Source organism: Bacillus sp. FJAT-28004 (genome assembly GCF_001280845.1).
Lineage (GTDB): Bacteria > Bacillota > Bacilli > Paenibacillales > Paenibacillaceae > Pristimantibacillus.
Genome location: NZ_LGHP01000001.1, coordinates 3,250,418 through 3,308,088, shown reverse-complemented (window position 1 = coordinate 3,308,088; position 57,671 = coordinate 3,250,418). Strand labels below are relative to the sequence as shown.

Below are 57,671 nucleotides of genomic sequence, written 5' to 3'. Positions count from 1 at the left end.
GTGAAGTCATTCGAGAAATCCCTCCAGAGAAAACGTTGGACTTTGTCGCCAAAATGTGGGAAATGGCTGGTATACTAATAGATAAAAAAGGTTAGCTCCATTTTTGTAAGATGAAACCACACAGCTCTTAAATGACACATTAATTTAGTTCTTAGGAGGATAAACAATGCAACTTCAACAACGTAATAAGTATCTTCAAAATACGATTCAAACGGCTACCCCAGGACAACTACTTATTATGCTCTACGATGGCGCTATCCGTTTTTGCCGTCAAGGGATTGAAGCGATAAAAGAACAACGCTATGCAGACGCAAATACAAGCCTTTTAAAGGTGCAGGATATTGTAAGTGAGTTCATCATTACAATTGATCGTTCTAACCCCATTTCAGAAAATTTGCTCAAATTATATGAATATTTTAATACACGTTTAATAGAAGCAAACATGAAGAAAGATGTAGAGCCGGCAGAAGAAGTGCTTGCCCATCTTATTGACTTGAAAGAAACCTGGATTCAGGCAGCCAAGCAATATAATCAATTAGCGGCTCAAGCGAATGGAAATACATTCAAACAAACGCAATCAACCGTTGTTTAATTAAATTGAACGAATAAAAAGCCGCCCTTTGGGCGGTTTTATTTTTGAGAGTAAAGAACCATTTTCAGATATTTTAACCGTTCATTCGACAAGGACAGCCTTCCAAATTCGTTGTTACACCTGAAATGAATTCGCTTACAATAAATTGTTTGACAATTCCGTAAAGTGGGTGTTATAGTCAAATTGTGGGTTATACAAAGCGATGCCTCACAGTATTTGAAGATGAAGGGAATGTTTGCACATGCAAGGTAAAGTTAAATGGTTTAACGCGGAAAAAGGTTATGGATTTATCGAGACTGAGCAAGGCGGCGACGTATTTGTTCATTTCTCCGCTATCCAAACTGAAGGATTCAAAACACTTGAAGAAGGCCAATCCGTCGAATTCGATATTGTTGAAGGCGCTCGTGGTCCACAAGCAGCAAACGTAGTTAAACTGTAATTATCCGGCTGATCCAGCCAACTTATAATTTGGATCATTAAACAAGTAACTTACACAAAGCTCCGGGAAACCGGGGCTTTTTTTTGTTAACCGAGTGGGAATAAGGTGTATATGACTAAGTTGTGACAAGTCTCGTAGTTCTATAGCATTATTTATCTGAATATTCTAAATAGATAAAAAACTATTTTGATCTCAGTGCCTACATATGATATAATAATAACATGTAAAGGAGGAGTTCCCCATGAACTACAACATTCGAGGTCAACACTTTCAAGTGACAGACGCATTGAGAGACTACGTCGAAAAGAAACTCAGCCGATTGGATAAATATTTCGAAGCACCAATCACCTCCGAAATTAACGTAACACTATCCGTCACCAAAGGGAAACATGCAGTTGAGGTGACCATACCGCTCACCGGTGTCATGCTAAGAGCCGAGGAGAAAAGCGAGGATATGTACGCATCGATTGATCTGGTTGCGGACAAACTCGAACGACAAATACGTAAACATAAAACTAAAGTAAATCGTAAGTTCCGCCAAAGCAGCGGTGTACGCGCTCTATTTAAAGAAGAAGGCTCCGCAGTGGGCGTTCTGGAAGAAGAGGATGATCTAGAGCTCGTTCGTACTAAGCGTTTTGCACTCAAGCCTATGGATGTGGAAGAAGCGATTTTGCAAATGAATATGGTAGGACATAGTTTCTTCGTTTTTTCGAATGTAGACAACAAAGAGGTTAGTGTTGTGTACAAACGCAGCGACGGGAAATATGGGTTAATTGAGCAAGGCTAGCCGTCATTATACATTACATTAGATGAGCCTTTTCTCCTTTATGGAGAGAGGCTTTTTCTTTTACAATCATCCTCGTTGCGGCGGTGTCGACAAACTGATACAATTTAATGCAAAGAGGCGTTACTACGAAAGGGGAATTCCATGCTCGGATTAGTGAAAAAGATATTTGGTGACCATAACGAGCGCGAGGTAAAGCGGATCCAACGGACGGTAGATGAAATAAATGCGATTGAGCCAAAATTCACTGCTTTATCTGACGAAGCGCTCCGCGCGAAAACTGAGGAATTCAAAGCAAGAATTGAAAAAGGCGAGACGTTAGACAAAATATTGCCTGAAGCTTTTGCAACAGTTAGAGAAGCTTCCAAGCGTACGCTTGGCATGCGTCACTTTGATGTGCAGCTGCTCGGCGGTATCGTACTGCATGAAGGTAAGATTGCGGAGATGAGAACGGGTGAAGGTAAAACGCTCGTTGCGACGCTTCCAGTATATTTGAACGCATTGCTCGGCAAAGGCGTACATGTTATCACGGTTAATAACTATCTTGCACAGCGTGACAGTGAGCTTATGGGCCAGCTGTATGGCTTCCTGGGTATGACTGTCGGTTGTAATCTTCATGGCTTATCGCATGATGAGAAGCAAGAAGCATATGCATGCGATATTACGTATGGAACAAATAATGAATTTGGTTTTGATTATCTGCGCGACAACATGGTGCTATACAAAGAACAAATGGTACAGCGTCCTCTTTATTTTTCCATTATTGATGAAGTGGATTCCATTCTTGTCGATGAAGCGCGGACACCGCTTATTATTTCTGGACAGGCTGCTAAATCAACAGAGCTCTATTTTGCAGCAGACCGCTTTATTGGCCGTTTGAAGCCTGAAGAGGATTTCACGATCGATATTAAGCTTCGCAGTGTAATGTTAACTGAAGCAGGCGTTGAGAAGACGGAGAAGGCATTCCAAATCGAGAACCTGTTCGATCATGCGAATGTTACCCTCAACCACCATGTTCAACAAGCGCTGAAAGCTAACTTTATTATGAAGCGCGACGTGGATTATGTAGTGGAAGAAGAAGAGGTTGTCATCGTTGATGAATTTACCGGTCGTCTTATGTCGGGACGTCGCTATAGCGACGGTCTTCACCAAGCTATTGAAGCGAAGGAAGAGCTGAAGGTTCAGAACGAGAGCATGACGCTTGCGACGATTACTTTCCAAAACTATTTCCGTATGTACCGCAAGCTGGCTGGTATGACGGGTACTGCGAAGACAGAGGAAGAAGAGTTCAAGCGTATTTATGGACTCGATGTTATTCAAGTGCCTACAAACCGCTCGATGATCCGTAAGGATATTGCAGATGTTGTCTACAAATCCGAACTCGGTAAATTCAAAGCGGTCGTAGAAGAGATCGTAGAACGCCACAGTAAAAATCAACCGGTACTCGTAGGTACAATATCTATCGAGAACTCGGAGAAATTATCAGATATGCTGAAGCGCAGAGGCGTTACGCACAAAGTGCTCAACGCGAAGTTCCATGCGGAAGAGGCAGAAATTATTTCGCGCGCTGGTCAATCGGGCTCTGTAACGATAGCAACGAACATGGCTGGACGTGGTACAGATATTTTGCTAGGTGATGCGGTTGCTGAACTAGGCGGCTTGCATATCATTGGTACAGAGCGCCATGAAAGCCGTCGGATCGATAACCAGCTGCGTGGTCGTGCTGGACGTCAAGGCGATCCAGGTTCATCACAGTTTTATCTATCGCTTGAGGATGAGCTGATGCGTCGCTTCGGTTCTGAAAATATTATGGGCATGATGGATAAGCTTGGACTTGATGAGGATCAGCCGATTGAGAGTCGGATGATTTCTAGAGCCATTGAATCGGCGCAGAAACGCGTTGAGGGCAATAACTTTGACATTCGGAAAGTCGTTCTACAATACGATGATGTCATGAATCAGCAGCGTGAGGTTATCTATAAGCAGCGCCGCGATATTCTTGGTTCGGAGAACATTCGCCAGGAAGTTATGGAAATGCTTAAGCCTGTGATCGAACGTATTGTTGAGGCTCACTGTTCGGAGGACATTCCGGAGGAGTGGGATCTTCAAGCCATCGTTGATTATGCTCAAGCGAACTTCCTGCAAGAGGGATCTTTGACCAAGGAAGAGATTTGGGGCAAAGAGAAGGAAGAAATTATCGACTACATTTATGCTGAAGTCGTTGCTTCCTATGATGAGCGTGAACAAGAGCTTGGTGAAGAAACGATGCGTGAATTCGAGAAGGTCGTTGTGCTTCGTGCGGTAGATAGCAAATGGATGGATCACATCGATGCGATGGATCAGCTCCGTCAAGGTATCCACCTGCGTGCATACGGCGGTACGGATCCACTTCGTGAATATCAATTTGAAGGCTTCGAGATGTTCAAGGAAATGATCGAGAGCATCCATGAGGAAGTTGCAAGATACATTATGAAGGCGCGCGTAGAGAGCAACCTGGAGCGTCAAGAGGTAGCTCAAGGCCAAACGACTACGACGAGCGGCGGCGGAGAAGCTATGGAGAAGCGTCCTGCTAAGCGCGAAGATCGTGTAGGCCGTAACGATGCATGCCCTTGCGGCAGCGGCAAGAAATACAAACAATGCCACGGCAAGTAAGGAACGGCATTAATGAGCATGGCATAAAATAAACCATGAACCATTATTTTGAGGTGAAGCGGAAGCTATGATAGACATAACGGTTAAACAAGACCTGCGTGAAATGGCCAAGCGGCTCCAAGAGCTTAGGGGGTCACTTTGACTTAGATCTTAAGCAAGAAATTATTGCTAATTTCGAGGAGAAGATGACATTCCCTGATTTTTGGGATGATAATGACAAAGCGCAAAGCGTTATTTCGGAGCTTAATGCGGTGAAGTCAGTTGTGGATCATTACGACGGGTTGTATAGCGAACAGGAAGATCTTCAGATGATGCTGGAGCTGGCGGAAGAAGAAGGCGATGAGTCGCTTGCAGCAGACGTTGTGAGTGGCGTGGAGAAGCTCATGCGCAAGATAAGCGAGTTTGAGCTTCAACTGCTGCTTAATCAGCCTTACGATAAGCTCAATGCGATTCTGGAGCTGCATCCTGGCGCCGGCGGTACGGAGTCTCAGGACTGGGGTTTGATGCTTTACAGGATGTACACTCGCTGGGCGGAGAAGAGCGGCTTCAAGGTCGAGCTTCTTGATTACTTGCCTGGTGATGAGGCCGGCATTAAAAGTGTCACCATTTTGGTGAAGGGCTTCAATGCATACGGGTATTTGAAGGCTGAGAAAGGTGTGCACCGTTTAGTTCGCATTTCTCCGTTTGATTCTGCGGGTCGTCGCCACACGTCGTTTGCTTCATGCGATGTAGTCCCTGAAATCGATGACAGCATCGAGATAGAGATTCGCAGTGAGGATTTGAAGGTGGATACGTACCGGGCGAGTGGAGCAGGCGGGCAGCACGTCAATAAGACGGAGTCGGCTATCCGTATTACCCACATCCCTTCAGGCATTGTGGTCGCCTGCCAGCAGGAGCGTTCACAAATTCAGAACCGGGAACGTGCTATGAAGATGCTTCGTTCTAAGCTGTATGATCGGAAGATCGAGGAGCAGATGAAGCATTTGGCGGAAATACGCGGCGATCAATCGGAAATCGCGTGGGGAAGTCAAATTCGTTCTTATGTTTTCCATCCATATAGTATGGTGAAAGATCACCGTACTTCTGTAGAGACAGGTAATGTCGGCGCGGTTATGGATGGCGACATCGACGCTTTTATTGATGGATATTTGCGTCATCAGATTCGTCATGAGTAATTTGCGGTCATCTACAAATGGATAGTTTCAGTGAAGAGTTCCAACACGGTTAACGTGTGGAACTCTTCTTTTTGCGATAATCGGCTTGCGAGGAGATAAAAGGTATGAAAGAAAGCACGGCGAAGCGGAGAAAAGGCGGGCGCAGCTTCAGTCCGCGAACCCAGTCGATTTGGAACATTATTCAGCTCCTGATCGGTTCGGCTATCGTAGCGATTAGCTTCAATATGTTCATGGTGCCCAATGGGATTGCTTCTGGAGGCGTATCAGGCATATCAATTCTCGTCCAAAGAGCGGCAGGCATTACTCCTGCAGTCACGCAATGGGCGATCAATATTCCGCTGTTTATCGCGGGCCTGTGGCTGCTTGGCAAACGGTTTGGAGCGAAAACAGCGCTAGGTTCGATTATATTGCCTCTGTTTGTGCTGCTGTCGAATGGCTGGCCATCGCCTACGGATAATCCACTGCTTGCGGCAATTTATGGCGGTATCGGGGTCGGTCTAGGACTTGGCCTTGTTTTTCGTGGAGGAGCATCTACAGGCGGTCTGGATTTAGCTGCGCAAATTTTACATCGCTATACAGGACTGCCGCTCAGCTTGGCTATCGTTTGTTTCGATGGCTGCGTGATCATTGCGGCTGGTATTATCATTTCTCCGGAGGTTGCGCTGTACGCCTTGATTGGTTTATTCGTGACGAGCAAGACGATAGATTTTGTACAAAGCGGATTACAGCTATCTAAGGTTGCGTTTATCATCAGCGATCATTCAGATGATGTAGCGAAAGCGATTCTTAATGATTTGGACCGTGGATTGACGAGGCTGGATGGCCACGGTGGGTATACTGGCGCGGGGCGAACGGTGTTAATGGTAGTAGTCGGGCAAAATGAGGTGCCAAAGCTGAAGCAAATCGTTAAGTCTATTGATCCTGGAAGCTTTGTTATTATTAGTAATACAGCTGAGGTGATTGGTCAGGGCTTTAAGCTGGATAGTTAACGAGAGGTCGACTTAATCATGATCAAATGTACATTGTGTCCTCTCGTGCTCCATTTTTCTTAATGTCCAAACTATACCAATTATGATCATTCTGTGTTAGTATGAAACGAGAACAAATGTTCTTGTTTTGTAAAAGGCCATACTCTCAGAGAATTCATAAAATGAGCAAAATTATCATCATTTGTTCGTTGTATTATTATGAATTCGAATGTATAATAATACGAAACAATGTGCGTATTTCCATGAACTACCGAATGATGTACAATTGTAAGTTGTGGAAGAAAACATCCTTTCCGCGTGCGGAAAGAGCAATAGATGAAGCTGCATAGCAGGGGAAAAGATAGCATGCAGTATCTAGTTTCGGGGAGAGATTAACATGAGCACAAAGGTGAAAATAGCGATTATCGGTTCAACTGGCTATGGCGGTGTAGAACTCATTCGATTGCTCGCATCCCATCCGCTGGCAGAGGTGACTTCAGTCATATCGTCATCCAGCGCAGGCACGCCGATTACGGAAGGTTATCCTCATTTGACAGGCATTCGCGAAGAATTGCTTGATGATGTGGATCCTGCTGCAATTAAAGCGAAAGCAGATGTCGTATTTCTAGCAACGCCTGCTGGCGTGGCAGCAAAGCTGGTTCCAGCTTTGCTTGAAGTCGGTTTGAAAATTATTGATTTGTCAGGAGATTTCCGCTTGAAGTCGCCAGCTCTATATGAGCAGTGGTACAAGAAGCCTTCAGCAGACGAGGCTTACTTGAAGCAAGCCGTGTTTGGCCTTGCCGAAATATACGGCGATCAAGTGAAGGATGCTCCATTCATCTCTAATCCAGGCTGTTACCCGACAGCGACACTGTTAGGTCTTCTACCAGCTGTCAAAGAGGGCTGGGTTGATCCATCTACAATCATCATTGACGCCAAATCAGGCGTTTCCGGTGCAGGTCGCGGTGCTTCACTTGGCACTCATTATTCAGAACTTAACGAAAATTTAAAAGCATATAAGCTAAATCAGCATCAACATATCCCAGAAATAGAAATGGTTCTTTCCGATACGGCTAATAAGCCGGTCGTGACTACCTTTACGACGCATCTCGTGCCAATGACGCGCGGTATTATGTCCACGATGTATGCGGTCGTTCAAGGTGAACGGAGCACTAGTGATTTTATCGATTTATATCGTTCTTATTATGAAGGACGTAAGTTTGTACGTATTCGTCCAGAAGGACAATGGCCGTCTACCAAAGAAGTATGGGGCTCCAACTATTGCGATATCGGCTTTGCAGTCGATGAGCGTACGAACCGCGTAACCATCGTTTCTGTTATCGACAACCTGGTTAAAGGCGCTGCGGGTCAAGCGATTCAAAACTTGAACCTGATGATGGGCTGGGACGAGACGCTCGGTTTGCAATTCGTTCCCGTTTATCCTTAATTAATAACAAAAACATTCCTACTGATCTTATAACCATACTCATACAGGTGAAGGAGATACGATTTTACGATGGGACAGGATAATACGACAGCCTTGTTCACGGTCGTCGCTGACGGCTCGATAACAACGCCACAAGGCTTCAAAGCAGGTGGATTGCACTGCGGTCTCAAAAAAACGACGCGTCACGATCTTGGCGCAATCGTATGTGAGGTGCCAGCAGCAGCAGCAGGCGTATACACGACTAATGTGTTTCAGGCTGCACCTCTTCAAGTAACACGCGAGAGCATCGGCTCTGGCGGCGTGCTGCGTGCGGTGCTTGTGAATAGCGGCAACGCGAATGCTTGTACAGGCAAACAAGGCGAAGCGGACGCTTACGAAATGCGCTCCAGATTTGCTGAAGCAATTGGCGTTTCTTCGGAACATGTAGCGGTAGCGTCAACGGGTGTTATTGGCGAGCTGTTGAAGATGGACAAGGTGCGCGTGGGCATTGACGGCCTTCCGGCTAAGCTGGACGGTAATCGCGAAGGCGCGGATGATTTTTGCCAAGCGATTCTAACGACGGATTTGGTTCAAAAGATGGTTTGCGTTGAGCTTGAGCTTGACGGCAAACGCGTACATGTCTCAGGTGCAGCCAAAGGCTCGGGCATGATTCATCCGAATATGGCGACGATGCTTGGATTCGTAACGACAGATGCAGCTATTGGAAGCGAAGCGCTTCAGCAGGTACTTCGTCTTGCGACGGATCTGACTTTCAATATGATTACCGTTGATGGTGATACGAGCACGAACGATATGCTGGTTGCTATGGCGAGTGGACTTGCTGGCAATACGGAGCTGACAGAAGCTCACGAAGGCTGGGCAGCATTTGTAGCTGCGATCCGTCATGTATGTGAGGTGCTTGCAAAAGCGATCGCCCGCGATGGCGAAGGCGCAACCAAGCTCGTGGAGGTACAGGTGAACGGTGCGGTAAGCGACGATTCTGCACAAGCGATTGCGAAGACGGTTATCGGATCATCGCTCGTGAAATCGGCCGTGTTTGGAGCGGACGCAAACTGGGGTCGTATTATTGCGGCAGTAGGCCGTGCAGGCCAGCCGGTTAATCCGGAGACGGTCGACATCCGTCTTGGCGATATTTTGACATTGGAGCAATCCCGTCCTGTCGTATTTGATGAAGAGGTTGCCTTGGAATATTTGAAAGGTGATACCGTTGTTATTCGCGTTGACTTACATAATGGCGAAGGAACGGCAACGGCATGGGGCTGCGATTTGACCTATGACTATGTTCGCATTAATGCGGCATATCGGACATAAGCAAAGTAGATGCTTGGAGGGTATGGAACAGTGACGGAGCAACGATTTGTAATGAAATGCGGAGGCAGCACACTGGCGGCGCTTCCTAACAGTTTTTTTGACGAGTTGCGAGAGCTTCAGCTATCTGGCGTTCTTCCGGTCATCGTGCATGGCGGCGGTCCAGCGATATCGGAAACGCTCGGTAAGCTGGGAATAGAGACTGGATTTGTTAACGGTCTGCGTAAAACCAATGATGCTGTGCTTGACGTAGTTGAGATGGTACTTGCCGGTCGTATTAATAAAGAAATCGTTCGAAAAATTCAAATCAACGGCGCTAAGGCACTCGGATTATCCGGTGTGGATGGCATGCTCATTCAAGCGCGGCCTGTTGCAAACTCGGCAGAGATCGGCTTTGTCGGCGACGTTACAGATGTGAATGCTGAGATTATTGAAGGTGTTATGAACATGGGTTACATTCCAGTCATTGCACCCATCGGGATTGATGATCAAGGGCAACGCTACAACATTAATGCGGACACAGCTGCAGGTGCTGTTGCCTCCCATCTCGGAGTAGAACGAATGATCGTTGTTACGGACGTACCGGGCATTCTCAAAACAGTAGATGGACAGAAGCAGGTGCTTCCTGTTGTATCCGTTGCAGAGATTGAAGAGATGATAACAAGCGGTGAGATTTACGGCGGCATGATTCCAAAAGTTCGCGCAGCGATTCAGTGCATACAAGGCCGTGTGCGTGAAGTGGTGATCGTAAGCGGTGAGGAGCCAGGCGTTTTGACAAGAGCGGTACGTGAAGGCGGCGTTGGTACTCGAATAGTTCAGATGAATGAAGGGCGGGTGTAAGGTCGATGAGTGACACGAATGCAACAGCTGCAGTTGACCAATCTCTTTTTCCAACCTATGCAAGATATCCGATGGCTTTGGTAAAAGGTGACGGCAGCTGGCTATGGGACGATAAAGGAAATAAATATCTCGATTTTATGAGCGGTATTGCCGTTACAAATCTAGGGCATGCTCCTAAACAAATCAAAGCAGCGCTCGTTAAGCAGCTCGACGAGCTGTGGCATGTATCGAATCTGTTCCATATTCCGAACCAAGCGGAAGCTGGTAAGCTCATTACTGACAATAGCTGCGCAGATGCCGTGTTTTTCTGCAACTCGGGTGCTGAGGCGAACGAAGCGGCTATCAAGCTTGCACGCCGTTACAATCAGAAGGTACTGAACAATGGTCGATTCGAGATCATTACTTTCGAGCAATCGTTCCACGGACGTACGCTTGCTACGCTTACAGCAACGGGCCAAGCGAAGGTGAAGGAAGGTTTTGCGCCGCTGCCGGCTGGCTTCAAAACCATTCCTCTGAACGATTTAGCTGCACTTGAAGCGGCTGTTTCTGACCAAACGGCAGCAATCATGCTGGAAATGGTGCAGGCAGAAGGCGGTATTTATCCGGTTGATCCCGATTACATGAAAGAGCTTGTCGCTCTATGCGAGAAGCAAGGCATTCTTCTTATTGTGGATGAGATTCAAACGGGAATGGGACGTACAGGCAAGCTGTTTGCATATGAGCATTACGGGATTGAGCCTGATATTTTCACGATGGCCAAAGGTCTTGGAAGTGGCTTCCCAGTTGGCGCAATGGCCGCAAAGGAAAAGCTTCGTGAAGGTTTTACCGCAGGCAGCCACGGCTCAACATTCGGTGGAACGCCGATTGCTACAGCAGTTGTAAAGGCGACTCTTGAGACGATCGTTGGAGAGAATTTGTCCGCGCGCGCGGCGCAAAAAGGCGAATATCTGATTTCACAGCTTCGGGAGAAACTTGCGGGGAATGATTTTGTTCATGAGGTTCGTGGACTTGGTTTGCTAGTAGGGATCGCGTGTGCGGAGCCTATTTCAGATATTTTGAACGCGGCACAGGAGCGTGGTCTGATCGTTATCTCGGCAGGACCGAATGTCATTCGATTATTGCCTAATTTACTCGTTACGGATGAAGAAATTGACATAGCTGTTGCGCTATTAGTCGAACTACTGGAAGCGAAGCGGCATGTCGTTAAATCATAAATGCTAGAAGATTGTTTTAAGCTGAAGGAGGGCTCTACCATGCAAGGAACAGTAAACGAGGATTTGGCGCAAAGCTTGAAAGGGCGCGACTTTCTAATGCTGGTTGATTTTAAGCCAGAGGAAATTCGTTACTTGATCGACCTAGCCATTGATCTGAAGCAAAAACAAAAAGCGGGCGAAACTCACCATGTACTAAAGGGTAAGACGCTTGGTATGATTTTTGAGAAATCGTCGACACGTACACGTGTTTCGTTTGAAGTTGGGATGTACCAGCTTGGCGGTCAGGGTCTATTCCTTAGTGGAAATGATCTGCAAATCGGTCGCGGCGAGACGATCTGGGATACAGCACAAACGTTGTCGCGCTACCTAGACGGTATTATGATTCGTACATTCGCACATCGTAAGGTGGTTGAGCTTGCTCGTGGAGCAACAATTCCGGTCATCAACGGTTTGACGGATCTATCACATCCATGCCAAGCACTTGCGGATTACCAAACCATTCTTGAGCAAAAGGGTCGTTTGGAAGGTTTGAAAATTGCTTATATCGGCGATGGCAACAATATGACTCATTCTCTGTTGATGGGCGCTGCGAAGCTTGGTCTTCATATGTCTGTTGCGACTCCAGAGGGTTATGAGCCGGATGCAGATATTATTCAGCAAACGAAGGATCATGCTGCCGAGACGGGTTCGCAAATTCACATTTGCCGCGATCCGAAGGAAGCTATTGCTGACGCTGATATCGTATACACAGATGTGTGGGCGAGCATGGGGCAAGAAGCAGAGCAGAAGGAACGTGAGATTGCTTTTGCCGCTTATCAGGTTAATGAGGCTATTACGAAATACGCGAAGAAGGACTACCTCTTCATGCACTGCTTGCCGGCACACCGCGGCGAAGAAGTGAGCGAAGGCGTAATCGACGGCGATCGTTCGATTATTTTCGACCAGGCAGAGAACCGTCTTCACGCACAAAAAGCGATTATGGCAGCAATCATGTCCTAGCTTAAACGCTATAAATATATGAATTTATTCGAAGGGAAGTAAAACAATACTATGGCAAAAGAAAAAATTGTACTCGCCTACTCCGGAGGCTTGGATACTTCGGTTATCCTCAAATGGTTGAAAGAAACTTACGATGCTGAAATCATCGCATTCACAGCAGATATTGGACAAAAGGATGAGCTTGACGGCTTGGAAGAAAAAGCACTCGCAACGGGCGCTTCCAAAGTGTACATCGATGATCTTCGCGATGAGTTCGCAAAAGATTTCATCTACCCGATGTTCCAAGCGGGAACGCTTTATGAAGGCCAATATTTGCTCGGAACTTCCATTGCCCGTCCGCTTATTGCGAAACGCATGGTTGATATCGCTCGCGCAGAAGGCGCAGCTTATATTGCGCACGGCGCAACAGGCAAAGGCAACGATCAGGTTCGTTTTGAGCTGACTGCTGCTGCACTTGCTCCTGAGATCGGCGTTATCGCGCCTTGGCGCCTTGAAGCATTCCGTGAAGAATTCCCGGGTCGTGCGGAAATGATCGCGTATGCGGAGAAACACAACATTCCAGTTACGGCGTCTGCGGCGAAGCCGTATTCGACAGACCGCAACCTGCTGCACATTAGCTTTGAGAGCGGCATGCTGGAAGATCCTTGGTTCGATCCTAGCTCTGAAGAAAACGAAAGCATGTATGTGCTAAGCGTATCTCCTGAGAATGCTCCGGATAAAGCAGAATATGTAGAGCTTACTTTTGCAGAAGGCAACTGTACGGCTATTAACGGCAAAGAGCTTAGCCCACTTGAGGTTATGGATATGCTCAACGACCTTGGCGGCAAGCACGGCATCGGACGCGTTGACATGGTTGAGAATCGTTTTGTCGGCATGAAGAGCCGCGGCGTGTACGAAACACCGGGCGGCACAATCTTGTTCACCGCTCACCGCAAAATGGAATCTTTGACAATGGACCGCGAAGTTATGCATCTTCGTGATTCGTTGATTGCAAAATATAGCCAGCTCGTATACAACGGCTTCTGGTTCGCGCCTGAGCGTCTTGCTTTGCAAGCACTTGTGTCGGAATCACAAAAGAACGTAAGCGGCGTTGTTCGCTTGAAGCTGTACAAAGGTAATGTTATCGGAGCAGGCGTACAAAGCCCAGTGAGCTTGTACAATCCTGATATTGCAACGATGGAAGCTGATCCTTCACAAGCATACGATCAAGGTGACGCGACTGGCTTTATCCGTCTGAACGCATTGCGTCTAAAAGTATCATCGGCAGTTAGCAATAAATAAGTTTTACAAGGGAGTGTAGCGAACCAGTGAGTAAATTATGGGGCGGTCGTTTTACGAAAAAAACGGACCAATTGGTAGAGGAATATACGGCATCGATTATGTTCGACAAGGAGCTCGCTGAAGAGGATATTCAAGGCAGTCTGGCGCATGTTACGATGCTGGGCAAGCAAGGCATACTTCCTTTGGATGACGTTGAGAAGATTAAGGACGGCTTGCACCGCGTGCTTCAGCGCATCAAACGCGACGATATCGAATTCTCTATTGGAGACGAAGATATTCATATGAATATCGAGAAGACGCTAATCGACGATGTTGGCTCCGTAGGCGGCAAGCTTCATACCGGCCGCAGCCGGAATGACCAAGTTGCGACGGATATGCATTTGTGGCTGCGTAAGCGCGTTGTCGAGTTCGTAGATATGCTATACAAACTGCAATCCGCACTTATTGGGCAAGCGAAAGCTAATATTGATACGATTGTACCTGGTTATACGCATTTGCAGCGTGCGCAGCCGATCCTGTTTGCTCATCACTTGATGGCTTACGTATCGATGTTTGGACGCGATATTGAGCGTTTGCAAGACAGCTATAAGCGTATCAACGTGCTTCCGCTTGGAGCAGGCGCTTTGGCAGGGACAACCTTCCCAATCGATCGTCATTTTGTGGCAAGCCAACTTAAGTTTGATCGCGTTTATGAGAATAGCTTGGATGCGGTAAGCGACCGTGACTTTATTGTTGAGTTTCTAGCTGACGCATCGATTATCATGATGCATCTATCGCGCCTTAGCGAAGAGCTTATTCTTTGGTCGAGCACCGAGTTTCACTTTGTTGAGTTGGATGATGCGTTCTGCACAGGCAGCAGCATTATGCCGCAAAAGAAAAACCCAGACGTACCTGAACTTGTTCGCGGTAAAACCGGACGCGTTTACGGTGATCTTGTTGGCTTGCTGACAGTGCTTAAATCATTGCCGCTTGCTTATAACAAAGACATGCAGGAAGACAAAGAAGGCATGTTCGATACAGTGAAGACGCTGCAAGGCGCGCTTCAGTTATTTGCTCCGATGATTGCAACGATGAAGGTAAACAAGGAACGGATGCGTCAAGCCGTTAACCAGGATTTCTCGAACGCAACGGATATTGCAGACTTCCTCGTTGGCAAAGGCTTGCCTTTCCGCCAAGCACATGAGGTTATCGGCAAAACCGTATTGTATTGCATCGAGCAAAACAAATACTTGCTAGACCTTACACTGGAAGAGTTCAAGAAGTTCTCTTCTTTGTTCGATGATCGTATTTATGCAGTGCTTCAACCGGAACAGGTTGTAAATGCGCGTAACGTTTATGGCGGTACGGCAAAAACACAAGTACAAGATGCAATTGGACGCGCAGAGCTTGCATTAGAGCAAACAGCAGCATGGGTGACAGAGTATCTTGAGCGCAGCAGATAATGGAGTTAGCCCTTTATAAAGGTATATAGATTAAAAAGCAGTTCAGCGTTGCCTTGGAGGCAACGAGCTGAACTGCTTTTTTTGATAGATAAGTTGATAGCAGTTTCCACGCACTAGTCACTCATACACCTATAAAACTCCATCCTCGAGCAGCGGTTCTGTCGTTTGCGGTGGCGGAGTTGGCGTAGCTGATGGTCCTTTTCCGCCCTTCATCGGGCCAACCTCAATGATGGTTGGCTGAGCCTTGTAGGTATCACGTGACAAGCGTTCACGGGAGACGACTTCGCCATCACGAGTTAGCGTACGGTAGGTTTCTACGACAAAGCCCTGCTTACCTGTTTCCACAGTAACCTTTTGGCCTGGCGATAAGCGTGTATTCGTTTTTTCCTGAACCGTTGGTTCAATCGTTTTGAGCGTTACGGATTCGATATCGTACTTTTCGTTATCTTTCATTGTACCGAACAGCTTGATCGTCAGCTTGCGATCCACTACTGAGGTACGAATGATGAGGTTTTTGCCTGTTGTGTTTTTAAAACGAAAGTTGATGGCGCCACCCGCATAAGTAGCGTCCTGGCCAATAGGCAAATAAGCAACGGGCAGTGAATGATTGCGTCGTTCGACAATTTCCAACCCTGCTCGAAGGATCGCATTGTAAAGCGTGCTCGATACTTGGCATATGCCGCCGCCGATGCCTGGAACAAGCTTCCCATTCAAAATAACTGGAGCTTCGCGATACTCGTATAATTCCTCTGCTTTGGCAATTAGCTTGCTATAATCGAAAATTTCACCAGGTGCGAGTTCCCAATCGTTAAGAGCTTCTGCGGTTACGGTCACGTTGTGAGCACGTCCTTCTGCGCTCGTCCTGAAATCAGTAGAAAAAGATATAATTTTACGATCTATTCCTTCTTCCTTCAATTTCTCAAGTGTTAGTTCGGGATGAATAACGGTGATCGGCAGTTCTGCTTCAAAAGCTTTCTCAGCAGGCGCACCGATTTGCTCCTTTTTCAGTACGACCCAATCGTTCACCTGTTCGATAAGTTCTCCGATATCCAAGCGGTAGGCATCAACATGAGGCTCATAGATTACCTCGTCCTTATCGGTAATGATTCGCGTTGCATTTTTGGTAGCACTTTTTTCAATCCAGCTCCACTGCTTGCGAAGGGCTGCATCAAATGCGTCAGAGTTCCAAGCTTGTGAGAGCTCATACTGGTTGGGAAATTGATAGCGGTAAACGGCACGATCCCATATATCACCTTCGCCAAGTTTTAATAAGGCCTCGCGAATGGTTTTGAATTCTGCTTTATACCCAAGCTCTTTTACGGTCCATTGCTTGCTGTCGCCAGCTTCCGCAGATGCATGAATCGTAATAGTGCGCTGCTGCAACGAACTCTCATATTCCGTGAGCAGCTTAAGAGCATCTTCTATCGGCATGCCTCCAATAGCTATGCCGCCAGCATCAACCTCATCAGGAACCGTTTTTTGCTGTGCATAGTTCCAGATAAAGCCCCAACCTACAGCTGCAATAAGAAGCAGCGAAGCCGCAATGATAATCCCAATATGGATACGTTTTACGATACGAATCACTCCTTTCTGCATGTTAAAAAAAGCAGTCTTACATGTATATGCTGAATACTCTGCAATTTTGTCTAATGCGCAGTGAGAGGTTGATTCGACAATTGCTTCGATTATGAGATTTGTGAAAAATGAGGAAAGCGAGCTCCTTATGAAGGAATTCAGCACAAACTGTCGAAATAGTAGTACTGACTATAAACAGGATGTGATAATGTGATTGAGATGCAAGACATATGGAAAACGTACACCGACGGAACGCATGCGTTAAAAGGCGTCTCTGTTCGTATAGATCGCAATGAATTTGTTTATCTAGTAGGACCATCTGGTGCAGGTAAATCGACATTTATGAAATTAATTTATCGTGAGGAAGTACCGACAAAAGGGCAGATTTCTGTTAATGGATTTAACATAGGGAAGCTGAAACCGCGCAAAATCCCATTTGTTAGACGAAATATTGGCGTTATTTTTCAGGACTTTAGACTTTTACCCAAATTAACTGTATTTGAAAACGTTGCATTTGCTATGGAAGTTATTGAAGCCCCGACCCGCGTGATCAAGAGGCGAACGATGGAGGTTCTCGATCTCGTAGGATTGAAGCATAAGCATGCAAGCCTGCCAGCTCAGTTATCGGGCGGTGAGCAGCAGCGGGTATCGATTGCAAGAGCGATTGTAAATAACCCATCCGTTATCGTAGCGGACGAGCCTACGGGCAACTTGGACCCGGAAACGTCGCAGGGCATTATGAACTTGCTTGAGGAAATCAACTTCCGCGGCGCGACAATCATTATGGCTACCCACAATAAAGATATCGTTAACTCCATACGTAAGCGCGTCATTGCAATCGAGGACGGCAATATCGTACGTGACGAGGCTAGAGGGGAGTACGGTTATGAAGCTTAGAACTATACTCCGTCATCTACGAGAAGGCGCCAAAAACATCATAAGAAATGGCTGGATGTCGTTTGCTTCAGTGAGCTCGATATTTATATCCTTGTTCATCCTCGGCATATTTTTATTGCTCGCACTAAACGTTAACTCAATGGCGGCACAGATCGAGAGTCAGGTGCAAATTCGCGTGTTTTTACAGCTTAATGTAGACAAAGCGAAGATAACGGAGCTGCAGAACAAAATCGGTAATTTAACAGAGGTCAAGCAAGTAACGTTTGTGTCCAAAGCAGAGGGTCTAGAGCTGCTGCGGAAAAACCTAGGCGATGAGAATAAGGATTTGCTGGATGGTTATGAGAAAGAAAAAAACCCGCTGCCGGATTCGTTTACGGTAGAGGTTTATGAACCGCAATCGATTGAAGAAGCAGCAAAGAAGATCGATGCGATAAATAAAGCAGATGAGCTCATTCCGATTGCCAAAATTAAATATGGACAAGGCACGGTAGAGACTCTTTTCAAAATTACAAATGCTTTGCGTTACATAGGTATCGTCATCGTTGTAGGTCTGTCGGTAACAGCGATGTTCCTGATCTCGAACACGATCAAAATGACAATTATCGCAAGACGCAGAGAAATTGGCATTATGAAGTTGGTTGGCGCGACGAATTCTTTTATTCGCTGGCCGTTTTTCATTGAAGGTGCACTTATTGGAATTATCAGCTCGGTTTTAACAACCGTTGCTGTGCTCGTTGGTTACTCGCAGCTTGTGAAATTTACGCAAATGGAATTATCGCTAATGATGATTAAGCTCATCACGGTAGAGGAGTCTGGTATGCTGACCGCCACGCTGCTCATAGTACTCGGAACATTAATCGGCATTTGGGGCAGCACGATTTCGATACGAAAGTATTTGAAAGTGTAGGAGGATGCGAACGTGAAGAAGAGGAAATGGCTGTTATTCACAGTCACGATAATGCTTGCGGTGTTTGTCATGCAACCAACAGGAGGAGAAGCTGCTTCTCTTAGCGAAATCAAGAAACAATTAGCAGCCGCTAAGGCGGAAATGAGGGAAGCAGAGCAACGTGCCGCTAAAGCGGAGCGGCAAGCGGCTAACGCTCATAATCAGGCAAAGACAGCCGAGAATGAGAAAGTAAGCATTCTGGGTAAGAAAACAGAAGCGGAAGCTTCTATCACAAATTTGATGGCAGAGATTGATAATGTCGTCATCAACAAAACAAAAATGCAAGCGCAAAGCGATGCCAAGGAAGAGGAATTGCTGCAGACCGGTCTTGAGCTCGAACAGGCTGAAGAGCGTGTAGTAACACGCGATGAGTTGCTGCAATCTCGCATGCGTCTGATGTATACGAACGGTTTTGTATCTTATATGGACGTGCTTCTGAGCGCGACTAGCTTTACTGATTTCATTGATCGTTTCGATGCCCTTCAATCGATTCTGTCGCAGGATCGAGATATTTTGGCGGAGCAAAGAGAAGAGAAGGAGCTTGTTGCTCTCAAGAAAGTGGAAGTGGAGAAGCAATTTGCAGAAGTAAAAAAGATTTATGAGAAGCTGGAGCAATATGAAGCTCATCTTGTGAAGAAAGAACAAGAGAAAGAAGTCATGATAGCGAGCTACAATAGCAATATCAAACAACTAGACAATAAGCTCGTCCAAATCGACTCCACGTTAGAGGAGCTCGAGGGCATCAGCAAGGAACAAGAGGAGCTGCTTATGGCGCTTGCTGCGGAAGTAGCGAAGTTGAATGCAGCGAAAAATAAAATATCGAATCCGTATACGGGCGGTAAGCTTGGTATGCCAATTAAGGATAACTATCGCATAAGCTCAAGCTTTGGCACACGGGTTCATCCGATCACAGGTAAAAAACATACGCATACAGGCATGGATTTCGCTGCACCACAGGGAACGGATATATACGCAGCTGAAGACGGTGTTGTACTCGTTGCGCAAAAGTGGAGCACTTACGGAAATTGTGTCATCATTGACCATGGGAATGGCTTGTGGACGTTATACGGACATATTCGAAATGGTGGAATTGACGTAAAAAAAGGTGAAACCGTTAAGAAGGGCCAGAAGATTGCTGAGGTTGGCAGTACAGGCAATTCGACGGGACCGCATTTGCATTTTGAAGTGCGTAAGAGCCAAACTCCTGTTAATCCAGGCGGATATTTGAAATAAGCAATCTTTCATAAAATAAATCAAGAGGCAGCCCATGTGGCTGCCTTGTTTATAATCGTACAGAAAAAATAAATATAAAATGATCATTTTTACCGAAAAATACAAATAATTGTAAGCGGCTTGTCATATACTAGTGTGGTCTTAAATCTAAGACCGTGTAAGATGAGAAGGTGGTGTAGACAGGTGCATTTCAAAGGACGGACAGTATTCGCGTTCGTTATGCTAACGATGATTGCATCCGTACTCGTTACGCTAACGATCGCGGACCAAATGATTAACCCGGACAAGCCAGCGGCGCCTGCACTTTCAGCAGCGGCAGCTGATGACGGTGACCGCTTCAGGCTTAAAACGGAAGAGCTGACGAAGCTTAATGCGGTACTGGAATTAATTGAAACAAAATATTATCAGAAGGTCGATCGCATGGAGCTGCTTGATGGTGCAGTAAGCGGCATGATGTCGTCGCTGGATGATCCCTATTCCGTCTACATGGAGAAGGACGTAGCTCAACATTTTTCGGAATCGATCGAAGGCTCGTTTACGGGTATCGGAGCAGAGGTTACGCTTGAGAATGGACGGATTGTTGTTGTATCCCCCATTAAGGGCTCTCCGGCTGAACGTTCAGGCTTATTAGCGAAAGATATTTTGCTGACGGTTAACGGGGCGAAGCTTGATGGATTGAATCTACAGGATGCCGTAGCGAAAATTCGCGGCCCAAAAGGGACAAAAGCGAAAATTCAAGTACAGCGTGCCGGATTTTCTGAACCGATACAGCTCGTACTCATCCGCGATGATATTGATGTGGAAACGGTATATGGCACACTGCAACCTGATGGTACAGGTGTCATTGAAATCAGACAATTTTCTCTACATACAGCAGAGCGATTTAAGCAAGAGCTCTCGAAGTTAGAGGAACAAGGGATGAAGGGGCTTGTCATCGACGTGCGCAATAATCCTGGGGGCGTTCTGCCGGTTGTTGTTGAGATTGCACAGACCTTCTTAGCCAAGGGTACGACAGTCGTTCAGGTTGAGGATCGTGAAGGAAATAGGGAGAAAACGCTGTCGAAGGGACAAGGAAAATCGTACCCAATAGCAGTTCTTATGAATAACGGGAGTGCAAGCGCGTCAGAAATTTTGGCAGGAGCGCTGCAGGAGAGCGCCGGAGCGAAGCTCGTTGGTGAAACCTCCTTCGGAAAAGGTACCGTGCAAGTGAGCTACAACAAAGCGCTTGGCGACGGTAGTCTTCTAAAAATGACGATAGCCAAATGGTTAACACCAAAGGGCAATTGGATCCATGAAAATGGAATAAAACCGGATCTTACGGTGCAGCCGCCAGATTTATATACCGTTGCAAGACTTGCGATTTCGGAGACGCTGAAGCAGGATATGCTGGGCGAGCAAGTACGGAGCGTACAAATCATGCTGCACGGACTCGGCTATGAACCTAAGCGCGAGGATGGTTATTTCGGAGCGGAGACAACAGAGGCCGTTAAGAGATTCCAATCCGAGCACAGCTTGCCGGCTACGGGACAGGTCGATAAGCAAACGGGAGAAGTGCTAGAGAAGCAAGTCATTAAATGGATTCAAGATAAGAAGAATGACAAGCAGCTGTTGGAAGCAATTAAGGCGGTAGGCAGGAAATAATACGCGCATGTCGAATGAATAAGAGGTTGACTCTGTTTAACAGGGTCAGCCTTTTATTTTTATACGCGAATAGGGATATGTGGAACAAGCGAAGGAGTGTTGGCTTTGGAAACGGCGATCGAGTTAATAGAAATGCTCGGGCAAGCGGCTGTCCAATTAGTTGCACAGCCATTCTATTATATTGCGGTGTTATTCATTATTTTACAGTATACAAGGCAAATACGAGTGGAGAGGCAAATGTTTGCGGTAAAGCTGCATCATTGGCCGGGCTTGGTTCTTAAGGCGATGTTTACGGGCCTCATGATCGGTATAACGGTGTCCATTGCAGGAGCGTTCATTGGGGTATCGCTAACAGGAGAAGCCGTTCTCTGGCTTTGGGTGGTTGCTGCCATCTTAATGCTCATTCGAATAAGGTACTTATGTTTTGCCTACAGCGCGGGAGTAATCACGCTTCTCCAGTGGTCGTTTGGATGGACGACACTTGCGGATCGGACGGATTGGTTAGGGTCATTAGCGGTTTCGCTTGCAGGTATTGATGCTGCTGGTCTGCTGGTGCTGGTTGCACTGCTTCATCTTGCAGAAGCCGTTCTCGTTCGCTGGCAAGGTGATCGATTATCTACACCTTTATTTCTTGAGGGTAAAAGAGGAAAGCTGGTTGGCGGCTATATGCTGCAGGGATTTTGGCCAGTCCCGCTCCTCATGCTTGTACCGACAGATGCTAGCGGATCATCCATGACGGCATTGCCGTGGACACCTTTATTTGGAGCAGATTGGTCGCAGGGCTGGTCGTTTGTAGCCTTGCCGATGATCATTGGATTTACGGAAATGACACGATCTTTATTGCCGCGTGAAAAAGCAAAGCATGCTGCGAAAGGGCTGCTTCTGTACAGCATATGTTTAGCTGGCGCAGCTATTCTAGCTTGGTGGCAGCCGGTTCTGCTGCCGCTTGCTGCATTAGCATCACTACTGCTGCATGAGGCAATCATTTGGAGGAGCCGTTCAAAGGAAGCAGCGCAATCTCCATTGTATGTGCATGATTCACGTGGATTGCGAATACTTGGAATTGTACCTGGAACACCAGCTGCATTGATGGGACTTACAACAGGCGAGATTTTGCACAAGGTTAACGGGGTACGCGTACGTACAAAAGAAGACCTTTATGAGGCACTCGTTCAAAACTCAGCATTTTGCAAGCTGGAGGTTCTAAATCTCGATGGAGAAATCAAATTCGTGCAGCGGGCGCGATTTGCCGGTGAGCATCATCAGCTGGGCGTAATTCTTGCTCCTGATGAACAAGCCAACTACTACGCATCGGCTGGCCCAGCTTCATTACTGCAGCTGCTGCGCAGCTATCATGCATCTAATCGACGTGATCCGAAGGTGGAGAGAATGGACAGCTAGTAAGGGCTGGAAAGCAATAAAAAAAGGTGGATCAGGATATTCCTGATTCACCTTTTTTGAAATATAAGAAAGGATATCATTTGCTAATATGAGGGGGACCATTTACAGGATTTTGGGTATATATGGGCGGAGTATGAACGAGAACGGTTACGTCAGCGATGGCTGAGTTTTGCGAGGATGTTGGCTGCTTACTATTTGGAGTGCGGCGATAGACAAAGCGATGTTTTGCAATTATATGAGAGAATACAAATGATGGACCCTTATCATGATGAAAAACCGAGTATGCTGTGCGTATTCTTTTTTTGTTTGCGAACGTTGCGTCGCTTTAAGGATAACGGTATAATAGATGGGAACAAACATTCTTATTTTGAAATAACAGTGAAATGAAATTCCTATAATTGACTATAATGATAAAAGCATAAATTTTGGAACGATGGGGGTGGGTGATAGGCGTGAGTGAGATCGTAAAAGAAACGAGGCTGTTTGAGTTAAAATCGGATTATACGCCGCAAGGCGATCAACCGAAGGCAATTGAACAGCTTCTAGAAGGTATTCATGCAGGAAAGAGACATCAGACGCTTCTCGGTGCGACCGGTACAGGTAAGACGTACACAATAGCGAACATGATCGAGAAGCTAAACCGACCAACGCTTGTGATTGCCCATAATAAGACGCTCGCAGCTCAGCTTTGCAGTGAGTTCAAATCCTTTTTTCCTGATAACGCAGTCGAATATTTCGTGAGCTATTATGATTACTACCAGCCGGAAGCCTACATCCCGTCCAGCGATACCTTTATTGAGAAGGATTCAAGCATTAATGATGAAATTGATAAGCTTCGACATTCCGCGACGACCTCACTGTTTGAACGCCGTGATGTTATCATCGTAGCGAGCGTTTCCTGTATTTATGGTCTCGGATCTCCGACGGAATACGGAGGCCTTGTGCTTTCGCTCCGTGTAGGGATGGAAAAGTCACGGGATGCGATTTTGCATAAGCTGGTCGATATTCAGTATCAGCGCAACGATATAAGCTTCACGCGTGGAACGTTTCGTGTTCGTGGCGATATTGTCGAGATTTTCCCTGTAGCCAATAATGAGCGGGCCATTCGAGTGGAGCTTTTTGGTGACGATATCGAGCGAATATCGGAAATTGATGTGCTCACCGGTGAAATCATCGGCGAACGCGATCATATCGCTATTTTTCCTGCATCTCACTTCGTTACGCAAGAAGAGACGATGAAGGTGGCACTCGTCAATATCGAGAGGGAGCTGGAGGAGCGTCTCGCCGAGCTCCGCGAAGCAGGCAAGCTGCTTGAAGCGCAGCGGCTTGAGCAGCGGACGCGCTACGACTTGGAAATGATGGCGGAGATGGGCTTCTGTTCAGGAATTGAGAACTATTCTGGACCGCTTACTTTTAGAGAGCGGGGGGCTACGCCATACACGCTGCTTGATTATTTTCCGGATGATATGGTTATTGTGATTGATGAGTCGCACGTATCACTGCCGCAAATTAGAGCGATGTACAACGGTGACCGTGCTCGTAAGGAGATGCTCGTAAATCATGGCTTCCGTCTTCCGTCAGCGATGGATAACCGTCCGCTTCGCTTTGAGGAATTTGAGGAGAAGGCGAAGCAGCTCGTCTATGTATCCGCAACGCCAGGCCCTTACGAGATTGAGAACACCGACAAAATGATCGAGCAAATTATTCGCCCTACAGGTCTAATTGATCCGATTATTGATGTCCGCCCAACGAAAGGGCAAATAGATGACTTGCTGAACGAAATTCGTGATCGCATTGCGAAGGATGAACGGGTGCTTGTCACCACACTGACCAAGAAAATGTCAGAGGACTTAACCGATTATATGAAGGAGATAGGCATCAAGGTAAGATATCTCCATTCTGATATTAAGACGCTGGAGCGATTAGCTATATTGCGTGACCTTAGGCTGGGCGTTTTCCATGTCCTCATCGGAATCAACTTGCTTCGAGAGGGTCTCGATTTGCCTGAGGTATCGCTGGTTACGATTCTTGATGCGGATAAAGAAGGTTTTCTTCGCTCGGATCGCGCGCTTATTCAAACGATTGGACGTGCGGCGAGAAACAGTGAAGGCCGCGTCATTATGTATGGCGACAAAATAACAGATTCTATGGATCGAGCGATAAAAGAAACAGAGCGTCGCCGTACGATTCAACTTGCATATAACGAGAAACATGGCGTTACGCCGCAAACGATAAAGAAAAAAGTTCACGCCGTGATTGAAGCGACGAAGGTAGCCGAGCAGAAAGCCGACTACTTAACCGGTGCTGGTGTGGACAAAATGACAAAGAAAGATCGTCTGGCGCTTGTTCAAAGGCTGGAAGCAGAAATGAAGGATGCAGCAAAAAACTTGCAGTTCGAACGTGCAGCAGAACTACGGGATGCGCTGCTTGAACTACGTGCCGAGATGGGCTAAGAAGTAGGAGGAGAAACGATTGGCTAGCGATAAAATAGTTGTGAAGGGCGCTCGCGCCCACAATCTAAAAAACATTGACGTCACTATACCACGCGACAAATTTGTGGTACTGACGGGGTTAAGCGGCTCCGGTAAATCTTCCCTTGCATTCGATACCATCTATGCAGAGGGTCAGCGTCGTTACGTTGAATCATTATCCGCTTATGCACGCCAATTTCTCGGACAAATGGAAAAGCCGGATGTCGATTCTATCGATGGACTATCACCGGCCATTTCCATTGATCAGAAGACAACGAGCCGCAATCCGCGTTCTACAGTCGGAACGGTTACCGAGATTTATGATTATTTGCGGCTTTTATTTGCCCGTATCGGCAAGCCGCATTGTCCAGAGCATGGCATCGAGATAACATCGCAGACCGTTGAGCAAATGGTTGACCGGATTATGGAATACCCTGAGAAGACTAAGCTGCAAATTTTAGCTCCTCTTATTTCAGGCCGCAAAGGCGAGCATACGAAGCTGCTCGCTGACATTCAGAAACAAGGTTTTGTACGTGTACGCGTGAATGGTGAACTGCGAGAGCTGAGCGAGAAGATCGAGCTGGAAAAAAATAAAAAGCACAGCATCGAAGTAGTCGTCGATCGTATTGTTGTGAAATCGGATGTTCAAACGAGACTGGCGGATTCTATCGAAACCGCGCTGAAAATATCTGAGGGTCGCGTACTCGTTGATATCATTGATCAGGAAGAGCTTCTTTTCAGCTCAAATCTAGCTTGTCCGGAATGCGGCTTTAGTATTGAAGAGCTAGAGCCGCGTATGTTCTCGTTCAATAGTCCTTACGGGGCATGCCCGGATTGTGATGGATTAGGCATGAAAATGATCGTTGATCCAGATCTGCTTGTACCTGATACAAGCAAGTCGATTGCGGATGCAGCTTTCCTTGCATGGGCAGGCAGTACATCTAATTATTATCCGCAATTTCTAAGCGCGGTTTGCGTGCACTATGGCATACCGCAGGACGTGCCGGTATCCGAGCTTGAACCGGAGCAGATGAAGAAGATTTTATATGGAACAGGCGGAGAGCGTGTTCGTTTCCTATATGAGAACGATTTCGGCCATCGCAAAGAAGCCTATGTTCCATTCGAAGGCATCGTTCATAATCTTGAACGGCGTTATAGAGATACCGCATCGGATATGATGCGAGAGCATATTGAGAACTATATGAGTGCTAAACCATGCGGTGGCTGCAAAGGACAACGGCTTCGCAAGGAAACTTTAGCGGTTACCATCAATACGCAGCATATTTCTCAAGTAACCTCTTTGTCCATTGGAGATGCGCAGAAATATTTTGATTCGCTAAAGCTTTCTCAGAAGGAAATAGCGATCGCGAGTTTAATCTTGAAAGAGATTAATAGTCGGCTAGGTTTCCTTGTGAACGTAGGATTAGAGTATTTGTCGTTAAGCCGCGCAGCGGGTACGCTGTCGGGCGGTGAAGCACAGCGCATTCGATTGGCGACACAAATCGGCTCAAGTCTTATGGGCGTTCTGTATATATTGGACGAGCCAAGCATAGGCCTGCACCAACGAGATAACGATCGTTTGATTGAGACGCTTGAGCATATGCGCAACCTTGGAAATACGCTGATTGTCGTTGAGCATGACGAGGATACGATGCTGGCAGCCGATTATATTATCGACATCGGGCCTGGAGCGGGTATACATGGAGGCATGGTCATTGCGGAAGGTACGCCAGAGGAAGTGATGGCGAATGAAAACTCATTAACGGGTCAATATTTGAGTGGACGCATGTTTATTGAAGTGCCTTCGGAACGTCGCAAGACGAGCGATAAATGGTTAGAGGTTCGTGGTGCGAAGGAGAACAATCTAAGAAACGTAAATGTGAAGATTCCACTTGGTGTCTTCTCAGCGGTGACAGGTGTTTCCGGCTCAGGGAAATCGACTTTCGTAAATGAAATTCTGTACAAAACGTTAGCGCGCGATTTGAACAAGGCGAAGACACGTCCGGGACAGTACAAGGAAATGCGAGGCATCGAGCATTTGGAGAAGGTCATTGATATTGACCAATCGCCAATTGGTCGGACGCCAAGATCCAACCCTGCTACCTATACAGGTGTGTTTGATGACATCCGTGACTTGTATGCGAGTACGACGGAATCGAAAGTACGCGGCTACAAGAAGGGAAGATTCAGCTTCAATGTAAAGGGCGGACGCTGCGAAGCATGTCGCGGAGATGGAATCATTAAGATTGAGATGCACTTCCTCCCTGATGTGTATGTGCCTTGTGAGATTTGCAAAGGCAAGCGTTACAATCGGGAGACACTGGAAGTGAAATACAAAGGTAAAAATATAGCGGAAGTGCTGGAAATGACCATCGAGGACGGCTGCTCGTTCTTTGAGAACATTCCACGTATTCACCGGAAAGTACAGACGCTGCTTGATGTTGGTCTTGGTTATATGAAGCTGGGGCAACCAGCTACCACATTATCAGGTGGTGAAGCGCAGCGCGTTAAGCTGGCTGCTGAGCTTTATCGTCGTTCCACAGGCAAGACGCTTTACATTTTGGATGAACCAACAACAGGTTTGCACGTACACGACATCGACAGATTGCTGACCGTTCTTCATCGCTTGGTTGATTCAGGTGAATCAGTGCTCGTTATTGAGCATAACCTCGACGTAATCAAGACGGCGGATTATTTAATTGATCTAGGACCAGAGGGCGGCAATGGCGGCGGTATGATCGTTGCGACAGGCACGCCAGAACAGGTCGTTAAGGTAGATGGCTCGTACACCGGTAAATATTTAAAACCAATTCTTGAGCGTGATCGCGAACGTACGACAGCGCGGCATAAAGAGAATCTAAAGGTTGCTGCAGCAGCTGAATAGTTAAGAAAAAAGAGGGAGCAAGCTGAGTTTACTCAGACTGCTTCCTCTTTTTTTTGCATATTTACAACCAAACCGAAACGTCAGAGCGATGGGATATAAACGAAAATAGTACAACTTAAAAAGCGTGTTAAATGATAAAAAGTAAAATATGTTCCAAAATGCAAAGATCTAATTCTTATGAGCTTCTCTTTTTTTTTCTAAAATGAAGCATATAAAGAAAGTTTGAAGGAGGAGCTTCATGAGACAGAAAAAAACGTTAGTCCAGCTCAGTATGGGAGCAAGGGAGCAAATTGCAGGCTATTTATTCGTTGCTCCTTTAATGCTCGGACTCGTTGTTCTTACTTTGATTCCCGTATTAGGATCACTACTGCTGAGCTTTACGAGTTGGAATTTTGTTGCAGGAATTGATGCAATAAAATTTGTTGGTTTAGATAACTTTGATCGACTATTTAATGATGATGTTTTCATGAAAAGTTTGTTAAACAACCTTATCTTCATCATTACGGTGCCCATTACGATTGTGCTGGCATTGGTACTGTCCATTATCATTGATAAGCATGTTTATTTGAAGGATATGTTCAAAGTTGTATATTTTTTACCTTATATCTCAAGTGTCGTGGCTATAGCTATGGTATGGCAGGTGCTCTTTCATCCCTCGTATGGACCTGTGAACAATTTCTTAATCTCGATCGGATTCGACAATCCACCGAAATGGCTTGCAGATATCGATTATGCGATGCCATCGTTGATGATGATTCAAATATGGATTTTGCTAGGCTATAACATTATTATCTTCATTGCTGGCTTGCAGGGGATTCCGAAGGACTTGTACGAGGCTGCCGATATTGACGGTGCGAACACATGGACTAAATTCCGTAAGATTACGGTGCCTTGCATATCGCCGACTACCTTCTTCCTGCTCGTAACTGGAATAATTGGTACTTTCAAAATTTTCGATTTGATTCAAGTGTTAACACAGGGCGGACCCGCTAATTCGACGACCGTCATCGTATATGAGCTATATGATACGGCATTCAATCAATTGAAAACAGGCTACGCATCGAGTATGGCTCTTGTTCTTTTTGTCATTTGTCTTGCTATTACGGGCCTGCAAATGCTCGCACAAAAAAAATGGGTGAACTATTAATTCGGAAAGGAGGAATTGGCAATGAAAAATGTGAATGTATCCAAAATCGTATGGACAATCATTATGGCAGCTTTCGGCATGATGTCGTTGCTTCCATTCTTGTGGATGCTGACAACCTCATTCAAACCGGAAGCAGACGTATTTAATTTTCCCATTGAATGGATTCCAACAAAGTGGCATCTTATCGAAAATTATAGGCAAGTGTGGACGGGAGGTTTTCTCCGGTATTACACCAACTCCATATACATTACATTAACGACAACATTGATTAATGTATTCGTATGTGCGCTAGCAGCGTTTGGTTTTTCTAAACTACGCTTCCGAGGCAGAGATACTATGTTTCTTCTTGTACTTGCCTTATATATGGTACCTCCACAAGCATCGCTTGTACCGCAATTTCTATTGTTTAATTGGCTGAACCTAATCGATACGCATATTGGTCTTATTCTTATCAATAGCTTCAGTATTATTGGAGCATTCATGCTCAGACAATTTTTTATGGGTGTGAACAACGAGTTTATGGAATCAGCTCGCATGGATGGCGCAGGTCATTTCCGTTCCTTTTTTCAAATCGCGCTTCCGCTCATTCGTCCAGGCTTGGCGACCTACGCAATACTGCGATTTATATGGACATGGAATGACTACCAGTATCCGCTTATCTTTTTGAAGTCGAAGGATCTATTTACGATTCAACTGGGCATCAGGCTTTTTGGTGACCAATATGGAGACATTTACTCACTTATGATGGCTGGCGCCGTATCGGCGATCGTTCCTTTGCTTATCATTTTTGCGCTTGGTCAAAAACAAGTTATCGAAGGAATTTCACTTGGTGGTGTAAAAGGGTAACAAAGTCAAAATAGTTTCTCTTCAGTAAAATTTGGGAACTTCGAATCAGAATTGAACGTGGTAGGATTTGTTTGTAGACGTTTTCATAACGAGTCGTGTTATAAATATTAGGAGGGTTACTATGAAAAAGAGATTAACGATGATGTTATTGGGATTAGCTGTATTCGCATCGGCTTGCTCCGGGGGCAACAATGGTGGGAATTCAAATGCTGGCAGCGCCACAAACGCTACTAACGCAACTAATGCTCCTAAAGAGCCAGTGGCAGAACAAGTAACACTGAAGTTAAGCACATGGCAAACCGACGGCAAGGCAAAGTGGACTGAAGTGATTTCGGCATTCGAAGAAAAACATCCGAATATTAAGGTTGAGCTTGACCTGCTGAATGAAAAAGGCGATTCGATTGCTTCCATGCAAAAATTAGATCTAATGGCTGCATCGAATGATCAGCTTGATATTATTGAACTGCCATACACGAACTATTCGCAGCGCGCCGATATTGGATTGCTTGAGCCTTTGGATAGCTACATCGAAAAGGAAGGCTATAAATACGAAGACGAGTATCTTGTAGATACGAAGGTAAACGATAAAATTTACGCTTTGCCTTCCTCCATGCAGCGTTGGTTCGTACTCTTGAATAAAGAAATGCTAGACGAGGCTGGCTTGCCTGTTCCAACGGACTGGACTTGGAAAGAGTTTATGGAATATGCGCAAAAATTAACGAAGGGTGAAGGAACAACGAAGCGTTACGGAGCTTATTTGCATAACTGGCCGGATTACTTCCAATTGCAAATGATGAGCAAACCTTCGGAAAACACATTCCTGAAAGCGGATGGTACTTCCAACGCGACAGACCCTGTGCTTAAAGCAAATTTAGAAATGATGAAAAAAATGATGTACGAAGACAAAAGCGCAAATATGTACGAGGATATTATTTCACAAAAGCTTGCTTACCGTAACCAATATTTCAACGGTTTAGCTGCAATGCTGCCAATGGGAGACTGGATGGTAGCTGAATCCGGAGGCACGGAGGCAATCCCGGCTAATTTCCTAACGGCATTCGCTCCACTGCCTAAACTAGATGGAGAAAGCAAACATTATTCGCCAGTACAACCGACGTATATGGGTGTAGCTGCGAAATCAAAAAATAAAGAAGCGGCCTATACTTTTGTAAGATGGTACACCTCTGAAGGTCTTGCTGTTAGTGGACGCGTATTCTCCGGCTGGGCGAAGTCTGATTCCAGCAAGCTAATCGATACCATAGTAGCTGCAGCTAAAGATCCTTCGAAAATCGACGTAGAGTCATTGAAGTATACGATGAGTACTACGGTTCCAGGTAATGCGCCAGTTCCTGCGAAATATGCAGATGAAGCCAAAAATACGGTTATTCCTGAGGCGGAATTGTATATTCTAGGCAAACAAGACGTGGATACTACGATTGCGAATATTGATAAAAATATCGCAGAGGTTGTAAAAAACAACGGCAATTAATGATGAGCTACGTTGAAATTGATCTTTCGTAATAAAGGGCATACAATGTTGTGGGACAGGAAGAGCATCAATTTCTGTCCCTATTCTATTCAGATATGAGGCCTGCACTTGTGTTAAAACGACAAGATACATTACGGATGAAATTAGTATGGTCAGCATTGATTTGTTTTGTCATTCCGCTCGCTGTTATTTATCTAGTCACAAACTATTTAACGAAAGATATCATTTTAGACAAAGTTGTATTGAATGCGGAAGATTCACTTAAGGTCGCTAAGTCAGAGATTAACAGCGTATTTGAACAGACATTAAATTTATCGAATTTTGTGTTGATGAACTCTGAAATACGTCAAATGCTAATGGTAAACAAGGCTGGATTAACCTTACAGGAGCAGAAGCAGGAATATGCGGTTAATTTCAGCAAGCTGTCGCGAATTTTGGATGATCTTTTTATTCAAAAAAATGATTTTCAGGTTACGATTTTAGGGGTGAAAGAACCCTTTTATACAAACTATTCACATAGTGATTTGAATCCGAAATTATGGTATGAGAAAAAATGGTTTCATCAATTAAATGAACTGCCGATCTTTTCTACCTATTGGTTGGGTGAGCAAATTCAAACAGAGAAGATTACGACTCATTTCGTAACGATGGGAAGACCGATCAAGAAGACGGCTAGTATTCCAATTGGCTATATGATCGTTAATATAAATGAGCGCTTAGTTCGTCCCTATCTAACGACAAATGAAAATCAGGAAATGTTTTTGTTAGATTCAAACGGCGTCGTTATCTCACAAGCTGACCCATCCCGAATTGGGGAAAGGCTGCTTTGGTGGAAGCCAGAGGGAATGGACCGAACAATCGAAATCGAAAGAAAAAAATATGTTTATGTCGAGCAAAAATTAGAAAGCAACGATTGGCGAGTCGTAAGCCTTATTCCAATGTCCGCGGCCATTGATAAGAACAAACAGGTGTTGTTCGTTAGCTTCATCGTTCAAGCCTTGTTCTTCTCGTTATTTTTCGTGCTGTTGACGATTCGAATATCTGCATTAACGAAGCCTATTCGTGATTTAAGTGTGTTTGTTACGAAGATTGGACGTGGCCAGCTCGACGAGCGCAATAATATACGCGGACATAATGAAGTCGGCCATTTAGCGAAAACGATAGATTTTATGCTGGATCGCATTCAAGAGATGTTCGAGCAAATTACATTAGAGCAGGCAAAAAAGCGAAAAGCGGAGCTTGAAATGCTTCAGGCTCAAATTAATCCGCATTTTATGTTCAATCTGCTCAATTCGATAAGACTCAATATACTGATTCAAGGGGATCAGGAGAATGCGGAATTAATCAAATCGCTTTCCTCTTTATTGCGTATGACGATTAATCGGGATAATGAATTTATACCTCTGGAAGAAGAGGGAGACACCGTGCTCCATTATGTGAAGCTTATGAATTTCCGACATGCCAACCAAGTCAGAGTAGCGTATAACTTTGAGGCTGGCTGCGAGAAAGCGTTGGTTCCGCGTTTCATGATTCAACCGTTAATTGAAAACGCCATTATTCACGGATTCGAGCAATTTGACGGTGAAATTTTTATCGATGCTAATAAAGAGTACGTCAATGGGCGTGCGCTGCTTCGAATCATTGTGCGGGATAACGGAATTGGAATGACGGAGGTTAAGTTGAAAGAGCTTCAAGCGAAAAGCGAGGATGTGCACGACCCGCAGGAAAGCGAAAATAAAAGCTTTTCGGGTATCGGCGTGAAAAATGTGTTTCAGAGGCTGCGGCTCGTTTATGGAGAGTATGTCAAAACCACGATCGAAAGCGAGTCAGGTGTCGGAACGAAGATAACATTAATATTCCCATTCGAGTGTAAGAGAGCAGGTGCGCAGCATGTTGACGGCAATTCTAGTGGATGATGATTATCCGGTAGTACGTTATCTCTCTCAAACCGTTTTATGGCATGACCTCGACATTAAGTTGATTGGTTGTTACTCAAATGGCCTTGAGGCTTGGGAGGCAGCGTGCCAGAGTCCGCCCGACATTATTCTAACCGATATTGGCATGCCGAAAATGAGTGGGCTTGAGATGCTAGAGAAGTTTTGTGAAATTAATCCGAAAGGCAGAGCCGTTGTTCTGTCCTGTCACAATGAATTTAAATATGCACAGCAAGCGCTGAAATTGAATGTGAAGGATTATATATTGAAAGAAAGCTTGGATGTAGAGCAATTACAAGCAATATTGAAAAATATCGTGACCGATTTGCAATTGGAGAACAAAAAAGCGACGGATATGGTGTTGTACAAACAAAAGAATCAATCCGCGTTTAAAGAAAAGTTTTTGAAAGACACCTTGTTTCAATCCTATTGGACAAAAGAGGCTTGGATTGAGCAAGCCCGGACGAACGGGATTTCGCTGGATGCCAAAAGCTATATTCCACTAGTCGTTATTATTGATCGCATGTCGACCGTCGCAAGCAATCGGAAATTGAACGATTATACGATTGCTTTCTCGGTTGAAAATGTCTTGCACGACTTATTGGATGCTTCACGCTGGTTGACATTCCGTTATAGCAATAAGCAGTTAGTTATCTTGTATGGCAGCAATGATCCGGCCAAAGAGCAGCAAATGATTTATTATGCGATGCAGGAAGCTATTGCAGTTATTTACAAGTATTTAAAAATATCGGTTTCCTGTATTCAGGGCAGGGAAACGAGAGGGCCGAAAGAAATGCAAGGCGTCCTGCTTCCGATGTTGAAAGAGCCGGAGCATTGCTTTTATCTCAAAGAATCGGCAGTACACAGTTTCGGAGTTGTGTCATTCTCCAAGGAGGATATGTATACAGATTATTCTCAATTGTTTGCGAGTATAAATCAAAGCATCGCATTAAATGAACCAGACGAGCTGCGGAATACGATCGTGGAGTGGACGAATGAGGTTCGAGCAAGAAGGTTTCATCCAAGCAATGTAAAGGAATTAGTTTTACAGCTGCTTATGGACCTGCAAATGAAAACAAAAGTTACACTGCAGTATCACCCTTTCCTATCAGAAGAGAAGTTGTACGATGCGGTCAACGCAATTGAAACGCTAGATCATTTGGAAGAATGGATGATCCAGCATTTGAATGAGCTATCCAGAAGATTAAGCATATTTGCGATCAGTTCTAAACGGACGGAAGTGATCAAGGCTCAACAATTTGTTGTATCGCATGTAACGGAGAAAATGACGTTAGAGGATATGGCAAATCATTTGAACTTGAATTCCAGTTATTTTAGCCGTCTGTTTAAAAAAGAGACGAATCAAAATTTCATCGAATATGTCAATATGGTTAAGCTTCAGAAAGCGAAGGAGCTTCTCCAGCAATCTAGCAAAAGTGTTGAAGAAATTTCTGATTATTTGGGTTATGCCAACAAAAGTTATTTCATTAAGTTGTTCAAACGAGAGATGGGCATGAGACCTAGCGAATATTCAGTTTGGAGCAAAGGTCATTTTGAGTGAAACGGAGAGAGCTTTCATGGCAGCAACGAGATATAATTTATTATGACATTGTTTGAGGTGGTGAATGGTGATGTGGCAAACTGCAATTGACGATGCGATAGTTAAAGTGAAGCAAAATATAGGTAAACATCCAGGAAAGCTGCCGCATATTATTGAGGGACAGCGTTATGAGTGGGGAGAGAATGATGACTGGATCGAGGGCTTTTACATTGGCATGATGTGGCTTGCCTATGAATCTAGCGAAGATTCTTTCTATAAGGAAGCAGCCCAATCCTTTTTACCGAACTTTAAAGACCGACTTGAACGCCATGTAGCACTCGATCATCATGATATTGGTTTCTTATATTCTTTGTCAGCCGTTGCGGAGTGGCGAGTGACAGGAAGTGAAGAGGCCCGTGCTGTGGCGCTCGAAGCTGCCGAAACGCTCTATTCACGCTGGCGGCCGAACATAGGGATTATTCAAGCCTGGGGCAAAGAGGATGATCCGGAAAACGGTGGGCGTATAATCATTGATTGTTTAATGAATCTTCCGCTGTTGTTCTGGGCCTATGAGCAGACAGGCGAACAAAAATATTATGATATTGCCTATAAGCATGCTTGTGCTAGCCAAAGGTTCTTAATTCGTGGCGATCGATCGTCTTATCATACGTTTTACTTTGATCCTAAGACTGGTCATGCACTTCGAGGCGGGACTCATCAAGGTTATGAGGATGGTTCGACCTGGACAAGGGGGCAAGCCTGGGGCATCTACGGATTTGCTCTCGCGTACCGTTATACGAAGGATGCCGATTTTTTGGAAACGTCCAAACGGTTAGGCCATTACTTCATTGAGCATTTGCCCGAGGATCATGTCGCTTATTGGGATTTTGATGTACCGATTGAGCAGGATACGCCACGTGACAGCTCGGCCTCTGCTATTGCCATTTGCGGCCTGCTAGAACTGCAGGAGCTGCTTGCCGAGGATGATTCAGACCGTGTTATATTCGAGAAGGCCATTCATAGCAGCATGGATTCGTTAGTCGATCATTATGCAACGACAGATCTTCCGGATGCGGAAGGACTGCTCAAGCATGGATCTTATCATGTGCGGGGCGATCGTGCGCCGGATGATTATATGATTTGGGGCGATTATTATTATTTAGAAGCACTAATTCGAATGAACAAGGGAATTAAAGGCTATTGGTAGCCTATGCAGCAGCTTAGAGACAAGCATTGCTGAAATGATCTTGCTCGCCAATTAGAAGAGGTTGTCACTTAAGGTTTATAACCTTTAGGGACAGCCTCTTTTCTATATAAGGCTGTAAGCTTCGTTTACGTTGATGGTTTGGCAATGGTGTTTAGCTTCATTTTGAGCAACAGGTAAAATTTATACGATATCAGTCAAATCTGTTCATTATAGCGAAGTTTGGTTTCTGTCTATAATGGTACAAAGTTCAATTGTAAGTGCTTACATAAGGGGAGGAGGGAAGTACATCGTGAAAGTGAAAAAGATGCTTATAGCCCTATGCAGCATGCTTATTTTATTTATTGCCGGAGCAGTAGTGCTTGGTAACATGCCTTCTTTAAGCCTCAATGAGAAGACTGCTTTTACCATTGATAATTACGACGTATCGGAAAGTGAATTTCAAGCTTTTTTACAAAGCAACAAGGCTTTAACAACTAGTTATTTCAAACGAACCTACAATGCCGATTATAACAAAGATTTTTGGACTGCTTCTTTCAATGGTGAAAATCCACTAGAGTATGCGAAGCAAAAAGCAATGGATGAGCTTGTGAAGGTAAAAATTGAACAAATCATTATGAAGGAAAATGGGATCGTCAGTGACATTTCTTACGAAACGTTCTTGAAGATCTATGATCGAGAAAATAAGGATAGAGCAAGAAAAGTAGCCAATAACCAGCCTATCTACGGTCCGAAAAAATATGGGAAAGCAGAGTATTACTCCTATCATCAAAGTATGAACGTTCAGAAACTCATCGATAAATGGACGAAGGAAGCGCAGAGCAAGCTGCCAGACGATAAGCTTAAACCTTATTATGACAAGGTGAAGCAGCAGTATTTTCACAAAGGTTATGAGTTTGAATACGAGAGAATTTCCATCGACAGGAAAGCGGATGTGAAGGAGGAGCTATGGAATGAAATTGTCCAAGCAGCCTCTTCCAAAAATATATCGTTAGACGAAGCAGCAGCTTCACTTGGCGTACATTTAAGCACCGAGCATCTGACACTAAATCTGACGGAAACATCCAAAGAGGATACACTATCGCAAAATCTTTACACCCAGTTTCTCGACTTCTCGGAAGGCGATTATAGCGATTTTGATCAATCAGGCGATGAGATGTATAGGTATAGGCTTCTAGTGAAGCGAGATAGAGGCATAGAAAAGTATGAGGATGTTAAGAACGCAGTCATTCAACTCTATGTGCAAGAGCAGTTAGAAGAAGAAGTAAGCAAGCGCTTGAAAGAAACGAAGATTGAAATGAATAAGGAGGTGTTCCCTAAAATAACGATCATGTCGTAAGTCCATCAAAAATAATAGGAGGATGATATTTTTGAAACATTTTATGAAGCAAAAGCTTGTATCTATGGTTCTTTTAGTCGCACTCTTAACGACAATAGCGATTCCCGCTATATCAGCACAGGAGACGGGCTTACCATCGGAAGACTCGCAGCCGCTAGCCATAGCGGAGCAGACGGTAACAGGCTCAACGTATTATATTAGTAATGATGGCCATGACGATAATGACGGCAAATCGGAAGATAAAGCTTGGGCATCGCTAGAGAAGGTCAACAGCGTAAGCTGGCAGCCTGGAGATCGAATTTTATTCAAAGCTGGAGACGTATGGAACGGCTCATTAAAGCTAAGAGGAATATCAGGCACCAAAGAAGCACCGATCGTCTTCGATAAATATGGAAGCGATGATCCGTCTATAAGACCGATTATTAACGGCAATGGAACGACGACGACAGAGAAGTCAGCTATTATTCAGAATTATACAAGCGTGAAAGATAAAACGTTATCCGCTACGATCGACGTTGTCGATGGCAGCTACCTACAGTTTCATAATTTCGAATTAACGAATAAAAATCCTGACGTTGTCTCGCAACGGGCAGGCATTAATATTAGAACGGCATCAACAAATGTAACGGAATGGGAAGCCAATCCTCACCTTGGAATCGTGATAAAAAACAATTATATCCACGATGTCGACGGAAACCCTTCGGGCTGGAAAATAGGCAGCGGAGGCATCCTGATCCTTGGCAATATCGAGGATGTGCTCGTTGAGGGAAATACGGTTGAACGGGTGGATATCGAAGGGATTCGAAATGCGGGTCTCTATCGGGAAGGGGATACGAAAGCCAACTTTCCGAGAGTTCTGAGGAACGTGGTGTTCAATAATAACTATGTTGCCGATGTGCAGGGTGACGGTTTCGTCATGAGCAATGTGGGCAGCAACGGCAGAATGGAATACAATACGGTCGTCAGACATTCTGCGAAAAATGTAGGCAACGTCAATTATGCCGGTCTGTGGGTTATCGGCGTCAAGGATATGACCATTCAATACAATGAGGTGTATGGCGGTATTTATGGCTATAACGATGGACAAGCCTTTGACGTGGATATGTTTAGCGAAGGGACTCTCTATCAATATAACTACAGCCACAGCAACCGTGGTGGATTCATTTTATTTATGAGCGGATCTACAAACTCGCTCGTTCGCTATAATATTAGTGTGAATGATGGAGATGGGCGATATCTATTCCATTATCTGCCCACTACACTCGGCGATGCTCCGCTAATTCATAACAATACTTTCTTTACGGATGCGCAAGTGCAGACGAAGCTGATCAGCGATCCTGGAAAATACTTGCGGATGTATAATAATATTTTTTACTCCAAAGCCAATACACCAATTGGACAAGACCGCTTTGCTGGCGGCGAAGTAAAAAATAATATCTTTTATCCGGGAAGCGGGTACTTGGACTTGAAGCTGACTGGACTATCATTGGAACAAAATCTGTTCGCGAGTCCGCAATTCGCAAGAGCGGGTGAAGAGCCAAAAGAAATCATTAATGCAAGCCAAAGCACATTCGATGTAGAGAAATTGAACGGATACAAATTACTGCCAGGCTCGCCGGCAATCGATGCAGGAACGGATATGACGGCCTTGACGCCATCGGTATGGACGCCTGCAACGAAAGACTTCTTTAATAATCTGATCACGCCTGCTGCTAAAGTGGATATCGGAGCGCATGAATATTCGGGCGATGCACCAAGTGAGCAGGCACCAGAGGTTATGCCGCAAACCATTGTTTTTGACAAGCCTGTGCTGGAGCTTCATGCGAGGCATAGAGGCGAGAAGATGACAGCTTCAGTCGGGCCTGACAACGCATGGTTTAAAGGAATCAAATGGTCGAGCAGTAATCCTGCAGTGGCCGCAATTAATTCGCAAGGCTTTGTATCACCTCTGCTTGAGGGCGAAACGATCATTACGGCTGAAAGCACCATTAATCCAAATGTAAAAGCTGAAGCTCGCGTCATTGTTCATGCGCCTTCAAAGGTCGTATCTTACCTTGTTGCTTCGAACGAAACGGAGCTATCGGACGAGAAGACTACGCTGCAGTTAAGAATTGACGGCGTAACGGAGGATCAAAATACGATCGAATATGCGGATTATCATCAAGTGGAGTATGTAACGAATCATGAGAATGTTGTTGTAGATTCGTTGACTGGCAAGCTTGAAGTGATCGGCGATCTAACAGGTGTCACCGAGGTTGAGGTTTCTGCGAAGGTGCAGGAATACAAGGACTTGATCTACTCGGAGAGCTTCGAGAACGGCTGGAATGACTTCATGCCGGAGACGGGCACGAGTATTACGACGGGCAGCATTTCGGATAAAGTTGCTTATCATGGCGGTCAAAGTGCGCTATATGTTGTTGGAAATGGCAGCAATGCCATTCAAAAAGTGTTTGGTGGCAAGCAGCAGGGCGTCGTATCGATGATGCTTTATGATGACGGCTCTGAAAGCTCAAAAACGCGGGTTGTCGCGCATGTCGGCAACGCAAGAAGCAGCCTGCTGGCAGGCATGGGCTTATTGTATGACGGCGGCACCTATGGGTCGCTGGATTATTATTCGGTAAGGGCAAGCGCATCTTCAACCGCATGGGAGGCAACTCCGGTTAAACGAAGCGTCGGATGGCATGAACTGAAGTGGGATTACACATCAGGAACAGACTTAAAGATGTATATCGATGGGCAATTGGTGAAAACAACGACAGCGATTGCAAGCTTCGACAGAATCGTACTCGGTTACTTATGGGACAGTGCAAATGGACGTACATTTGCATTCGACAATATTAAATATTCTTCGACTGGAGAATTAATTTCATTGCCGACCAAAGCGTTAACTCTTCACGTAAAACAACCAGAGCCTGAAGCGCCAGCGTGGGAAAACGCAGTAATGACCGCTTCGAATGTGACTCAGACGGGAGTAACCTTAAACTGGACACCAGCTGTCGATGCGCCTGGCATTACAGAATATGCCATTTACAAGGATGGCGTGAAGCAGGCGAGCATAGCCGGCAGTGTATACACCTATCAAGTTAGCGGACTGACTGCAGATACATCTTATACGTTCAAAATAGAAGCGAGCAACGTTGGCGGCAAATGGAGTGAGAATGGTCCAAGTATTGTCGTCAAGACGAATGCGGATACTTCATCACCTGGAGGAGGCACAACAAATCCTGATCCGGTGAATCCAGGTGGAAAAGATCCTGAGAAGCCGACGCCTGATATTGTTCTAACTGACATTGATGGACACTGGGCAAAAGAAGCCATTCAGCAAGCGATTAAGCTTAAATTCATTAATGGTTATACAGACAATTCCTTCCGTCCAAATGCAAGTGTAACGCGCGGAGAGTTTGCTGCGATGCTGGCAAGAGCGCTGCATCTGGAAGAGAAAGGTGACGCTGATTTTGCAGACATCGACATGATTCCTGCATGGGCAAGACCTTATATTGCGAGTGTGGTGAATGCGGGAATCGCTAGCGGCTTCGAGGATAATACGTACCGTCCGGCGCAAGCGATTACGCGCGTAGAGGTTGCAGCTATGATCGTCCGTGCGAAGAAGCTGCCTCTAGAGAGCAATGCCGAGCTATCGTTTAAAGATGCTGATCAAATCCCGAATTGGGCAAAACCTTATGTGGCAGCAGCATTTAAAGCGAGTCTAATTCAAGGCAGAGAAGGCGGTATATTCGCTCCTGCGGATAATGCAACAAGAGCAGAAGCGGTGACTTTGATTTTAGCATTGCTGAATAGCAAATAGCTTTTTAGGAATCGGGAAGAGTGCTGGGCTTCCCGATTCCTTTTTTAGTTATTTTATTATTTCATTAGGAGTGCATGATCATTCATCATCGCCAAAATGCGGTTATAGATCTTGGTAGAGATGGACAATTTATAGTGGAGGGCTTATTAGTGAAAAGCCGTTTCTAAGCTAAAGATTCATTCTTTTTTAGGAAATCGTGACAAAGTTGTTACGAATGAAGATTCGGACTTGCGCCTTGAGCCACAAAAAGCTAACATATAGTAAAATAGGTTACGTGCGAAAAAAAGGAGGTCCCTTCATGTTTTTGGCAGAAGCAGCAGCTCAAACCGCAAGTAAAATTGGTACTTTCGATTGGTTTATGTTGGCCTTTACCGTATTGATCGCAATCGGTCTGGTTCGACTACTGAACGCTCGTCCGAAGAAGAACATTTTTGCGATCGGTTTTACGACAGTTTCACTCGCATTGTTTTTGTTGATTGATTACATTATGATCACAAAAGTTTGGATGGCATAACAGCATACATAGAAAAAGGTCTGCCGGACAAGTCCGGCAGACCTTTTTCTATATTTATAAGCGTTAAACCCACCACATCTCGCCAAGCGGCTCGCGGATAAGAATTTGTTGAAGATTTTGAACAGCCTTCGTGAAACCTTCATCAACGGACATTAATCCGTCTTCATGCTCAATGCTCACAACATAGTCATAGCCGACTAGACGAAGCGCACTTAGGATGTCTGCCCATGTTTTGAGGTCATGACCATAACCAACCGTACGGAACTGCCAAGCACGGTCAAGCATGAGGGCATACGATTGCATGTCCGTAACACCATGATGATTGACGTTAATCGGATCAATCGTCGTATCCTTAGCATGGAAGTGATGGATAGCTCCAGCACGTCCAAGGATATGTACCGCTTGAACAGGATCAATTCCTTGCCACCACATGTGGCTTGGATCAAGGTTAGCGCCGATGGCATTACCAGCCGCTTCGCGAAGGCGAAGCATAGTAGCCGGGCTGTGAACGGAGAAACCGCCATGAAGCTCAAGGCCCATTTTCACGCCGCTAGCTGTAGCAAGCTTGCCGATCTCAGACCAATATGGAATAACTTTTGCTTCCCATTGCCAGTTCAAAATTTCTTGGAAATCATTTGGCCAAGGAGCAACAGGCCAGTTCGGATATTTCGCATCCTCATGATCGCCAGGGCAGCCAGAGAATGTATTTACAACGGAAACTTCAAGACGGTTAGCAAGCTCGATCGTTTTACGAATAACCGAATCATGCTCCGACGAAATCGCTTTCTGAGGGTGCAATGGGTTACCGTGACAGCTAAGTGCGCTGATCATCAAACCACGTGATTCTATCGCTTGTTTAAACGCTTTCAGTTTACCCTCATCCGAAAGCAAGCCATCTAGGTCACAGTGGGCGTTGCCTGGATATCCGCCAGTTCCGATTTCGATGGCATCAAGCCCTTTGGATGCGATGTAGTCGAGCGCTTCCTCGAACGGCTTTTGTGCAAAAAGTACGCTAAATACTCCTAATTTCATTTGTTCATTTACCTCCCGAATCCATCAATATGGATTGATTTAGTAGTCCCGTCTAGTATAACACTTCTATTATCAGAACACATAACCGAAATCATATTTGACAAAATCGCATAATAACTAAACAAAACAAGCGCGGTATGTGAATCTAGATCGGGATATAGTATTTTTTTAGGAGATCAAAGCTATCGATTTTCATTGTTATATATGGTAAATTATGCTATATTACAACGGATTGATAATATTTCATGCAGGATAAATGCTAGTCTAAGAGAATCGTCTGCATGAAGAAAAATTGGGAGAGTGGCTTCATGAAAAGCAGCTTGCTACGTATCTGCGGCTTCATAGTATTAGGAGCGATTGTTGCAGCAGGAACGGTATGGGGTGCTGGTGCAGGCAACACGGCTACACATACGATGAATGCTGCCAAGATTAATGGCGAGGTTTATGTCAAAGCAAGCTCATTAACGAACGCGCTTGGCGGAACCGGTACGTTTGATTCCAAGACAAACACGTATGTGTATACACCAGTAGACATTCCATCAGTCGTGAAGAAGGTATCGCCTTCCGTCGTCGCGATTCTCGGCAAGCCAAAGGATATAGGTTCGGCAGATCCTAGGTATGCGTTGGCGCATGGAACCGGTGTTATTATTCGCGCAGATGGCTGGATCGTGACGAATGCGCATGTTGTTGAGGATATGACCAATCTGGTTGTCGTTACAGCAGACGGCAAGAAATATGATGCAGAACGCACGCATCATGATGAGGCGAGTGATCTCGCATTAGTGAAGATTAAGGCAACGAAGCTCCCGATCGCGAAGCTAGCCCCGTCACCGCTTAAGGTTCAAGTAGGCGAGACGGTTGTAGCCATTGGCACACCTGTATCGTTCTCGCTTCGCAATACAGCAACTAGCGGTATCCTTAGCGGCATGAATCGAAGTGTTTCTTCAGCATACAACTTGCTCCAAACGGATGCATCGATAAATCCAGGCAACAGCGGTGGACCGCTTGTTAATATGAAGGGCGAGGTCATCGGCATTAATTCATTAAAATTTGTAGAGGTAGGAATTGATAATCTCGGATTCTCCATCCCTGCTGATACGGTGCAATACGTAACGAATCATTTTTTCAAATACGGACATGTGAAACGCGCCTCGCTAGGTCTCAGACTTGAGGAAAGCTGGTCAGCGATCATCGGAATCCCGACCTCTGATCCGTTAACGGTCAAATCCGTGACGTCAGCAGCAGCCAAAAAAGCAGGCATTCAAGACGGTGATTTGCTTTATAAGGTTGCAGGCAAGCAAGTGTCAACGATCGTAGAGCTTAATGAGCTGCTAAAAAGCTATTTGCCTGGTCAGCAGGTCGAGGTTATGCTGCAGATCGATGGAGACCTCGTTACACGCAAGCTGACGTTAGTTGAAGGTTAAGCAGCAGAGTTAAGATTAAGAACAAAGCTATCATCAAATAATAAGGGGATATAGGATATGAAATTAAATATGTATAAAAGAATGCTAACGATGCTTTTGCCGGTTTTGCTTGTCATAGCGATGCTGCCAATAGCCGCATTCGCTGCAGAGACCGACAATAAGGTTGAAGTTCGCTTGAAGGCGGGCAGCAAAACCGTCAAAATTAATGGGAAAGCATCTACGGTAGAGGCTCCCTTTGTAAGCAATGGAACAACGATGGTTCCGCTAAAAGTTATTACAAATGCTTTTGGAGCGGGACTTAAATTGGAAAACGGCAATGTCATCACACTTACTTACAATGACCGCAAGGTCGTTTTAACTTTTGGAAGCAAAACGGTGAAAGTGAATGGTGCAGCCAAAACAGTAGCTGTCGCTCCAGTGGCTGTTAAAGGCTCAACCATGGTACCTCTGCGCGTGATTGTAGAAGCTTTTGGCGCGAAAATTACGGCAGACAATGCTACGAAAGAAACGGTTATTGTTGGCGTTCGTGCACAATCATCAGGTACCGGCGGCACTTCCATTGATTCCGACTTTGGTAAAACTAAAATCGGTGACAGCTACCATGGATGGTCATTAAATTATCCAGCAGGTTTGATACAAGTGGATCAAAGCGATAACGGCGAATTTATAACTTGGGCAGATACAGCCGATGATTCCAAGGTTGCTGCGCAAGTAAATGTGATTACTGAACGTGTTGGTGATGACAAGCTGTCGAGCGAAGAGCAGAGAGAGCTTATGATTTCCTATTATGATCAAGATGAGATTACAGTAGACAAACGTACAATTACAGTGGGCGGTTTAACTTTCGAGAAGGTTGTAAGCTACGCAAAACAATCAAAAATGAACTACGAGTATCGCGGTATTCAAAAAGACGATAAATATTACATTGTTATTGTAGGCGCAAAGGGTGCGAATAAGTCCGTTTTGAATAGCTATGATGCGTTTTTAAATAGCTTTGCTCCTTCCTTTAATGAAGCAGATAAAGCGTTGAAGGACGTTACGAAGGTTAAAAATGGCGTGATCACCTTTAAAGATGAGGATTACGGGTTAACGGTTAAGCTTCCAACTGATTGGTACCAAGACTTCGAGAGCGCGACGCCTTGGTATGATAATGATACGGATTCTTTATATTTTTCGTTTTCATCAGCATTAGAAGGAGTAACCCTTGAAAATTGGGCATCCCGCAGGGAAGCAAGAATTCGTGAGGATTATGTTAGCTCTAGTCTTCGCAATTTCGCAACCACGCCGATAACCTTGCAGGATGGCAAGGCAATAACGCTCAGTTATGAACTTTCGTTCTTTAATAATATTTGGTATACCTATCACGAGACTGCTTTCATATCTGGAAAATATCATTACACGTTAAGCTATATGTACCCTTCTTCCAATAGTGAGAAGAGTAAAAAGGTTTACAATCAGATTATAGCATCGGTTGATATTGACACAGCTTTTATTGAGAAAAACTTTGGCAATGTCGAGGAAAATGATGATTTGGTTGATCGCAGCATAAAAACAACCAAGCGCAGCTCTACCTATGGATATTCCATTGAGATACCTACTTATTGGACTGGTGAGCAAAATAACTTTAATGAGGATGAAGTCCTTTATTCCTTCAGTGCGGGCGCTTTTAATGTTTTCGAGATGAGTGAGCCAGCTGCTTCCGTTGTAAATTCACTTTCGAAGTATGTGACTTCGCCAGAAGGTATCGCACAGGGAAGCACTACGAAGCAATCGAACACGGCGACGATCAATGGGAAAACAGCACAACATCTAGTTATTCATTCATCCAAGCCAAAAGAAAACATGCCTTATACAGAAGAGTTTTATATTTTTGATTCTGCACAGGGTAGTTTGGTATTTAATTTTAACTATTACGATAATCGTGCTACCGACAGCAATCTCAAAATCATTAATGACGTGGTGCAATCCATTCGTTTTAATTAATTGAATTTGTAATTGAAAGACCGGTTCCCTTATTCGGGGGATCGGTCTTTTTGTCGCCTGAATTCGGCTGCTGGCGCTGATGCCAGTATTGTGTAGTGGTATAGATGTTCGTGGTTTGTTAAGATAGTAGAAGCAGGTTTCAAGAATGAGAGGGATTGATAGTTAAAATGACAGATACAATAATTAGATCGGACATAGAGCTGCTGGCTCCGGCTGGCGATTGGGATTGCATGAGAGCGGCAGTAGCAAATGGCGCGGATGCGATATTTTTTGGTGTGGAGAAGTTTAATGCACGCGCACGCGCGAACAATTTCCGCAGTGAGGAACTGCCGGAAATTATGGCGTTTTTGCATACGTACGGAGTAAAAGGCTTCCTCACATTTAACATTCTCGTATTTGAGGATGAGCTGAGGGACGCGCAGAAGCTAATCGAAATGTGTATCGATGCAGGCGTGGACGCGGTAATCGTACAGGATTTGGGACTAGTGAAGCTGATTCGTGAGCTGTCTCCTGACTTTCCAATTCACGGCTCAACGCAAATGACCATAACATCGCCAGAAGCTGTAGAGTTTACGAAGCCGTTTGGTCTTGAGCGGGTCGTTCTTGGACGTGAAAATAACTTGAAGCAAATCCGTACCATTGGCGAGCAAGCGAAGCTTCCAATGGAGGTATTCGTACACGGTGCGCTATGCGTATCGTATTCGGGTCAGTGTCTCACGTCCGAGATGTGGGGAGGACGCTCGGCCAATCGCGGCGAATGCGCGCAGGCTTGCCGGCTGCCGTATGATTTGATGGTCGATGGCGAGGTACAGCCGATGGGAGACATTGCGTATTTGCTGTCGCCGAAGGATTTGGCGGCGATTGATATTGTGCCGGAGCTCATCCAAGCGGGCGTAACATCGTTTAAAATTGAAGGACGTCTCAAAAGTCCGGAATATGTCGCGAATGTCGTGAGCAAGTATCGGCGCGCGATCGATAAATATTTTGACGGCGACTTGTCGAAGCCGTCGGTGGAGGATGTGCGTGAGCTGCAGCAAAGCTTCTCGCGCGGCTTCACGCATGGTTTCCTGTCGGGAACGAACAACAAGATGCTCGTCGAGGGCACGTTCCCGAAAAGCCGTGGTGTCTACCTCGGCCGTGTAGAGCGCGTTATGCGTGATGCAGTTACGCTGAAGATCGATGCGCCGCTTAAGCGCGGCGATGGCATCGTGTTTGACGCAGGCGACCCAACGAAGAAGGAAGAGGGCGGACGCGTCTACGATATTCGCCGTCAAGGCATGAAAATCGAGGGCGAGGCGCAGGAAGGTACACTGATTGAGCTGGTAGCTGGACGAAATGATGTTGATTTGCGTAAGGTTCATGTAGGCGATCGTGTATGGAAAACGAACGATCCGGCGCTTGATAGACGCCTAAGAGCTTCATTCGAAACGGAAAAGCCGTACCGCGTATTCCCGCTTCATGTTAGAGTGACGGGTGCGCTTGGACAGCCGATGCGTACATGGTGGACGGATGTGCAGAAGGGGACGACTGTTGAAGTCGCTACAGAGATTGATTTGGAGCAGGCACAGAAGCGTCCGATGGATGCAGCGCTGCTTGAAGATCAGTTGGGTCGTTTAGGCGGCACTGTTTATCAGCTTGAGAAGCTGGAAGTAGAGCTGCAAGGTGATTTGATCGTACCGATCCGTGAACTGAACAGACTGCGCCGTGAAGCTGTTGAACTGCTTGCAGGTGAGCGTCCAAAGCCGCCTGTCTATGTGAAGAATGCGATGTTCTCAAGCAAGGATGCTGTTTTGGCGGATGTAGCGGGAAAAGATGTTTTGGCACCGAATAATGGAAAAGACGCTAATTTGATTGCATTATGCCGCAGCTTGGAACAGGTGCAGGCCGCAGTCAAAACCGATGTCTCTTATGTATATGCTGATTTCGAGTTTATTAAGCAATTCCCAGCAGCGGTAGCAGCTGCCCGTGAAGCAGGCAAACCTATTGCACTGGCTACGCCGCGCATTCATATGCCGGGAGAGAACGGCTACCATGCAAATATATTGAAGCTGCAGCCGGATGCAGTACTCATTCGGAACACTGGAGCGCTTTATTACTATCTGCGTGCTCGCGCCGCTAACCCAGATAAGCCATTCCCTAAGTTGATTGGCGATTTCTCGCTTAATGTAGCGAACCACAAAGCGGTAAACCTGTTCAAGGACGTTGGACTTGATCTGATTACACCATCGTATGATTTGAACATTCAGCAGATGGTTGATTTGCTCGAAAACTCGGATACATCGATGTTGGAAGTGGTTATCCATCAGCATTTGCCAATGTTCCATACCGAGCATTGTGTATATTGCACCTTTATGAGCGAAGGGACAGACTTCACGAACTGCGGTCGTCCTTGCGAGGAGAAACGCGCATCTTTGCAGGATCGTATCGGAATGGCTCACCCTGTTCGTGTTGATGAAGGCTGCCGCAATACCGTGTACAATGCTGTTGAGCAATCGGGTGCCGAGTATATTCGCAATTTTGTAGGCATGGGCGTATCCAACTTCCGTGTCGAGTTTCTAGAAGAAACGCCGGAGAAGGTGCTTGAAGTTCTTTCGTTATACCGCGATGCACTTGATGGCCGTATAAGCGGCACACAAGTATGGCGCAGCCTGAAGGCCATTAATCAGCTTGGCGTTACGCGTGGTCAGCTTGTCAAATAACAAATGTTAAGCCTAACAACCAACAAATGCCGTCTTCTCTGTGAAAGGGAGGGCGGTATTTTTTGTGCTATAAAAATAAAAGGGAATGATTTGCAACCATTTGCACATCAAAACGCATCTTTACTTATAGAGAGGGCAGGTGGACGGATGAGCGTGGAGCAACAAGCGATAGAACGACTGAAAAGCGGTGACGGCTCCGCGCTGAAATGGCTGATGAAGCAGTACGGCAATGATATTTTGCGGACAGCTGCTTTGCTGCTGAAGGATCACCACTTGGCTGAGGATGTGAGCCAGGAAGTGTTTATCACCGCCTTTCAAAAAATAAACCAATACCGCGGCGATGGCAGCTTGCGCGGCTGGCTGCTGCAAATGACGATCAATCGCTGCCGCAGCAAGATGAGGCTCGTTTCTTGGAAGAGACTGCTGTTTCGAGAGACGACAGGAGAAGAAATGAAAGTCCATAGTCACATGATTAATTCAACGGATGCTGAAATAGAACGATGGGCGCTGAGCTTGTCGCTTCGTGAAACGATAGAGGCGATGCCGCTTAAATATCGTGAAGTTATTGTACTGTACTACTATCAAGAGCTTACCTCTAAAGAAATTGCTCAGGTGCTCGGTGAATCCGAGAATACAATCAAAAGCAAGCTGCTGAGAGGCCGCAGACTGCTTCGACATCAATTAGAGGAAGGAGGTTGGCAGGATGAAACAAGAGCATGATAAGCAAAGCATTCGCAAACAATTGGATAGGGAGCTGGCAGATGTACAGTTTGATGACCAGCTTCAGAGGGCTGTACTCATTCAAGCAACTCCTCCTTCATTCTGGAATCGCGAGGTGCGTATTCCTGGAGTTGCCGTTGCCATTGTCCTCGCTATGCTTGTAGCTGTACCCGTTATTGGATGGAAGCACTTAACGTCATCTGCATCCTTCCCCCAAACCTACGAAGCGGAGCTGCCGCTTGAGAAGGATGATAAGTTGATATTTCTAGCTGGAGGCACGTATTACGAATCGGAGCTCCTTGAAGGGTGGTCGAGGGTAAAATGATTCGTATGAAAGTGAAAACGATGGCGATGCTGCTTGCGATTCTTGTTTTAGGAGCAGGGATTGGCTATTTCACCTTGCCTTACTTGATGTATCATACGGGGAACTACGACGTTTTATTGAAGTGGCTTCCTAAAAATGACCGTTTGGATTCAGCGCTAATCTTGGAGGCAGAAGCTGGTATGCAGTTCGCATCATCCGCTGGAGATGAGCATATCTTTATTTTTCCAACATTCAGCTCGTCAAGCGGACAGGAATCAACCGAGCAAGATCGTGAACTTGCGATAAACAAACTTCAATTTTTAATACAGAAATATTCAACCTCGCAATATATTAATGGGGTTAAGTTCAATTTGGGCAAGCTGTATATGTGGAATAAGGAGTGGGACAAAGCAGGTCAGATTTTTGCTGAGCTTGCGTCAGTTACAAATCCGGTCGGGTTCTTTCCATATGAAGAGATGCGGACCTATCAAGCTATGCTAAATACAAGACACGTCAGACCAAATCATCAAGCATCTATAACTGGAAAAGTCATGATTGGCGGACAACCTGCAGCGGACGTATTTGTTGTACTGCACCGCAAGGCTGACAATGGTTGGAGCTCACCTCCCTTCATGCATTACCCAGTGGCGATTACTGACGAGGATGGCGTCTATCGTTTTTATAATATTGAAGCTAATGATTATGAGGTTGGAGTCGGTGTGATGCCAGCTGAGGTGAGCGGTCATTATTTAACACAATCTGCGCGGGAGTATGTAAGTATTGCAGCAGGGAAAACGGAGACATACGATTTTCACTTCGTGCCTCAAGTAACCGCTGTTTCACCCGTCAATAAGGAACAAATAATAGGGGATAAGCTGCGATTTGAATGGGAGGCGTACCCGGGGGCTGATTATTATCAGCTGTCGATTACGACGATTTTTTGGAATAAAGAAGGTAAAAGAGTTGGTTCCAGTACGGTACCGCTGTCGGAGGAGCACTATACAGGGACGGTAGCGGAGTATAGTTTGAAGGAATTACGAGGTTATTCGAGCGGCCTTAGTAAAAGCATGGAATCTACGGGTAGCGTTACCCTTTCGAATACGGGGGTGCTTGGCGCAGTTTTCCCGGGAGGGGATTTCATTTGGTCGGTCGATGCCTATGATGTGGGCGGGCGTAAAATATCGAGCTCTGCGGGCTATTACACGGCGTTATTTCAGACAACTCCGTTTTTCACCGTGTCAGAGGAAGGGATGCTCGAAGGAGATCGCTTCGTTATTAAAGGTGATTATGAGCAAGCGATCGCCTCCTACAAGTCTGAAGGAGATAACGATCATGCGCTGCGCGCATTGTCTAGATTGATTTATCACGGCATAACGAAGGAAGATGGCGACCCTGCGGAAGCTTTAACTTACTTGCTGCGGATTAGTGCACCTAATGATAGTGACAAAGATCTGATAAAACAAGCGCAGGAGAAACTTGGGCGGAAGTAACCGTTTGACACGGAAATCTCGCTGACATAGCATAGAAGGATAGCAATTATGCGACAATCGATTTTTTTGAAAAAGCGAGGCGTGGACTTTCATGAATGAGGTTTGGTTTTCTAGCTGGAGGCATGTATTTAAGCTCGATCCCGATCGAGACATATCTGATGAACTGCTCGATGCAATTTGCAATTCAGGTACCGATGCAATTATTGTTGGAGGCTCCAGCGGAGTTACTTTTGAGAATACAGTAGATCTCATGGCGAGGATTCGCAGGTATGCGGTGGACTGTGCGCTAGAGGTTTCCACTTTAGAGGGGGCCGTTCCCGGCTTCGACGGTTATTTTGTACCGCTGGTCTTGAATACGAGCAGAGCGGAGTGGATTACCGGACGGCAAACCGAAGGGCTCATTGAATACGGCTCCTTCGTACCTTGGGAGGAAACAGCGGCACAGGGCTATATTATTTTGAATGAAGAGGCTACTGCTGCAAAAGTTACGGGTGCGAAAACAGAGCTAACGGAAGCAGAGCTCATCGCACATGTGCGAATGGCTGATCGGCTGATGCGACTGCCAATTGTGTATTTGGAATATAGCGGACGCTTCGGCGATATGCAGCTGGTGAAGCGGGCAAGGATGACAGCCACCCAAGCGCGGTTATTTTATGGCGGCGGAATTGATAATGCGGATAAAGCTCGTCAAGCAGCAGAAGCTGCTCATACCGTTGTCGTAGGAAATGTTATTTATACCAATCTTGAAGCAGCTTTATCGACAGTGGCAGCCGTTAAAAATGCCTAATTCGTTCTATTCTTGGCTATGACTATGGTATAACTGTAAAAAAGCATCCGCTGTATCTGTCGTTGTTGCACTTAGGTGACAATGGGACAGGATGGCAGATGCTTTTATTTGTTTATAGCGTTGACATACTTCCATTAATAATTCAAGCTAATTCCTATATTCTCAAATTGACACAGCGGTAGCCGTTGTCTACACTGGTGAGAGGCGAACATATGCGAACAAAGGAGTCTGAGCATGTTGAATTATTTGAGTATCGAGCAGGCGGTACAGAAGTTGAACCCGCCGCAGCGTGATGCTGTTCAAGCGACTGACGGGCCGCTTTTGATTATGGCTGGAGCGGGCAGCGGCAAGACTCGCGTTCTGACACATCGAATTGCTTACTTAATAGAAAAGAAGCGTGTGGCGCCATGGAGTATTTTGGCCATCACCTTTACGAATAAAGCATCACGAGAAATGCAGGACAGGGTCAGCGCGCTCGTAGGGCCATCAGGACGGGACATCTGGGTATCTACCTTCCACTCGATGTGCGTGCGTATTCTTCGAAGAGATATTGACCGGATTGGTTTTACATCCAGTTTCTCCATATTGGACTCTTCGGACCAGTTGTCGGTTATCCGCGGCTGTATGAAGGATATGAACATTGATACGAAGAAGGTTGAGCCGAAGGCTGTTCAAGCTGCAATAAGCGGAGCGAAAAATGAGCTGATCTCACCGGAGCAATTCGAGCAAAAGGTCGGCGACTATTTTGAGGGCATTGTGGCCCAAGTATTTACGAAATACCAGAAGAAGCTAAGAAGCAATAATTCACTCGATTTTGATGATCTTATTATGATGACGATTCAACTGTTTAAGGATGTACCTGAGGTGCTTGAATTTTATCAGAACAAGTTTAGATACATTCATGTCGATGAGTATCAGGATACGAATAGAGCGCAATATATGCTGACCCGCATGCTTGCGGACAAACATCATAATATATGCGTAGTAGGTGACAGCGATCAGTCCATCTACCGCTGGCGTGGAGCTGACATTACGAATATTTTGAACTTTGAGGGCGATTATCCAGAGGCGCGGACGATTATGCTGGAGCAGAACTATCGTTCAACAGCAAATATTCTCGATGCAGCAAACGCGGTTATTAAGCTAAATACGGGGCGCAAGCCGAAAAAGCTGTGGACGGATCAAGGTGCGGGAGATCTGATTGCACTTTACCAAGCAGATACAGAGCATGATGAAGGGTATTTTGTAACGGGGGAAATTCGCAAAAACGTGAATAACGGCTATAAATTTGCCAATCATGCGATATTATACCGTACCAACGCACAGTCGCGGGTTATAGAGGAAATACTGATTAAATCCGATATTCCTTATCAAATTGTCGGCGGAATTAAGTTCTATGATCGTAAAGAGATTAAGGATTTGCTTGGATATTTGAAGCTCGTTTCCAATCCGGATGACGATATAAGCTTGGTACGTATCATTAATGTGCCAAAGCGTGGTATCGGAGATACAACGGTTGGCAAGCTTGCGGATGAAGCTGCGAGAAGAGGCACGTCTATTTACCGCGTATTGAACAACCTTGGCGAGGTAGAGGTGAACGCTCGGACACGGACGTTATTGCGCGAGTTTTATGAGATTATCGACAATCTTACTCGGATGGTTGAGTATTTGTCGGTGACGGAGCTTACAGAGAAGGTGCTGGAACTCTCGCAGTACCGTATGGAGCTGCATCAAGAGAATACGCTGGAGTCCAAAGCGCGTCTTGAGAATATCGATGAGTTTCTATCTGTGACGATGGATTTCGAGAAGCGCAATGAGGATCGGACGCTCGTAGCGTTTCTGACCGATTTGGCGCTTATTGCCGATATTGACTCCTTGAACAAAGATGAAGAAGAAGCTGAGAAGAATAAAGACGCCATTACACTAATGACCATGCATAGTGCTAAGGGACTTGAGTTTCCTGTCGTCTTCATTATAGGCATGGAGGAGAGCGTGTTTCCGCATAGCCGTGCTCTCGCCGATAATGAAGAGCTTGAGGAGGAGCGGCGCCTTGCTTATGTTGGGATTACCCGTGCGGAGAAGCGGCTTTATCTAACTTGCGCGCGGATGCGGACTTTGTTTGGCCGTACAAGCAGCAATATGCCTTCGCGTTTTCTACAGGAAATACCTGAGAGCGTAAGAGAAGGCGCTTCAAGCGGCAGCGGCGGTTATTCTCGTGGGGGCGGGGGCGTTCGTAGCGGCGTTAGCGTCACGGGCGGTACTGGTGCGGCTGCGCAAGGCGCGAGCCGCGGGTTTGCCGGACGCGCGCCAGCTGGCGGTGCGCCAGGTGCAGGTGGCCGTTCCCCAGGTATGGGGGGAACGGGCCCGGCCGCGATGGGCGGCAGAGGCGGCGTGCGGGTTAGCACGCCGCTGCAGGATGCCGCTCGGGCGGCTCAGAGCAGCGGCGCGGCGGGTGATGCCGCGCCTGGAACATTTGCATCAGGCGATAGAGTGTCGCATGGCAAATGGGGGATCGGCGTTATCGTCTCCGTCAAGGGGACGGGCAAGGATATGGAGCTTAACATCGCATTCCCGGCTCCGGTTGGCATCAAGCGATTGCTTGCAGGCTTTGCGCCTATAACGAAAGTGTAAGTTTGATCAGCCATTTTAGACGATTAGAAGGAGGAGCCTTCCGTGAACGCTCAATTAGAGAGGATGCAGCAGCTTGTTGCGATCATTACAGAGCATAATTATCGCTACTACACGCTTGATCAGCCATCAATAAACGATACGGATTATGACAAGCTCTACGATGAGCTTGTCGCGTTGGAGAAAGAAACGGGCGTACTATTGCCCGAATCGCCAACTCAGCGGGTAGGCGGAGAATTGCTTAAAGGCTTTGATCCTTATAAGCACCGCGCTCGTTTATGGAGTCTGGACAAAGCGCAAAATGTCGAAGATCTGCTCTCTTGGAATACGAGACTGCTCAAAGCGGTCGCTGACTATAATGCGAAGAACCCCGAAGTGGAGCCTCTTCCAACCCCTAGTTATGTAGTTGAGCTCAAGTTTGACGGCTTGACATTAAATCTAACTTACGAGGATGGACAGCTGGTTCAAGCGGCAACGCGCGGAAACGGTGCGATCGGTGAAGGTATTTTGCAGCAGGTTCGAACGATTCGTTCGGTGCCGCTTACGATTCCGTGGGCTGATGGCATTGTTGAAGTGCAGGGTGAAGGTATCATGCAGCTCTCTGTACTGGCGAAGTACAATGAAACAGCAGCTGAGCCGCTCAAGAATGCTAGGAATGCAGCAGCAGGCGCTCTGCGCAATCTCAATCCGCGGGTTACAGCGGAGCGGAAGCTGAACGCATTCTTTTATAATATCGGCTATGCTGACGGGGTTGCTTTTACGGATCACCGTGAAATGCAGCAGTTTCTGAAGGATAATCGATTTAAGGTGAACCCTTATGTGACGTATCAAAATACGATCGAAGAGGTACAAGAAGAGCTGCTTCGTGTAACGGAACAACGGGAGCAGCTGGATTTCCTCATTGATGGTGCAGTAATCAAGGTTGTTGATATGCGGACGCGGGAAGCGCTCGGCTATACGGATAAATTCCCTCGCTGGGCGGTTGCCTTTAAGTTTGAAGCGGAGGAAGCAGCAACGGTGCTGGAAGCAGTGTCCTGGGAGGTTGGCCGTACCGGCAAAATAACCCCAGTCGCGCGTGTTGAGGCTGTTGAGCTTGCTGGTGTAACGGTACAAAACTGTACGCTCAACAATATCGGCGACATCGAGCGCAAAAACCTAAAGCATGCATTAGGAACGCTCGTTACGATTCGCCGCTCGAATGACGTTATTCCTGAAATATTAGGCAAAGCCGATGATGTGCTTGGAGAAGAAATTGTATTTCCAACGGTATGCCCATCATGCGGCACGGAACTTGAACAACGGGGAGCCCATCTGTTCTGTAATAATAAGCTAGGCTGTCAGCCGCAAATTATCGGCCGTATCACTCATTTTGCATCACGGGATGCGATGGACATCGATACATTCAGCGTCATGACTGCGGACCAGCTGTACAAAGATTGCGAAGTCCGTGATCCTGCTGATTTGTACGCACTTACTTACGATGATCTGATTGGGCTCGAACGATTCGGAGAGAAGAAGGCGCTCAAGCTGCTCGCAGCCTTCGAAAAGTCAAAGGATAGAGAGTTAGCGTCGTTCTTATTTGCTTTAGGCATTCCGAATACGGGCAAAGCGACAACGAAAATGTTAGCTGATCATTATGGTAATCTAGATGCTATTATGCAAGCAGAAGCGACAGAACTTATTACGCTTCCTGATGTTGGCGGCATTGTCGCTGAGAGCATCGTTGGATTTTTCCAAGATCCAATTATCATTGCAAGCATTGCCAGAATGCGCGAGCTCGGCGTGAAAGCTGAAGCGGAGCAGCAGTTGGTTGCGAGAAATGATAGTGTATTCAGCGGGAAAACAGTCGTACTAACGGGTACGCTGCCTACGATGTCTAGGGATGAAGCTGCGAAACTGCTCGAAGCCTGTGGCGCCAAAATTTCAGGCAGCGTGTCCAAAAAAACGGATTTCGTTGTAGCAGGAGAAAGTGCGGGAAGCAAGTTGACGAAAGCTCGTGAGCTTGGTATTACAGTTATTGAAGAGGAAGCAGAGCTATTGCGTCTTTTGGGCGAAACCGTTATTTAGTTATAGGCCGTCTTTCTAGCAGTAGTTTAGAATGTTTTGATAAGGAGGAGCTGTCCCCAAAGGTTATAGACCTTGCGGGACAGCTCCTTCTGTTATTTGGAGCTCTACTTGTGTGCGTTGATATCCTGTGTGATTGCTGTTCATTAACCAAAATAAATAGCGTTTAAAATAATATGCAATTGTCATTTTTTTCAACTTGTATTCTGTTTGCGTAAGTGATATATTATTTCTTGTCGCTTCTGAGACACGGACAAACAACTGAATGACTCACAAACATTTGTGAAACAAACTGTTGACAACGTCGATCGAAGATGATAATATGATTTCTTGTCACGACAAAATGTGACAAACAAGTTCTTTGAAAACTGAACAAATGGATCACGTCGATCCGATAATGTTTTAAAATAGCTAGTTAAGTATTGAGCAAGTCAAACAACCAATTTGGAGAGTTTGATCCTGGCTCAGGACGAACGCTGGCGGCGTGCCTAATACATGCAAGTCGAGCGGAGTTGATGAGGTGCTTGCACCTC

The 57,671-nt window shown here is 45.8% G+C and carries 41 protein-coding genes (1 of these 41 cut by a window edge); 39 read left to right on the top strand and 2 right to left on the bottom strand.

Features of this window, described 5'->3' with window-relative positions; genetic code table 11:
• The 14 genes from AC787_RS14350 to argH form a co-directional block, all read left to right on the top strand.
• On the top strand, positions 1–95 hold the final stretch of the coding sequence (locus tag AC787_RS14350; RefSeq protein ID WP_063847528.1) for a flagellar protein FlaG. The gene continues 319 nt to the left of window position 1, outside the view; 95 of the gene's 414 nt are visible here — the last part of the coding sequence; its start codon lies off the left edge, out of view; the stop codon is at positions 93–95.
• Between the two features lie 71 nt (positions 96–166).
• Entirely contained in the window at positions 167–592 is a 426-nt protein-coding gene (gene fliS / locus AC787_RS14345) for a flagellar export chaperone FliS (protein WP_054025393.1), read from the top strand.
• A 241-nt stretch (positions 593–833) separates the two neighbouring features.
• Complete coding sequence (locus tag AC787_RS14340) at positions 834–1,031, top strand: cold-shock protein (protein WP_028608231.1); 198 nt, start codon at positions 834–836, stop codon at positions 1,029–1,031.
• A gap of 241 nt (positions 1,032–1,272) precedes the next feature.
• Positions 1,273–1,818, top strand: a complete 546-nt coding sequence (gene hpf, locus AC787_RS14335; protein WP_054025392.1) for a ribosome hibernation-promoting factor, HPF/YfiA family — start codon at positions 1,273–1,275, stop codon at positions 1,816–1,818.
• Between the two features lie 141 nt (positions 1,819–1,959).
• Entirely contained in the window at positions 1,960–4,467 is a 2,508-nt protein-coding gene (gene secA / locus AC787_RS14330) for a preprotein translocase subunit SecA (protein WP_054025391.1), read from the top strand.
• Between the two features lie 67 nt (positions 4,468–4,534).
• Positions 4,535–5,642, top strand: a protein-coding gene (prfB, locus tag AC787_RS14325; RefSeq protein WP_152970635.1) for a peptide chain release factor 2 whose coding sequence is annotated in 2 segments (ribosomal slippage) — positions 4,535–4,606 and positions 4,608–5,642 — 1,107 coding nt in all. Because the reading frame shifts where the segments join, the coding sequence is not laid out codon by codon here.
• Between the two features lie 104 nt (positions 5,643–5,746).
• On the top strand, positions 5,747–6,631 hold the full coding sequence (locus tag AC787_RS14320; RefSeq protein WP_054025390.1) for a YitT family protein: 885 nt from the start codon (positions 5,747–5,749) through the stop codon (positions 6,629–6,631).
• Positions 6,632–7,007: 376 nt separating this feature from the next.
• Complete coding sequence (gene argC, locus AC787_RS14315; protein ID WP_054025389.1) at positions 7,008–8,057, top strand: N-acetyl-gamma-glutamyl-phosphate reductase; 1,050 nt, start codon at positions 7,008–7,010, stop codon at positions 8,055–8,057.
• A gap of 69 nt (positions 8,058–8,126) precedes the next feature.
• Positions 8,127–9,368, top strand: a complete 1,242-nt coding sequence (gene argJ, locus AC787_RS14310; RefSeq protein ID WP_054025388.1) for a bifunctional ornithine acetyltransferase/N-acetylglutamate synthase — start codon at positions 8,127–8,129, stop codon at positions 9,366–9,368.
• A gap of 51 nt (positions 9,369–9,419) precedes the next feature.
• Complete coding sequence (gene argB, locus AC787_RS14305) at positions 9,420–10,205, top strand: acetylglutamate kinase (RefSeq protein ID WP_235561075.1); 786 nt, start codon at positions 9,420–9,422, stop codon at positions 10,203–10,205.
• 5 nt (positions 10,206–10,210) lie between these two features.
• On the top strand, positions 10,211–11,419 hold the full coding sequence (locus AC787_RS14300; protein WP_054025386.1) for an acetylornithine transaminase: 1,209 nt from the start codon (positions 10,211–10,213) through the stop codon (positions 11,417–11,419).
• 39 nt (positions 11,420–11,458) lie between these two features.
• Positions 11,459–12,418 (top strand): ornithine carbamoyltransferase, encoded by a 960-nt coding sequence (argF, locus tag AC787_RS14295; protein ID WP_054025385.1) that lies wholly within the window; start codon positions 11,459–11,461, stop codon positions 12,416–12,418.
• 51 nt (positions 12,419–12,469) lie between these two features.
• Positions 12,470–13,699, top strand: coding sequence for an argininosuccinate synthase (locus AC787_RS14290; protein ID WP_054025384.1), 1,230 nt, complete (start codon positions 12,470–12,472; stop codon positions 13,697–13,699).
• A 26-nt stretch (positions 13,700–13,725) separates the two neighbouring features.
• Positions 13,726–15,141, top strand: a complete 1,416-nt coding sequence (argH, locus tag AC787_RS14285; protein ID WP_054025383.1) for an argininosuccinate lyase — start codon at positions 13,726–13,728, stop codon at positions 15,139–15,141.
• Positions 15,142–15,270: 129 nt separating this feature from the next.
• Here argH and AC787_RS14280 read toward each other — a convergent pair whose 3' ends face one another.
• On the bottom strand, positions 15,271–16,737 hold the full coding sequence (locus AC787_RS14280) for a VanW family protein (protein ID WP_054025382.1): 1,467 nt from the start codon (positions 16,735–16,737) through the stop codon (positions 15,271–15,273).
• Between the two features lie 189 nt (positions 16,738–16,926).
• Between AC787_RS14280 and ftsE the strand changes: the two genes are divergently transcribed.
• The 16 genes from ftsE to AC787_RS14200 all read left to right on the top strand — a co-directional run bounded on the left by ftsE (position 16,927) and on the right by AC787_RS14200 (position 42,007).
• A complete protein-coding gene (gene ftsE / locus AC787_RS14275; RefSeq protein ID WP_054025381.1) occupies positions 16,927–17,613 on the top strand; it encodes a cell division ATP-binding protein FtsE in 687 nt (228 codons plus the stop codon).
• The gene (gene ftsX, locus AC787_RS14270; protein WP_054025380.1) at positions 17,603–18,520 is read left to right on the top strand and encodes a permease-like cell division protein FtsX; all 918 of its coding nucleotides are present in this window, start codon (positions 17,603–17,605) and stop codon (positions 18,518–18,520) included. The genes ftsE and ftsX overlap by 11 nt, the downstream gene beginning before the upstream one ends.
• Before the next feature lie 12 nt (positions 18,521–18,532).
• Positions 18,533–19,792, top strand: coding sequence for a murein hydrolase activator EnvC family protein (locus AC787_RS14265; RefSeq protein ID WP_235560979.1), 1,260 nt, complete (start codon positions 18,533–18,535; stop codon positions 19,790–19,792).
• A gap of 183 nt (positions 19,793–19,975) precedes the next feature.
• On the top strand, positions 19,976–21,433 hold the full coding sequence (locus tag AC787_RS14260) for a S41 family peptidase (RefSeq protein WP_054025379.1): 1,458 nt from the start codon (positions 19,976–19,978) through the stop codon (positions 21,431–21,433).
• Positions 21,434–21,538: 105 nt separating this feature from the next.
• Entirely contained in the window at positions 21,539–22,834 is a 1,296-nt protein-coding gene (locus AC787_RS14255) for a PDZ domain-containing protein (protein WP_054025378.1), read from the top strand.
• A gap of 452 nt (positions 22,835–23,286) precedes the next feature.
• The gene (gene uvrB, locus AC787_RS14250) at positions 23,287–25,287 is read left to right on the top strand and encodes an excinuclease ABC subunit UvrB (protein ID WP_054025377.1); all 2,001 of its coding nucleotides are present in this window, start codon (positions 23,287–23,289) and stop codon (positions 25,285–25,287) included.
• Positions 25,288–25,306: 19 nt separating this feature from the next.
• Positions 25,307–28,189, top strand: a complete 2,883-nt coding sequence (uvrA, locus tag AC787_RS14245) for an excinuclease ABC subunit UvrA (protein WP_054025376.1) — start codon at positions 25,307–25,309, stop codon at positions 28,187–28,189.
• Between the two features lie 238 nt (positions 28,190–28,427).
• Positions 28,428–29,336, top strand: coding sequence for a carbohydrate ABC transporter permease (locus tag AC787_RS14240; RefSeq protein WP_054025375.1), 909 nt, complete (start codon positions 28,428–28,430; stop codon positions 29,334–29,336).
• A gap of 21 nt (positions 29,337–29,357) precedes the next feature.
• The gene (locus AC787_RS14235; RefSeq protein ID WP_054025374.1) at positions 29,358–30,182 is read left to right on the top strand and encodes a carbohydrate ABC transporter permease; all 825 of its coding nucleotides are present in this window, start codon (positions 29,358–29,360) and stop codon (positions 30,180–30,182) included.
• A gap of 121 nt (positions 30,183–30,303) precedes the next feature.
• Entirely contained in the window at positions 30,304–31,671 is a 1,368-nt protein-coding gene (locus tag AC787_RS14230) for an ABC transporter substrate-binding protein (RefSeq protein ID WP_054025373.1), read from the top strand.
• A gap of 110 nt (positions 31,672–31,781) precedes the next feature.
• The gene (locus AC787_RS14225; RefSeq protein WP_054025372.1) at positions 31,782–33,587 is read left to right on the top strand and encodes a sensor histidine kinase; all 1,806 of its coding nucleotides are present in this window, start codon (positions 31,782–31,784) and stop codon (positions 33,585–33,587) included.
• Positions 33,562–35,166, top strand: a complete 1,605-nt coding sequence (locus tag AC787_RS14220; protein WP_054025371.1) for a helix-turn-helix domain-containing protein — start codon at positions 33,562–33,564, stop codon at positions 35,164–35,166. Before AC787_RS14225 ends, AC787_RS14220 begins: the two co-directional genes overlap by 26 nt.
• Positions 35,167–35,236: 70 nt before the next feature.
• Positions 35,237–36,352, top strand: coding sequence for a glycoside hydrolase family 88 protein (locus AC787_RS14215; RefSeq protein ID WP_200930712.1), 1,116 nt, complete (start codon positions 35,237–35,239; stop codon positions 36,350–36,352).
• Positions 36,353–36,641: 289 nt separating this feature from the next.
• Complete coding sequence (locus tag AC787_RS14210; RefSeq protein ID WP_054025369.1) at positions 36,642–37,688, top strand: hypothetical protein; 1,047 nt, start codon at positions 36,642–36,644, stop codon at positions 37,686–37,688.
• A gap of 31 nt (positions 37,689–37,719) precedes the next feature.
• Positions 37,720–41,493 (top strand): S-layer homology domain-containing protein, encoded by a 3,774-nt coding sequence (locus AC787_RS14205; RefSeq protein WP_054025368.1) that lies wholly within the window; start codon positions 37,720–37,722, stop codon positions 41,491–41,493.
• 298 nt (positions 41,494–41,791) lie between these two features.
• Positions 41,792–42,007 carry a hypothetical protein gene (locus AC787_RS14200; RefSeq protein ID WP_054025367.1) on the top strand — a complete coding sequence of 72 codons (216 nt, stop codon included), beginning with the start codon at positions 41,792–41,794 and terminating at the stop codon, positions 42,005–42,007.
• Between the two features lie 63 nt (positions 42,008–42,070).
• Here the strand turns inward: AC787_RS14200 and AC787_RS14195 are convergent, their stop codons facing one another.
• A complete protein-coding gene (locus AC787_RS14195; RefSeq protein ID WP_054025366.1) occupies positions 42,071–43,039 on the bottom strand; it encodes a sugar phosphate isomerase/epimerase family protein in 969 nt (322 codons plus the stop codon).
• 281 nt (positions 43,040–43,320) lie between these two features.
• Here AC787_RS14195 and AC787_RS14190 point away from each other — a divergent pair, with 281 nt between their 5' ends.
• The 9 genes from AC787_RS14190 to ligA all read left to right on the top strand — a co-directional run bounded on the left by AC787_RS14190 (position 43,321) and on the right by ligA (position 57,141).
• Positions 43,321–44,463, top strand: a complete 1,143-nt coding sequence (locus AC787_RS14190; protein ID WP_235560978.1) for a S1C family serine protease — start codon at positions 43,321–43,323, stop codon at positions 44,461–44,463.
• A gap of 57 nt (positions 44,464–44,520) precedes the next feature.
• Complete coding sequence (locus AC787_RS14185; protein ID WP_054025365.1) at positions 44,521–46,446, top strand: stalk domain-containing protein; 1,926 nt, start codon at positions 44,521–44,523, stop codon at positions 46,444–46,446.
• Between the two features lie 167 nt (positions 46,447–46,613).
• Positions 46,614–49,145: a U32 family peptidase gene (locus tag AC787_RS14180; protein ID WP_054025364.1), complete on the top strand. Its 2,532-nt coding sequence runs from the start codon at positions 46,614–46,616 to the stop codon at positions 49,143–49,145.
• Positions 49,146–49,292: 147 nt separating this feature from the next.
• Positions 49,293–49,865 carry an RNA polymerase sigma factor gene (locus AC787_RS14175; RefSeq protein ID WP_054025363.1) on the top strand — a complete coding sequence of 191 codons (573 nt, stop codon included), beginning with the start codon at positions 49,293–49,295 and terminating at the stop codon, positions 49,863–49,865.
• Complete coding sequence (locus AC787_RS14170; protein WP_054025362.1) at positions 49,849–50,190, top strand: hypothetical protein; 342 nt, start codon at positions 49,849–49,851, stop codon at positions 50,188–50,190. Before AC787_RS14175 ends, AC787_RS14170 begins: the two co-directional genes overlap by 17 nt.
• On the top strand, positions 50,187–51,659 hold the full coding sequence (locus tag AC787_RS14165; RefSeq protein WP_054025361.1) for a carboxypeptidase-like regulatory domain-containing protein: 1,473 nt from the start codon (positions 50,187–50,189) through the stop codon (positions 51,657–51,659). Before AC787_RS14170 ends, AC787_RS14165 begins: the two co-directional genes overlap by 4 nt.
• Positions 51,660–51,750: 91 nt before the next feature.
• Positions 51,751–52,446: a heptaprenylglyceryl phosphate synthase gene (locus AC787_RS14160; protein ID WP_054025360.1), complete on the top strand. Its 696-nt coding sequence runs from the start codon at positions 51,751–51,753 to the stop codon at positions 52,444–52,446.
• 234 nt (positions 52,447–52,680) lie between these two features.
• Positions 52,681–55,077, top strand: coding sequence for a DNA helicase PcrA (gene pcrA, locus AC787_RS14155; protein WP_200930711.1), 2,397 nt, complete (start codon positions 52,681–52,683; stop codon positions 55,075–55,077).
• Between the two features lie 63 nt (positions 55,078–55,140).
• A complete protein-coding gene (gene ligA / locus AC787_RS14150) occupies positions 55,141–57,141 on the top strand; it encodes an NAD-dependent DNA ligase LigA (protein WP_054027063.1) in 2,001 nt (666 codons plus the stop codon).
• Positions 57,142–57,671: the final 530 nt, after the last annotated feature.

Coding starts and splice junctions, on each gene's coding strand:
- AC787_RS14185 (WP_054025365.1), top strand. CDS start 44,521: ATGAAATTAAATATGTATAAAAGAATGCTAACGATGCTTTTGCCGGTT.
- fliS (WP_054025393.1), top strand. CDS start 167: ATGCAACTTCAACAACGTAATAAGTATCTTCAAAATACGATTCAAACG.
- pcrA (WP_200930711.1), top strand. CDS start 52,681: ATGTTGAATTATTTGAGTATCGAGCAGGCGGTACAGAAGTTGAACCCG.
- argJ (WP_054025388.1), top strand. CDS start 8,127: ATGGGACAGGATAATACGACAGCCTTGTTCACGGTCGTCGCTGACGGC.
- AC787_RS14170 (WP_054025362.1), top strand. CDS start 49,849: ATGAAACAAGAGCATGATAAGCAAAGCATTCGCAAACAATTGGATAGG.
- argB (WP_235561075.1), top strand. CDS start 9,420: ATGAAATGCGGAGGCAGCACACTGGCGGCGCTTCCTAACAGTTTTTTT.
- argC (WP_054025389.1), top strand. CDS start 7,008: ATGAGCACAAAGGTGAAAATAGCGATTATCGGTTCAACTGGCTATGGC.
- ligA (WP_054027063.1), top strand. CDS start 55,141: ATGCAGCAGCTTGTTGCGATCATTACAGAGCATAATTATCGCTACTAC.
- AC787_RS14200 (WP_054025367.1), top strand. CDS start 41,792: ATGTTTTTGGCAGAAGCAGCAGCTCAAACCGCAAGTAAAATTGGTACT.
- AC787_RS14280 (WP_054025382.1), bottom strand. CDS start 16,737: ATGCAGAAAGGAGTGATTCGTATCGTAAAACGTATCCATATTGGGATT.
- AC787_RS14290 (WP_054025384.1), top strand. CDS start 12,470: ATGGCAAAAGAAAAAATTGTACTCGCCTACTCCGGAGGCTTGGATACT.
- AC787_RS14160 (WP_054025360.1), top strand. CDS start 51,751: ATGAATGAGGTTTGGTTTTCTAGCTGGAGGCATGTATTTAAGCTCGAT.
- AC787_RS14320 (WP_054025390.1), top strand. CDS start 5,747: ATGAAAGAAAGCACGGCGAAGCGGAGAAAAGGCGGGCGCAGCTTCAGT.
- hpf (WP_054025392.1), top strand. CDS start 1,273: ATGAACTACAACATTCGAGGTCAACACTTTCAAGTGACAGACGCATTG.
- ftsX (WP_054025380.1), top strand. CDS start 17,603: ATGAAGCTTAGAACTATACTCCGTCATCTACGAGAAGGCGCCAAAAAC.
- AC787_RS14175 (WP_054025363.1), top strand. CDS start 49,293: ATGAGCGTGGAGCAACAAGCGATAGAACGACTGAAAAGCGGTGACGGC.
- AC787_RS14300 (WP_054025386.1), top strand. CDS start 10,211: ATGAGTGACACGAATGCAACAGCTGCAGTTGACCAATCTCTTTTTCCA.
- argF (WP_054025385.1), top strand. CDS start 11,459: ATGCAAGGAACAGTAAACGAGGATTTGGCGCAAAGCTTGAAAGGGCGC.
- AC787_RS14235 (WP_054025374.1), top strand. CDS start 29,358: ATGAAAAATGTGAATGTATCCAAAATCGTATGGACAATCATTATGGCA.
- AC787_RS14165 (WP_054025361.1), top strand. CDS start 50,187: ATGATTCGTATGAAAGTGAAAACGATGGCGATGCTGCTTGCGATTCTT.
- secA (WP_054025391.1), top strand. CDS start 1,960: ATGCTCGGATTAGTGAAAAAGATATTTGGTGACCATAACGAGCGCGAG.
- AC787_RS14240 (WP_054025375.1), top strand. CDS start 28,428: ATGAGACAGAAAAAAACGTTAGTCCAGCTCAGTATGGGAGCAAGGGAG.
- AC787_RS14340 (WP_028608231.1), top strand. CDS start 834: ATGCAAGGTAAAGTTAAATGGTTTAACGCGGAAAAAGGTTATGGATTT.
- AC787_RS14180 (WP_054025364.1), top strand. CDS start 46,614: ATGACAGATACAATAATTAGATCGGACATAGAGCTGCTGGCTCCGGCT.
- AC787_RS14220 (WP_054025371.1), top strand. CDS start 33,562: ATGTTGACGGCAATTCTAGTGGATGATGATTATCCGGTAGTACGTTAT.
- AC787_RS14195 (WP_054025366.1), bottom strand. CDS start 43,039: ATGAAATTAGGAGTATTTAGCGTACTTTTTGCACAAAAGCCGTTCGAG.
- AC787_RS14230 (WP_054025373.1), top strand. CDS start 30,304: ATGAAAAAGAGATTAACGATGATGTTATTGGGATTAGCTGTATTCGCA.
- AC787_RS14215 (WP_200930712.1), top strand. CDS start 35,237: ATGTGGCAAACTGCAATTGACGATGCGATAGTTAAAGTGAAGCAAAAT.
- AC787_RS14190 (WP_235560978.1), top strand. CDS start 43,321: ATGAAGAAAAATTGGGAGAGTGGCTTCATGAAAAGCAGCTTGCTACGT.